General features: G+C 66.3%; 53 protein-coding genes and 1 tRNA gene (1 of these 54 only partly in view). 10 read left to right on the forward strand and 44 right to left on the reverse strand.

The features are described 5' to 3' along the window. Nucleotides 1-90: 90 nt before the first annotated feature. The 5 genes from C7443_RS07445 to C7443_RS07465 form a co-directional block, all read right to left on the reverse strand. Nucleotides 91-294 carry a hypothetical protein gene (locus C7443_RS07445; protein ID WP_110017945.1) on the reverse strand — a complete coding sequence of 68 codons (204 nt, stop codon included), beginning with the start codon at nucleotides 292-294 and terminating at the stop codon, nucleotides 91-93. Between the two features lie 196 nt (nucleotides 295-490). Continuing rightward, nucleotides 491-943: a hypothetical protein gene (locus tag C7443_RS07450; RefSeq protein ID WP_110017946.1), complete on the reverse strand. Its 453-nt coding sequence runs from the start codon at nucleotides 941-943 to the stop codon at nucleotides 491-493. Between the two features lie 55 nt (nucleotides 944-998). Then, nucleotides 999-1,592, reverse strand: a complete 594-nt coding sequence (locus C7443_RS07455) for a hypothetical protein (RefSeq protein WP_110017947.1) — start codon at nucleotides 1,590-1,592, stop codon at nucleotides 999-1,001. Then, nucleotides 1,589-4,669 (reverse strand): efflux RND transporter permease subunit, encoded by a 3,081-nt coding sequence (locus C7443_RS07460; RefSeq protein WP_110017948.1) that lies wholly within the window; start codon nucleotides 4,667-4,669, stop codon nucleotides 1,589-1,591. Before C7443_RS07460 ends, C7443_RS07455 begins: the two co-directional genes overlap by 4 nt. Continuing rightward, nucleotides 4,666-5,799: an efflux RND transporter periplasmic adaptor subunit gene (locus C7443_RS07465; protein ID WP_110017949.1), complete on the reverse strand. Its 1,134-nt coding sequence runs from the start codon at nucleotides 5,797-5,799 to the stop codon at nucleotides 4,666-4,668. Before C7443_RS07465 ends, C7443_RS07460 begins: the two co-directional genes overlap by 4 nt. Nucleotides 5,800-5,938: 139 nt before the next feature. Here C7443_RS07465 and C7443_RS07470 point away from each other — a divergent pair, with 139 nt between their 5' ends. Continuing rightward, nucleotides 5,939-6,562, forward strand: coding sequence for a TetR/AcrR family transcriptional regulator (locus tag C7443_RS07470; protein WP_110017950.1), 624 nt, complete (start codon nucleotides 5,939-5,941; stop codon nucleotides 6,560-6,562). Between the two features lie 448 nt (nucleotides 6,563-7,010). On the opposite strand, the gene C7443_RS07475 is transcribed toward C7443_RS07470, so the two are convergent. Beyond that, nucleotides 7,011-7,086 (reverse strand) — tRNA-Gly (locus tag C7443_RS07475). Between the two features lie 109 nt (nucleotides 7,087-7,195). Here C7443_RS07475 and C7443_RS07480 point away from each other — a divergent pair. After that, nucleotides 7,196-7,675: a CDP-archaeol synthase gene (locus tag C7443_RS07480; protein WP_110017951.1), complete on the forward strand. Its 480-nt coding sequence runs from the start codon at nucleotides 7,196-7,198 to the stop codon at nucleotides 7,673-7,675. Here the strand turns inward: C7443_RS07480 and C7443_RS07485 are convergent. Next, a complete protein-coding gene (locus C7443_RS07485) occupies nucleotides 7,669-8,691 on the reverse strand; it encodes a metallophosphoesterase (RefSeq protein ID WP_110017952.1) in 1,023 nt (340 codons plus the stop codon). The genes C7443_RS07480 and C7443_RS07485 overlap by 7 nt on opposite strands. 237 nt (nucleotides 8,692-8,928) lie before the next feature. Here C7443_RS07485 and C7443_RS07490 point away from each other — a divergent pair, with 237 nt between their 5' ends. Further along, nucleotides 8,929-9,360, forward strand: coding sequence for a hypothetical protein (locus C7443_RS07490; RefSeq protein ID WP_110017953.1), 432 nt, complete (start codon nucleotides 8,929-8,931; stop codon nucleotides 9,358-9,360). 6 nt (nucleotides 9,361-9,366) lie between these two features. Here the strand turns inward: C7443_RS07490 and C7443_RS07495 are convergent, their stop codons facing one another. Next, a complete protein-coding gene (locus C7443_RS07495; protein ID WP_110017954.1) occupies nucleotides 9,367-10,260 on the reverse strand; it encodes an AraC family transcriptional regulator in 894 nt (297 codons plus the stop codon). 172 nt (nucleotides 10,261-10,432) lie between these two features. Here C7443_RS07495 and C7443_RS07500 point away from each other — a divergent pair, with 172 nt between their 5' ends. Beyond that, nucleotides 10,433-11,341, forward strand: coding sequence for a DMT family transporter (locus C7443_RS07500; protein ID WP_110017955.1), 909 nt, complete (start codon nucleotides 10,433-10,435; stop codon nucleotides 11,339-11,341). Here C7443_RS07500 and C7443_RS07505 read toward each other — a convergent pair. From C7443_RS07505 to alaC, 7 genes are all read right to left on the reverse strand, one after another. After that, nucleotides 11,313-12,293, reverse strand: coding sequence for a DUF6635 family protein (locus tag C7443_RS07505; RefSeq protein WP_110017956.1), 981 nt, complete (start codon nucleotides 12,291-12,293; stop codon nucleotides 11,313-11,315). The genes C7443_RS07500 and C7443_RS07505 overlap by 29 nt on opposite strands. 45 nt (nucleotides 12,294-12,338) lie before the next feature. After that, complete coding sequence (locus tag C7443_RS07510) at nucleotides 12,339-14,438, reverse strand: putative bifunctional diguanylate cyclase/phosphodiesterase (RefSeq protein WP_110017957.1); 2,100 nt, start codon at nucleotides 14,436-14,438, stop codon at nucleotides 12,339-12,341. Nucleotides 14,439-14,529: 91 nt separating this feature from the next. Then, nucleotides 14,530-16,260, reverse strand: a complete 1,731-nt coding sequence (gene recJ, locus C7443_RS07515; RefSeq protein ID WP_110017958.1) for a single-stranded-DNA-specific exonuclease RecJ — start codon at nucleotides 16,258-16,260, stop codon at nucleotides 14,530-14,532. A 6-nt stretch (nucleotides 16,261-16,266) separates the two neighbouring features. Then, nucleotides 16,267-17,289, reverse strand: coding sequence for a hypothetical protein (locus C7443_RS07520; RefSeq protein WP_110017959.1), 1,023 nt, complete (start codon nucleotides 17,287-17,289; stop codon nucleotides 16,267-16,269). After that, nucleotides 17,286-17,885, reverse strand: a complete 600-nt coding sequence (locus C7443_RS07525; protein WP_110018046.1) for an IMPACT family protein — start codon at nucleotides 17,883-17,885, stop codon at nucleotides 17,286-17,288. Before C7443_RS07525 ends, C7443_RS07520 begins: the two co-directional genes overlap by 4 nt. 39 nt (nucleotides 17,886-17,924) lie before the next feature. After that, entirely contained in the window at nucleotides 17,925-19,238 is a 1,314-nt protein-coding gene (locus C7443_RS07530) for a homoserine dehydrogenase (RefSeq protein ID WP_110017960.1), read from the reverse strand. A 27-nt stretch (nucleotides 19,239-19,265) separates the two neighbouring features. After that, a complete protein-coding gene (gene alaC / locus C7443_RS07535; protein ID WP_110017961.1) occupies nucleotides 19,266-20,453 on the reverse strand; it encodes an alanine transaminase in 1,188 nt (395 codons plus the stop codon). Nucleotides 20,454-20,655: 202 nt separating this feature from the next. On the opposite strand from alaC, the gene C7443_RS07540 reads away from it, so the two are divergent. After that, on the forward strand, nucleotides 20,656-21,030 hold the full coding sequence (locus C7443_RS07540) for an Mth938-like domain-containing protein (protein WP_110017962.1): 375 nt from the start codon (nucleotides 20,656-20,658) through the stop codon (nucleotides 21,028-21,030). Nucleotides 21,031-21,096: 66 nt separating this feature from the next. On the opposite strand, the gene rpoS is transcribed toward C7443_RS07540, so the two are convergent. The 4 genes from rpoS to surE form a co-directional block, all read right to left on the reverse strand. After that, on the reverse strand, nucleotides 21,097-22,155 hold the full coding sequence (gene rpoS / locus C7443_RS07545) for an RNA polymerase sigma factor RpoS (RefSeq protein WP_110017963.1): 1,059 nt from the start codon (nucleotides 22,153-22,155) through the stop codon (nucleotides 21,097-21,099). A gap of 108 nt (nucleotides 22,156-22,263) precedes the next feature. Continuing rightward, entirely contained in the window at nucleotides 22,264-23,052 is a 789-nt protein-coding gene (locus C7443_RS07550) for a peptidoglycan DD-metalloendopeptidase family protein (protein ID WP_170123537.1), read from the reverse strand. 26 nt (nucleotides 23,053-23,078) lie between these two features. Then, a complete protein-coding gene (locus tag C7443_RS07555) occupies nucleotides 23,079-23,717 on the reverse strand; it encodes a protein-L-isoaspartate(D-aspartate) O-methyltransferase (RefSeq protein WP_110017965.1) in 639 nt (212 codons plus the stop codon). A 29-nt stretch (nucleotides 23,718-23,746) separates the two neighbouring features. Further along, nucleotides 23,747-24,493 (reverse strand): 5'/3'-nucleotidase SurE, encoded by a 747-nt coding sequence (gene surE, locus C7443_RS07560; RefSeq protein ID WP_110017966.1) that lies wholly within the window; start codon nucleotides 24,491-24,493, stop codon nucleotides 23,747-23,749. Nucleotides 24,494-24,593: 100 nt separating this feature from the next. On the opposite strand from surE, the gene C7443_RS07565 reads away from it, so the two are divergent. The 3 genes from C7443_RS07565 to C7443_RS07575 all read left to right on the forward strand — a co-directional run bounded on the left by C7443_RS07565 (nucleotide 24,594) and on the right by C7443_RS07575 (nucleotide 26,124). Next, nucleotides 24,594-25,136 carry a Smr/MutS family protein gene (locus C7443_RS07565; protein WP_110018047.1) on the forward strand — a complete coding sequence of 181 codons (543 nt, stop codon included), beginning with the start codon at nucleotides 24,594-24,596 and terminating at the stop codon, nucleotides 25,134-25,136. A gap of 19 nt (nucleotides 25,137-25,155) precedes the next feature. Then, the gene (locus tag C7443_RS07570; RefSeq protein ID WP_110017967.1) at nucleotides 25,156-25,626 is read left to right on the forward strand and encodes a WbuC family cupin fold metalloprotein; all 471 of its coding nucleotides are present in this window, start codon (nucleotides 25,156-25,158) and stop codon (nucleotides 25,624-25,626) included. A gap of 69 nt (nucleotides 25,627-25,695) precedes the next feature. Continuing rightward, complete coding sequence (locus tag C7443_RS07575; RefSeq protein ID WP_110017968.1) at nucleotides 25,696-26,124, forward strand: hypothetical protein; 429 nt, start codon at nucleotides 25,696-25,698, stop codon at nucleotides 26,122-26,124. Here the strand turns inward: C7443_RS07575 and truD are convergent. From truD to C7443_RS07640, 13 genes are all read right to left on the reverse strand, one after another. Further along, nucleotides 26,121-27,176 carry a tRNA pseudouridine(13) synthase TruD gene (gene truD, locus C7443_RS07580; protein WP_110017969.1) on the reverse strand — a complete coding sequence of 352 codons (1,056 nt, stop codon included), beginning with the start codon at nucleotides 27,174-27,176 and terminating at the stop codon, nucleotides 26,121-26,123. The genes C7443_RS07575 and truD overlap by 4 nt on opposite strands. Next, on the reverse strand, nucleotides 27,173-27,655 hold the full coding sequence (gene ispF / locus C7443_RS07585; protein ID WP_110017970.1) for a 2-C-methyl-D-erythritol 2,4-cyclodiphosphate synthase: 483 nt from the start codon (nucleotides 27,653-27,655) through the stop codon (nucleotides 27,173-27,175). Before ispF ends, truD begins: the two co-directional genes overlap by 4 nt. Nucleotides 27,656-27,736: 81 nt before the next feature. Continuing rightward, on the reverse strand, nucleotides 27,737-28,060 hold the full coding sequence (locus C7443_RS07590) for a YXWGXW repeat-containing protein (RefSeq protein WP_110018048.1): 324 nt from the start codon (nucleotides 28,058-28,060) through the stop codon (nucleotides 27,737-27,739). A gap of 124 nt (nucleotides 28,061-28,184) precedes the next feature. Further along, a complete protein-coding gene (gene ispD, locus C7443_RS07595) occupies nucleotides 28,185-28,874 on the reverse strand; it encodes a 2-C-methyl-D-erythritol 4-phosphate cytidylyltransferase (protein WP_110017971.1) in 690 nt (229 codons plus the stop codon). Beyond that, nucleotides 28,874-29,404, reverse strand: a complete 531-nt coding sequence (locus tag C7443_RS07600; protein ID WP_110017972.1) for an FtsB family cell division protein — start codon at nucleotides 29,402-29,404, stop codon at nucleotides 28,874-28,876. The genes ispD and C7443_RS07600 overlap by 1 nt, the downstream gene beginning before the upstream one ends. Nucleotides 29,405-29,471: 67 nt before the next feature. Beyond that, nucleotides 29,472-30,761, reverse strand: coding sequence for a phosphopyruvate hydratase (eno, locus tag C7443_RS07605; RefSeq protein ID WP_110017973.1), 1,290 nt, complete (start codon nucleotides 30,759-30,761; stop codon nucleotides 29,472-29,474). Between the two features lie 72 nt (nucleotides 30,762-30,833). Continuing rightward, on the reverse strand, nucleotides 30,834-32,468 hold the full coding sequence (locus tag C7443_RS07610) for a CTP synthase (RefSeq protein ID WP_211346169.1): 1,635 nt from the start codon (nucleotides 32,466-32,468) through the stop codon (nucleotides 30,834-30,836). A gap of 42 nt (nucleotides 32,469-32,510) precedes the next feature. After that, nucleotides 32,511-33,854 carry a tRNA lysidine(34) synthetase TilS gene (gene tilS / locus C7443_RS07615; protein WP_170123538.1) on the reverse strand — a complete coding sequence of 448 codons (1,344 nt, stop codon included), beginning with the start codon at nucleotides 33,852-33,854 and terminating at the stop codon, nucleotides 32,511-32,513. A 19-nt stretch (nucleotides 33,855-33,873) separates the two neighbouring features. Beyond that, nucleotides 33,874-34,842, reverse strand: coding sequence for an acetyl-CoA carboxylase carboxyltransferase subunit alpha (locus tag C7443_RS07620; protein ID WP_110017975.1), 969 nt, complete (start codon nucleotides 34,840-34,842; stop codon nucleotides 33,874-33,876). Nucleotides 34,843-34,941: 99 nt separating this feature from the next. Next, nucleotides 34,942-36,162 (reverse strand): ABC transporter permease, encoded by a 1,221-nt coding sequence (locus C7443_RS07625; protein ID WP_211346171.1) that lies wholly within the window; start codon nucleotides 36,160-36,162, stop codon nucleotides 34,942-34,944. Beyond that, a complete protein-coding gene (locus tag C7443_RS07630; protein WP_110017977.1) occupies nucleotides 36,162-36,893 on the reverse strand; it encodes an ABC transporter ATP-binding protein in 732 nt (243 codons plus the stop codon). The genes C7443_RS07625 and C7443_RS07630 overlap by 1 nt, the downstream gene beginning before the upstream one ends. Beyond that, a complete protein-coding gene (locus C7443_RS07635; RefSeq protein ID WP_110017978.1) occupies nucleotides 36,890-38,164 on the reverse strand; it encodes an efflux RND transporter periplasmic adaptor subunit in 1,275 nt (424 codons plus the stop codon). Before C7443_RS07635 ends, C7443_RS07630 begins: the two co-directional genes overlap by 4 nt. Beyond that, complete coding sequence (locus tag C7443_RS07640; protein ID WP_110017979.1) at nucleotides 38,161-39,624, reverse strand: efflux transporter outer membrane subunit; 1,464 nt, start codon at nucleotides 39,622-39,624, stop codon at nucleotides 38,161-38,163. The genes C7443_RS07635 and C7443_RS07640 overlap by 4 nt, the downstream gene beginning before the upstream one ends. 169 nt (nucleotides 39,625-39,793) lie before the next feature. On the opposite strand from C7443_RS07640, the gene C7443_RS07645 reads away from it, so the two are divergent. After that, on the forward strand, nucleotides 39,794-40,492 hold the full coding sequence (locus C7443_RS07645) for a response regulator transcription factor (RefSeq protein WP_110017980.1): 699 nt from the start codon (nucleotides 39,794-39,796) through the stop codon (nucleotides 40,490-40,492). A gap of 6 nt (nucleotides 40,493-40,498) precedes the next feature. Beyond that, nucleotides 40,499-41,860 carry a sensor histidine kinase gene (locus C7443_RS07650; protein ID WP_110017981.1) on the forward strand — a complete coding sequence of 454 codons (1,362 nt, stop codon included), beginning with the start codon at nucleotides 40,499-40,501 and terminating at the stop codon, nucleotides 41,858-41,860. Nucleotides 41,861-41,863: 3 nt separating this feature from the next. Here the strand turns inward: C7443_RS07650 and gpt are convergent, their stop codons facing one another. From gpt to C7443_RS07710, 12 genes are all read right to left on the reverse strand, one after another. Next, nucleotides 41,864-42,352 carry a xanthine phosphoribosyltransferase gene (gene gpt, locus C7443_RS07655; protein ID WP_110017982.1) on the reverse strand — a complete coding sequence of 163 codons (489 nt, stop codon included), beginning with the start codon at nucleotides 42,350-42,352 and terminating at the stop codon, nucleotides 41,864-41,866. Nucleotides 42,353-42,412: 60 nt separating this feature from the next. Beyond that, complete coding sequence (gene dnaE, locus C7443_RS07660; RefSeq protein ID WP_110017983.1) at nucleotides 42,413-45,922, reverse strand: DNA polymerase III subunit alpha; 3,510 nt, start codon at nucleotides 45,920-45,922, stop codon at nucleotides 42,413-42,415. Between the two features lie 145 nt (nucleotides 45,923-46,067). Further along, entirely contained in the window at nucleotides 46,068-46,679 is a 612-nt protein-coding gene (rnhB, locus tag C7443_RS07665; protein ID WP_110017984.1) for a ribonuclease HII, read from the reverse strand. A gap of 24 nt (nucleotides 46,680-46,703) precedes the next feature. Next, nucleotides 46,704-47,837, reverse strand: a complete 1,134-nt coding sequence (gene lpxB, locus C7443_RS07670; RefSeq protein ID WP_110017985.1) for a lipid-A-disaccharide synthase — start codon at nucleotides 47,835-47,837, stop codon at nucleotides 46,704-46,706. Next, the gene (lpxA, locus tag C7443_RS07675; protein WP_110017986.1) at nucleotides 47,837-48,607 is read right to left on the reverse strand and encodes an acyl-ACP--UDP-N-acetylglucosamine O-acyltransferase; all 771 of its coding nucleotides are present in this window, start codon (nucleotides 48,605-48,607) and stop codon (nucleotides 47,837-47,839) included. Before lpxA ends, lpxB begins: the two co-directional genes overlap by 1 nt. Further along, nucleotides 48,604-49,044, reverse strand: coding sequence for a 3-hydroxyacyl-ACP dehydratase FabZ (gene fabZ, locus C7443_RS07680; protein WP_110017987.1), 441 nt, complete (start codon nucleotides 49,042-49,044; stop codon nucleotides 48,604-48,606). The genes lpxA and fabZ overlap by 4 nt, the downstream gene beginning before the upstream one ends. Before the next feature lie 22 nt (nucleotides 49,045-49,066). After that, nucleotides 49,067-50,098 (reverse strand): UDP-3-O-(3-hydroxymyristoyl)glucosamine N-acyltransferase, encoded by a 1,032-nt coding sequence (lpxD, locus tag C7443_RS07685; RefSeq protein ID WP_110017988.1) that lies wholly within the window; start codon nucleotides 50,096-50,098, stop codon nucleotides 49,067-49,069. Nucleotides 50,099-50,113: 15 nt separating this feature from the next. Then, nucleotides 50,114-50,632: an OmpH/Skp family outer membrane protein gene (locus C7443_RS07690; RefSeq protein WP_110017989.1), complete on the reverse strand. Its 519-nt coding sequence runs from the start codon at nucleotides 50,630-50,632 to the stop codon at nucleotides 50,114-50,116. Between the two features lie 33 nt (nucleotides 50,633-50,665). Then, nucleotides 50,666-52,945 carry an outer membrane protein assembly factor BamA gene (bamA, locus tag C7443_RS07695; RefSeq protein WP_110017990.1) on the reverse strand — a complete coding sequence of 760 codons (2,280 nt, stop codon included), beginning with the start codon at nucleotides 52,943-52,945 and terminating at the stop codon, nucleotides 50,666-50,668. Nucleotides 52,946-52,982: 37 nt separating this feature from the next. Next, nucleotides 52,983-54,341 carry an RIP metalloprotease RseP gene (rseP, locus tag C7443_RS07700; RefSeq protein ID WP_110017991.1) on the reverse strand — a complete coding sequence of 453 codons (1,359 nt, stop codon included), beginning with the start codon at nucleotides 54,339-54,341 and terminating at the stop codon, nucleotides 52,983-52,985. A gap of 2 nt (nucleotides 54,342-54,343) precedes the next feature. Beyond that, on the reverse strand, nucleotides 54,344-55,558 hold the full coding sequence (ispC, locus tag C7443_RS07705; RefSeq protein WP_110017992.1) for a 1-deoxy-D-xylulose-5-phosphate reductoisomerase: 1,215 nt from the start codon (nucleotides 55,556-55,558) through the stop codon (nucleotides 54,344-54,346). 3 nt (nucleotides 55,559-55,561) lie between these two features. After that, nucleotides 55,562-56,264, reverse strand: partial view of a phosphatidate cytidylyltransferase gene (locus tag C7443_RS07710; protein ID WP_110017993.1) — the 3' portion only. It continues 110 nt past the right edge of the window; 703 of the gene's 813 nt are visible here — the last part of the coding sequence; its start codon lies beyond the right edge, outside the window — the gene reads right to left on this strand; it ends in the stop codon at nucleotides 55,562-55,564.

A 56,264-nucleotide genomic window follows, 5' to 3' on the forward strand; every position in this document is an offset into this window, starting at 1 on the left:
CCCAACATGGCGCTTGGCGGCATCACCCCGATGCAAAAACTGGCACTCGCCGCTTAGCCCCACTTTTGACGTCCGTTAAAAGCGGGGGGATTACCCCACCGCCAACATCACGCGCCCCAAGTGCGGTTCAATCTCTTCTTCAGAAGCAGAAGTACAGTCCGCTCCAGATGTATCATCCACAAGGCATCGCCGCTGAAAAATTTTGGCAATCACAGCCCTGCCTATCTCTTCAAACTGCCGCTCCGACCTATCAGAACAAAGATAATCCATATCGATTTCTTTTGTAGTGCTCATCGCTTTGTCTCCTCAAGTCACGCACGATAAAGTGCCTTTTTTAATGATTCCATTTAAAATTCACATATAAACGATCAAGTCCAGATCCTGTTGGCGCACAAGAAATGACAAAACCCATTTTTGTTATTGCCAAACGTTTATGTATGTTTGTCTTGATCGCTGCATAGAGACGCATCTAAAAATGTATTCATGTCTCTCAAGTTGGGAGGACACCGTGCTGAGCTGACAGCCATTGCTGCTTAGCCGCAATAACGACAAGTCGACTGGACTGCTGGACCATCCAGACGACGCATACCTCACCCAAAGCGTTCTCTATATCTTCGGTCGCCAGCAGCAACGACTGGTGATATCCAGCCAAGGCTTTCGTGCCTTGCCCGTTGGCCAGCGGGATTTCCGCGTCCACCTTGGCAAGGTCAGTCTGTCGCCAACGCAAGCCGAGCAAACCCGCCACGTTGATCGCGCCGCCGGGCATAAGCACTCTGGTGAATTGCGGATCCCACACGTCCGGGCGCAAATGCAGCAGCGCTCCCTGCTGCTCGAAGCCTACCTTCCACGAAACTTCAGGCAGGCGATTCGGCGAACCTGACTGCTCGAACTCGCTGGGAATTTGGCCCGCCAGCAACGCCAGGCGGTCGCGCTGTGGATTCATCCAGTGCTCCGGAGCCGGCTGTTCTGTTGCCAGTGAAGACCGGGCAAGCAGCAATTCAGCCCCCCACGACTCGGGTGGCATGACGTTGCTGATCCGGTTGATCCGGTTGCACTGCCAAGCGCTGATGGTTGAGCTGACGGCGCAGCAAGGCCTGGTCGCGGCGCGCCGGCACGACCGCCGACGGCCTGCGCGGGCGATCAAACAAATACAGTTTGCAGGAGGCGCCCACGCCAGCCTTGTAATAGTCGCAGTTGCGCCCGAATGTGGAACTGTCCCGGAAGCCCCTGCCCTGCGGGTTTTCCCGGGCGTCATGACGCCTGGCGTCCTGCACTGCCTGATCGACTCCAGTGCGCCGGGACCGGGCCTGTGCCTGCTCTACCCACCCCCGAGTTTGGGCGATGTCCGGTTTGGATGCCTGGGAGGTTTCCAGCGGTTGCGCCAATTGCGTAGCGTTAAAGTGCCGCCACCACACCGCATAGTTGGCCTGCACTGGCGCCGAGGCATACCCGAACCACTCCGGCCGGGGAATGCCCGCGCACAGGTACGCCGATCCGATGGAGCAAACAGACAGCACGCTGGCGAGCGCAGCACCACCCAGCACTTTCAGGATGAGGCGACGAGAAACGCTCACGCCAATTTCGCCTGTCATGCCTGTGCATCCGCTATGGCAGGTGCGGGCTCATCACGCTTGACGCGAAACCAGGCCGCATACAGTGCGGGAACGAAAAACAGGGTCAGCACGGTGGCGACAGTCAGCCCCCCCATGATGGCGATCGCCATTGGCCCCCACAGTGTGGAAAAGGTCAGAGGAATCATCGCCAGGATGGCCGCCAGGGCCGTAAGCACTACCGGGCGGGTACGGCGCACCGTGGCATTGATGATGGCCTGCCAGCGTGGCTCGCCGGCGGCGATGTCACGGTCGATCTGATCAACCAGAATCACCGAATTGCGCATGATCATGCCGGCCAGGGCGATCACGCCCAGAGTGGCCACGAAGCCGAAGGGCGCGCGCGTCAGCAGCAGAGCCAGGCTGACGCCGATCATGCCCAGCGGTGAGGTCAGCACCACCATGAACATGCGGCTGAAGCTCTGAAGCTGGATCATCAGAAACAGCGCCCACAGCAGCAGCATCACCGGCATCACGGCCTGGATCGCGGTATCGGCCTTGATGCTTTCCTCGATGGCTCCTCCCGTCTCGATGCTGTAGCCGACGGGCAGGCTGTCCTTGATTCCCTGCAACATCGGTTCGATCTGCTTGGATACATCCGGCGCCTGGGCTCCTTGCACATCGGCACGCACGCTCAGCGTGGGCAGACGTTTGCGCACCCACAGGCCGCCTTCTTCCAGCACAGGTTCGATACTGGCCACCTGACTCAAGGGCACGCTGCGGCCGCTGGCGGTGCGTATCGTCAGGTCGCCGATCTGACCGGCATCCAGGCGTTCGGCCTCTACGGCACGGGCCACCACGGCGATCAGCTCCGTGCCTTCGCGCACCTGGGTCACGGTAACGCCGCTGAGCAGGGTTTGCAGCGTGCGCGAAATCTCCTGGGTATCCAGGCCGAGCGCCCGGGCACGGTCCTGATCGACCTGCAAGCGCAGCGCCTTGGTGCGCTCGTTCCATTGCAGGTTCACGTCGCGTACATGGGGATGCTCACGCATGCGGTCACGCACCTTTGCGGCAATCTCACGCACCGTGTCGGGCTCTGCGCCGCGTACACGGAACTGCACCGGATAGCCGACGGTCGGTCCCAGCTCCAAGCGATAGACCCGCGTGCGGATGTGTGGAAAGGTGTCCGCCAAGCGGTTGCGCAGATCGGCGGCCAGCATGCCGGCCTGCTTGATCTCGTGCGGATAGACGATCAACTGCGCGTAGTTGAGCTTGGGGGTCTCGGGATCGAGCGCCAGGTAGAAGCGCGGTGATCCACTGCCGACATAAGCGGTGAAGTCACGCACGCGATTGTCCTGGCGCAGCAGATGTTCCACTTTTTCAGTTTCGGCCAGGGTGGCCGCGTAGCTGGCACCTTCCTCCAGATGCACGTCGATCAGAATTTCCTCGCGCGGCGAATCCGGGAAAAACTGTTGGGGCACAAGCTGGAATGCTGCCAGCGACAGCACGAAGGCCGCAGCGGTCGCGGCCAGCACGGTTTTGCGGTGCGCTACACACCAGGAAATTTTTCCGCTGAACCAGCGGTGGAAACGCTGGTGAGCATCACCATGCCCGTCAGTGCCGTGTGGCTTGATGTTTGGCAGCAGTTTGGCTCCCAGGTAGGGAGTGAAAAACACGGCCACCACCCACGACACCAGCAGCGAGATACCCACCACCCAGAAGATCGAGCCGGTGAATTCGCTGGTCGAGGATGCGGCAAAGCCTACCGGCACGAATCCAGCCGCGGTAATCAGCGTACCGGTCAGCATCGGGAAGGCCGTGCTCGTCCAGGCGAAGCTGGCGGCCCTGATGCGATCCCAGCCTTCCTCCATCTTCACCTGCATCATCTCCACGGCGATGATGGCGTCATCGACCAGCAGGCCCAGCGCGATGATGAGCGCTCCCAGCGAGATGCGCTGCAGGTTGATACCCAGGCGCCACATGATGAAAAAGGTGATGCCCAGCACCAGCGGCACCGATAGCGCCACCACGATGCCGGTGCGAAAACCCAGCGCCAGCAGGCTGACACCCAGCACAATGCCCAGGGCCAGCACAAAGTGCCCCAGGAACTCATTGACCGAGTGCTTCACCAGCGTCGGCTGATCGACGATCTTCTCGATGGTGATGCCGGCAGGCAGCACCTGCTGGATCTCCCGCACGACCGCATCCAGCCTCCCGCCCAAGGCCAGGATATCGCCGCCATCAACCATCGATACCGCCAGGCCGGTCACGCGCTCGCCGTTGCGGTGCATCGACAGCTGGGGCGGGTCAACGAAGCCGCGTGTAACCGTCGCCACATCGCCGAGCCGGAAGGTACGGCCATTGGTCTCGATGGCAACGTTCTCGATATCTGCCACCGAACGCACCGCACCATCCACACGGGCATGGATGCGCACCCGCGCACCTTCGACGACGCCAGCCGGTGCGACGATGTTCTGCCGTGTCAGGTTATCCAACAGCTGCTGGGGCGCGATGCCCAGCTGGGCGAGCCGGGAGTGGCTGAATTCGACGTGGATCTGCGGCTCCTGCACGCCCAGCAGCAGCACCTTGGAGACATCCGGCACCTCCAGCATGCGTTCGCGGGCGGCCAGCAGCACCTGCTTCATCCGCACGTCGTCGAAGCCATCGGCATGGAAGGCGTAGATGGAGCCGAAGGTATCGCCGAAGTCGTCGTTGAAGAACGGCCCCTGGACGCCTGCGGGCAGGGTGTCGCGGATGTCTCCCACGCGCTTGCGCGCCTGATACCAGCTCTCGTCGATCTGCGCCTTGCGCGTCCAGTCCTTGAGCACCAGAAAGATGGTGGCCTGCCCAGGTCGGACGTAGCTTTGCACATAGTCGTAGTTCGGCACTTCCTGCAGTGTGCGCTGAATCTTCTCCACTACCTGCTGCTCCAGGTCGCGTGTGGTCGCCCCCGGCCAGGCCACGTCGATGGTCATGACCTTGATGGTCAGACTGGGATCTTCAGCGCGCCCCAGATTGAAGTACGCCAGCGTTCCCAGCAGCAGGGACAGGATCATGGCGAACACCACCAGTGTGCTGTGACGCAGACCCCATGCGGACAGGTTGAATCCCTGTTTCATGGCAGACGCCCATCCCACGGCTGCACAGTCATATTGGTGTCGAGCCGATGCACACCCGCGACCACCACACGCTCACCCGGCGCGACACCGTCGGCGATGGTGATGGTGTCGGTATCCATCGCGGCCAGCGAGACCGGACGCAGCACCAGTTGCTGCGCGCCATCGGGTAAAACCCAGACCCCGGTTTGCCCGCCCTGCTGAATCAGCGCGGTGATGGGCAGCTGCAGATGCAGGCCATATTGCGCAGCATCGAAGCGGACGGAGGCCGTCATGCCCAGCCGGGCAGCGGCAGGCAGCTCCGGCAAGCCGATGCGCACGCGATAGGTCCGCGTTGCCGGGTCAGCGACCGTGGCGACCTCACGCACCGTGCCGGCCAGCTCGACCGCCGGCAGACTGAGCAGACGCACGACGGCCTGCTGTGCCTGGGTGATCTGGCCGATGCGGCTCTCCGGCACATCGACCTGAATTTCGTTTTCGCCGCTGCGCGCCAATCTCAAGATTGGCGTTCCGGCGGCGACCACCTGACCCGCCTCGGCCTGCACCAGCGCCACGGTGCCAGCGGCCGGTGCCGTCAAGGCGGTGTAGGACAAGTCGTTGCGCGACCGATCCAGCCGGCTTTGCGCGGCGCGCACCTGTGCCTGGGCATTGACGTACTGGGTCTCTAAAGCGTCGAAATCAGCACTTGCGATCGCACCGGATTGCGTCAGGCGGCGGTTGCGTTCGACATCCCGACGCACCCGCGCCAGGGTGGCTTGCGTCTGCACCAGATCGGCCGAGGCCTCCTGCACCGCCAGCTTGAACGGCGTGTCATCGATCCGAGCCAGCACCCCACCTTTGGCGACCGTCATGCCCGCATCCACCAGACGTTCGACGATTCGACCCGGCACGCGAAATGCCAGCTGGCTCTCAATCCTGGAGACGATGGTGCCGGACAGCGTTACCGCGAAACGCTCCTGGCTTGGTTGAACCGTGACGACATGAACCGGGACAGCCGCTGACTTTGCCGGCGGGGCGTCGCTACAAGCGGCCAGAACAGCGCTGAGCACCGCAGCCGTAAAAGCGGCAAACGGCTTAATACCTCTGACGTGAGCCCAGCCAGGTGGGGAGAAATATTTAAAAGGCATATCCATGCATTTGCCCGATTGCTTCGTAAAAAAACGCGACGCACAGGGTTGAAATTATTTTGTACCGTTTCGCATAAAAAGCGATTTGCATTCTGTACTGAAGCGCATAAAATAGTCAATGCATTTTTTTCGGATCAGTACAAATATGACCACAGCCCGACCGCGCGGCAGGCCGCGCAACTACGATCCCGAACAGGTTCTGGAGAGCGCTCTGCGCGCGTTCTGGAAGGGGGGCTACTCCGGCACGTCACTGGACACGCTCGCGGCAGCAACCGGGCTCAACCGTCCCAGCCTCTATGCCGGACTGGGAGACAAGCGCACCATCTACATCAAGGCCATGCGGCGATTTCAGGATTACGCACGGGAGCATTTCGGCGCTGCGTTGCAAGCAAGGCCCGAGGACACGTCATTTGTCGATGTGGTCGCCCGCTATCTGCACGCAGCCATCAATGTGGACGGCCCACACGAAAGCATCGGGGTGAGTGGTTGTGCGGTTATTTCCACGGCGACAGCTGAAGCGCTGACCGATCCGGAAATTCGGCAGGTTCTCGACAACGTACTGGAAGAAATGGACCACCAGCTTCTTGCGCGCTTACGGGAAGCCCAAGCCCAAGGCGAGCTCCCCCCCAATACCGACATTGAGGCGATGGGCTTTCTGTTGTCTTCGACCGCTCACAGTATCGGCATCCGTTCGCGTGCCGGGCACACCAAGCGCGATATGGAAAAGATGGTCGATTCTCTGGCGCGGGCGCTATGCCCGGTCAAATGATGAAGGTCGCGGACACGCGGCGCGGCATTGGAGAATGCCTGATCCCTGCAACAGGCAGGCCTCCCCTCTCCCGCAAGGGCCAGCTGCGCTTTGCCCGGCCCTCGGCTGATTCAAACCGTCGCACATAAATAATCAGTGCAAACTCGAATTCAGCGGTTTCTCAGCGACTTCCGGGCTTTCTACATCAAAACCAAAGGAGCGCAGCCTCTTTATCCAGAACGAGAAACCTGCTCTTCTCCCTGCCTGCGCGAAAAAACCGCACGCTGGTACAGCAGCGCAGTGCAAAAAACGACGGCCGCTCCTGTGCAGAGTGAAATTGCTTCACTCACGAAAGAACGAGTCGAGCATACGGGATAAGGGCGAGTTACATCGCTGGAATAAAAAAATGGCCTTTCGGCCATTTTTTTAAAGTCTTGCAGACTCCAGAGGAAGCCTGCAGATCATAAATTGGAGCGGGAAACGAGACTCGAACTCGCGACCCTAACCTTGGCAAGGTTATGCTCTACCAACTGAGCTATTCCCGCAGCGTGCCGTCAACGACGGCAGGGCATGCATATTACGCACCTGTTACGCAGTTCGCAAGCACCTCTCGCGTGGAGTGCTCCCCCCCCTCTACACCACAGCTCTCAAGGTATGGACTTCGTCAGTCTGCTGCTGCTGATCATCATCGCCAACAGCGCTCCGGTGCTGACGACCCGACTGCTCGGCAACCGGGCCACTCGCGCCGTGGACGGCGGATACTGCCTCGCCGATGGCCGCCGCCTGTTCGGCCCCAGTAAAACCTGGCGCGGCATTGCCGCGGCGCTGCTGCTGACGCCGCTGCTCACCATGCTGCTCGGCCACAGTGCTGCCGACGGCCTGTTGATCGCAGCGCTAGCGATGGTTGGCGATCTGGGTTCGAGTTTCTGCAAGCGCCGCCTCGGCCTGCGCGCCAGCGCCCAGGCACTCGGGCTGGACCAGATCCCGGAATCTCTGCTGCCAGCCGCTGTCGTCGGTGCCGACTTCGGACTCGATGCCGGCGACATCGCCGGGCTGGTCGCGGCCTTTGTGCTGCTCGAACTGCTGCTGTCGCGGATCGGCTACCGCCTGCGCTTGCGCAAGGAACCTTACTGAGGACGCCGCAGTTCGTGCACCACCAGCTCCGGCGGACAATTGAAACGCACCGAAACGATCGATGAACCGGTACCGGCCGAGGTGTAGCCCTGCATGTCACAGTAGCGGAAGGGGCCACGGCAGAAGCTGCGCGGGCAATCGGCATTGGTCATCAGCGCAAAGCCGCCCGGCAGACAAAGCTGGCCACCGTGCGTATGCCCGGCGAGCAGCAGATCGAAACCGCTGTGGGCCGCCTGCCAGTAGGCCTCCGGTGAGTGTGCAAGCAGGATCGCGCAGGCATCCAGCGGTACGTTCTCGGCGGCACGCTCGATGTTGTCGGTACAGAAGTAATGCGGATCGTCGATACCGGCCAGATACAGTCTGTCCGCCCCCCGCTCCAGCACGACGTGCTCATTGAGCAACAGGCGGATGCCGAAATCCTCGATCGTCGGCACCATGCGTACGGTGTCATGGTTGCCGAGAATGGCGTAGACCTCGCCCGGCAGCAGGCGGCGCAGGCGCTCCAGCGCGGCCATTGCCGGCCGCCAGTCGCCATGCGTGCGATAGCGGAAATCGCCGGTGATGACGGTCAGATCCGCATCGACCTCCTGCACGCGCTCGCACAGCGTATGCAGGTATTCGGGATCGCCATCGAGATGCAGATCCGACAGATGCAGCAGCCGCAGACCGGAAAACGCCGCCGGCAACGCCGGCAGGGTCACCGGGTTGTGCACCACCTTCAGTGCGCGGGCATTACGCTGTCCGCGACCGTAAATCCCCATCAGGCGCAGTGTGCCGCGGATGACGGCGTGGATCGAATACCAGTTCTCGATGTGGAAAAACGTGCGCCCGTAGCCGAAAACCGCCTTGCCGTGCGCCGATTCCATACTCAGCCGCTGACGCAGGTGGAGCTCACTCAGGCGGGCGCGCAAGCGCTCGTCGTCGCTCGGCGGCAGCGGTGCGGCAACCTGCTGCACCGGCGGGACGCCGCCCGTCAGAACCGGTGACTCAGCGAGCCGCCTGGCTTGTATCGACATGATCGCCTCCCTTCTCACGATCACCCTGCGATCGTCGGCGTGCCACCACCTCTGTGGCCGGCACGCCAGTCTGCACTCCATTTAAGCACTGTTGCCAATGTCGGGCCGATACCAATGCGCAACAAGGAGTGAACTCGTGCAACTTCCGAGTTAACGTTCGGTCATACCGCTCACGTTGCACATACGCAACGGTGCAGTCTTGTTTGATACATGAGTTCAGAGAATTACGGAGTGCCCATGTCCATCCACCGTGCCCTGCCCCTCTGCTTTGCGCTCGCCCTGTCGACGCCGGCGCTGGCGGGTTCCAGTGCCGATGCGCTGCTTGGCGGCGGTGTCGGCGGCGCCGTCGGTGCGCTGGTCGGCAACGAACTCGGCGGACGCGACGGAGCCATCGTCGGCGGTGCCCTCGGTGCAGCCACCGGTGTCGCCATCACGTCCGGCAGTCCGCGCCGCGAGTACTACCGGGAAGCTCCGCGCCCGGTGTATTACGTCGAAGAGCCGCGTCGCGTCTATGTCGCGCCCCCGCCACCGGTTTACGTCTACCGCGAGCGGCCGCGCGTGGTGTACGTAGACCGCTATGTAGAGCGCCGTTATGACGACGGCTACCGTGGCGATCGCTGGCGTCATGACGGTCGTCGTCACGAACACCGCCGCGGCTGGGACGACTAACCCGCCTCAGCCGGCGCCAGCAGCCTGCCGCCACTGCCCCGGGCTGAGGCCATGCGCCCGCCGGAAGACATTGCCGAAGTGTGCCTGGCTGGCGAAGCCGCAGGCCAGCGCCACTTCGGCAAGCGGCAGCTGGCTCGCGCCCAGCAACTGCCGGGCCCGCCGCAGACGGCGGGCAAGCACCCAGGCGTGCGGTGCGAAGCCGGTCGAAACGCGGAACATGCGCGCAAAGTGGAATTCGCTGAGGCAGGCCTGTGCGGCCAGTTCACACAGGCCGAGCGGCGCATCGAGGTGACTGTCGACATAGTCGAGCACCCGCCGCCGCACCGCCGTCGCCAGTCCGCCACGCAGCAGCGGCCATGCTCCGCCGGCGGCATAGCGCTTCAGCAAGGTGGCCAGCATGGCCTGCAGCAACTCATCGGCCGCCACCCGCAGTGCCGGCTCATCCCAGTCCAGCGCCAGCAAGCGGCGACCGAGTGCGGCCAGCACAGCATCTTCGGCATACAGCGCGTCGTGCAGGCTGCAGGCGCGCGGTTCGCGGTCCAGCCATTCGAGAACCGCGGCCGCGAAGCGCGTCGGTGAGATATAGACGTGCAGAAACGCCAGATCGCCATCGACGATCCAGCTCGACGGCGCACCGGCCGGCAGGATGCAGATGCGCTCGGGCGCGCCATGCAGCGTCGGCCGATCGCTGCGGTAAGTGCCAAGCCCGCCGGCCAGATACAGGCTCAGCGTGTGGTGCGCCGGCGCCTCATAGCTGACGCGATCATCGGCATTGCGCCAGACGGCGGCGGAGACGCCATCGCCGAGCTGGCCGGCGCGCAGCTGGCGCGCGTGCGACTGCGTCAGCGCCCGGGCCACCGCCGGTTCATCCGCTTCGTCACGCCGGCCCGTTGCCGCCATCGCTCCGTCCCCTCCTCATCCTGCCGCACGGCGATGATAGCCACGACCGGCGCGCGGCCCGCGGCACGGTGCCGATAAAGCGCAAGATCACGCAAAACAGCGCAGGTTTTCGCAATACTGCACACCCGGTTCAGGCCGATGCTGCGCCTCCCCTGAACGGAGCCCGTGTGCCATGACCGTTTCGCTCTATGCCCTGACCGTGCTGATCTGGGGTACCACCTGGATCGCCATCAAACTGCAGCTCGGCGCGGTGCCGATCGAGGCCTCGATCATCTACCGTTTCACGCTGGCCGCCGCGCTGCTGTTCGCCTGGCTGCTGGCGCGCCGCCGCCTGCAGCGCCTGAGCGCAGCGGATCATCTGTGGACACTGGCGCAGGGCGCCTGCCTGTTCTGCATCAATTTTGTCTGCTTCTACACGGCAACCGGCTACATCAGCAGCGGCACGGTGTCGGTGGTGTTTTCCGCGGCGACGGTCTTCAACGCTGTCAACGGGCGGATTTTCTTCGGCCGGGCGCTGAGCGCCCGCATGCTCGGCGGGGCAGCGTTCGGCGTGCTCGGCCTGACGCTGCTGTTCTGGCGCGAACTCGCCGGCGGCAACAGTGACACCTTGCGCGGCATCGGCTATGCCGCACTCGGCACCTTGTGTTTTTCCTTCGGCAACATGATTTCGGCGCGCCATCAGGCGCATGGCCTGCGCCCGCTCAGCTCCAACGCCTGGGGCATGCTCTACGGCGCGCTGCTGCTCACGCTCTGGGCCTGGCTGCACGGCATCAGCTTTCGCATCGACAGCACGCCCGTCTACCTCGGCGCACTGCTCTACCTCGCCATTCCCGGCTCGGTGATCGGCTTTACCGCCTACCTGACGCTGGTCGGCCGCATCGGTGCCGAGCGCGCGGCCTACGCCACGGTGCTGTTTCCGGTGGTGGCCTTGAGCATCTCCAGCCTGGTCGAGGGCTATCGCTGGACACCGCTCGCCGGCGCCGGCCTGACGCTGGTGATGGCCGGCAACGTGCTGGTGTTCGCCGCGCCGCGTGCGCCGGCGGCGGCCGCGATCAGCGCAAGGCCCGCACTGCCGCGTTGAGTAGATCGAGCAAATCGAAGACGCGGGCGACGTAGGCGTCGTGCAGTGCAAAGCCGCCGCTGCCCTGGCCGTCGAGCTCGCGATTCAGGGCGTCGAGCAGCTTGTGCAGGCGGCGCGCATGCAGACCCAGCGCCTGCTGCAGCGGATCGGTCAGCACGCCGGAGATCGCCGCCAGCACGCCGAGCGCAGCCATCGCGCCACCGGTACTGGCCACCAGCAGCCCGGTCGAGGCGGTGGCCGGAAACGCCGCGTAATACAGCGAGCCGAGCGTCGGCCCGAGCGCGAACTGTGCCACCGCCAGATGCTGGGCGATGCCGCTCGCCGCCGCCGCACCAATCGCCACCGTGCCCGGCGTGAACTGGTTGAGCGCCGCGCCGGCAGCAAGCGTGACCAGCGCATTCGACAGTTCCGCCGCCGCCACCCGCGAGGCGGTGTAATGCGCCAGGAAATCGGTCAGCCGGCCACGCAGGGCAAGGTGCTGGCCGGCGGCGGCGAGTTCGGCGAGCACCGGCGCGAACTGCGCCGCGACGACCGGCTCGGCGAGCACGGTTTCGAACAGCGAATCGTGCTCGCAGCGGCGCCCGCCGCTGGTGAACGGCAGCTCCAGCCAGTCGCTGAAGATCAGCCATTCCAGCTCGCGCTCGACGTCGGTGCGCCAGCCGTGCGGCACGCGCTCCAGCCGCTCGGCCGCGCGGCGCAGACCACCGCGCCGGCTGAGCGCCGCCACGCCGCCGATCGCCAGACGCGGACCGGCCCACAGCACATTGAGCGGCGCGCGCAGCAGATCGCGGCCGAAGGCCACGCGGTTGAGCTGCCAGGCGCCGCGCCAGCCGAAATGCCGGTGCGTGAACGGGACGATCCGCTGCCGGCGCGCATCGATCCAGCGACGGGCGGCGGCACTGACCGCGACATCGAGCGCGGCATGCGTCAGGGAAGGCAGTGCATCAGTCATTGCGGCAGTGACCGGCAAACGGCACAAGCGTTCGGCACACGCGCCTCAAGCCTGCAGCCCGATACGCGCCGCCGCCCGGGCGTGGAGCCAGTCAGCGAGCGCCGCGGCACTCTGCGGCCGCGCAAAGTAATAGCCCTGCGCCCGGCGTGCGCCGAGCCGGCGCACCCGCTCCAGCTGCTCGCTGGTCTCCACCCCTTCGACGACCAGCTCCAGACCGAAGGCCCGCGCCATCGACAGCGCGGCTGCAATGATCGCCTCACCACCCTGATCCAGCGCGCTGATGAAGCTGCGGTCGACCTTGAGCACATCGGCCGGAAAACGGCGCAGATAGGCGAGCGAGGAGTAACCGCTGCCGAAATCGTCGATCGCCACGCGCACGCCGCGAGCGCGCAGCGCCGAGAGCACGGCACCGACGTGCGCACCGTCGAGCGCGAACACCGACTCGGTCAGTTCGAGTTCGAGGCGCTGCGGCGCCAGGCCGCTGGCGGCGAGCACTGCCTCGATGCGATCGACACAGTCGTGCTGCAGCAGCTGCACCATCGACAGATTGACCGCCACCGAGACCGACGACGGCAAACCGCACACGCTGCGGCAGGCCATCTCCAGCAGCCGGTAGCCGAGCGCGATGATGCTGCCGTTCTCCTCGGCGAGCGGGATGAACACGTCCGGCGCTACCGGGCCGAACTCGCTGTGCCGCCAGCGCGCCAGCGCTTCGACGGCACGCACGCGGCCGTCTTCCAGATCGACGATCGGCTGGAACATCAACGTCAGGCCATCGCCGCTGTCGGCGCAGCCGCGTAATGCCTGATGCATCGCCACGCGTCGCTGCGACTCGGCGCCGAGTGCCGACCAGTACACCCGTGCCTGATCGCCGTGCTCGGACTTGGCGGCGTACATCGCCAGGTCGGCGTGACGGATCAGCGTCTGCGCGTCGCGACCGTGCTCCGGCGCCAGCGCGATACCGATGCTGCCGCCGATGCGCACGACGCCGTCGCCGAAGGCGATCGGTGCCCCGAGACTGGCCAGCAGGGTCTCCGCCAGTGCCTGCGCCGCCGCCGTGTCGCCGCTCAGCAGCAGCACGAATTCATCCCCGCCCCAGCGGGCGCAGGCCAGCAGGTTTTCCCCCAGCGCCGAAGTCTCCCCCAGCAGCGACAGGCGCTGCGCCACCGTGCGCAGGACCAGATCACCGGCGGCGTGACCGAGTCCGTCATTGACCTCCTTGAAGCGGTCGAGGTCGACGAACAGCAAGGCCAGCGCACTGCCTTCCACTTCACGCCGCTGCAGGGCGGCGTCGAGCACCAGATTCAAGCCGCTGCGATTGAGCAGGCCGGTCAGGGCATCGCTGCGGGCCATGCGCTCCAGCTCGCGCTGGTAGCGCACCCGCTCAGCGACCTCGCGCTGCAGCTCGGTGGTGCGCTGCTGCACGCGGCCTTCGAGCTCCTGGTTGGCGGTCAGCAGCGCCTGCTCGGCCTGCGCCAGGCGGGCGTTGCTCTGCTCGGTCGCGGCACGCTGGCTGTCGGCGAGCTGGCTGAGGTGCTGGTTGACGCGCGACAGGCGCAGCGCCCGCGTCACGCTGCCACTGAGCGTCATCACCGAGAAGAACATCGCCACCAGATAGACGCAGCCCAGCATGCCCAGCGTGCGCTCACTGGCGCCTTCCCCGAGCAGCAGCAGCCACAGGGTCGGCGGCACCAGCAGCAGGCAGCAGAAACTCGCGGCCAGTGCGCGGCTGGCGGCCAGCACCGCCACGCCGCCGCTGGTCATCGCGCAGATGACGACGGTGGTGAAGGCGCGTGCGCTGACGTCGAGCTTGGCGAAAAACAGCGGCGCCCACAGCCCCCAGAGCACGGCGACCGCGAGCACGCCGCAGACATGCCAGCGCATCCAGCGCGGGGCCGTCGCCAGCGTCGCCTCCCCCCGCCGGCGGTAGACGATAAGCCCCCAGGTGCGCAGCAGCAGCACGATCCACATGCCGCCCAGCCAGAGAAAACCGCCCTCCGGCACCGCTCCGCCGACCCGGCTCAGGTAGACCAGGCCGCTGGCGACAGAACCGTTGACCAGCAGTGCCACCAGACTCTGCGCGTACAGCAAACGCACGTGATCGAGCAGCAGCGTCGGCGCCAGCTCCGCGTGCAAGGCATCCATCGGTTTATCGTCAGCCGTGTCCACGCTCGTCGCCCATCCCAGTGCTGACGGCTCACACGACGCGGCACGCCGTGCCGGTCGTGCCGCTCGCTCACCCGGGCCGTTCCAGGTGCTCGATCCGCAACTGCACGTTGCGGCGTCCTTTCCATTCATTTAGATCAAGACGATAGGCGACTCGCAGGCACTCGCCTACTGCCGGTTCGGCAGACGGCGTTTCCGCCAGACCGAAACCGATGGCATCGATGGCATCGCCGCCCGCCAGCGGACGCAGCAGCAGCTTGAGATGGCGCTCCTTGAGCACGCGCACCGCCAGCACCTCGAACTCGCCATCGAACAGCGGCTCGGGAAAGCCCTGCCCCCACGGCCCGCCGGCGCGCAGCTCGACGGCCAGCTCCGCGCTGAACTCCGCCCCGCGCAGTTCGCCGTCGGACTCGATGACGCCCTGCAGCTGCGCGATGCTCAGCCGCCGCCGCACCTCGGCATCGAAAGCCTGCGTGAAGCGCGGGTAATCCTCGGTGCGCAGCGACAAACCGGCCGCCATCGCGTGGCCGCCGAACTTCGGCAGCAGACCGGGATACGTGGCGGCCACGGCATCGAGCACGTCACGGATGTGCAGCCCCGGCACCGAGCGCGCCGAGCCTTTCAGCCAGCCCGCAGCCTGCTCGGGCGCGAAGGCAATCGTCGGCCGGTGCGTGCGCTCGCGGATGCGTGCAGCGAGGATGCCGATCACCCCCTGATGCCAGTGCGCATCGAACAGACACAGCCCGAACGGCAGCTCACCGTCGAGCGCCAGCCGCCCGAGGTCTTCGAGTGCCGCCGTCTTCATCTCATCTTCGATGTCGCGCCGCTCGCGGTTGAGGCGATCGAGCGTGCGCGCCAGTTCGCCGGCACGCGCCGGCTCATCGCAGAGCAGGCATTCGATGCCGAGGCGCATGTCTTCCAGCCGGCCGGCGGCGTTCAGCCGCGGGCCGATGGCAAAACCGATGTCGGTCGCCTGCACCTGCTCGCGCTGGCGGCCGGCGACTTCGAGCAGCGCGCGGATGCCCGGCAGGCACTGGCCGGCGCGGATACGCCGCAGGCCCTGCGCCACCAGCACACGGTTGACGTGATCGAGCGGCACAACGTCGGCGACGGTGCCGAAGGCGACCAGATCGAGCAGTCGCGCGAGGTTCGGTTCGCTCAAACCGCAGGCCGTATACCAACCGCTCAGGCGCAGCTTCGCGCGCAGGGCCAGCATCACGTAGAAGATCACGCCAACACCGGCCAGCGCCTTCGACGGAAACTCGCAGCCCGGCTGGTTCGGATTGACGATGGCATCGGCCGCCGGCAGCTGGGCCCCCGGCAGATGGTGATCGGTCACCAGCACCTGCCAGCCGCGCGCCTTCGCTGCAGCGACGCCGTCGAGGCTGGAGATGCCGTTGTCGACGGTGATCAGCAGCTCGGGGTGCTGCGCCGCCGCCAGCTCGACGATCTCCGGTGTCAGGCCATACCCGTGCACCTGCCGGTTCGGCACGATGTAGTCGACATGGCGGGCGCCCAGCGCACGCAGCGCGCGCACGCCGAGCGCGCAGGCGGTGGCGCCGTCGGCATCGAAATCAGCGACGAAGAGAATGCGGGCATCGCTGCTGAGCGCGGCGGCGAGCAGTTCGGCGGCGCGATCGATGCCCTTGAGCCGTGCCGGCGGCGGCAGCGCCGTGAACTCCTGATCGAGCTCCTCGGCGCTGCGCACGCCGCGGGCGGCGTAGACGCGGGCGAGCAGTGGCGGCAATTCGGTCGGCAGGGCCGCGGTATCCGCCGGCGGACGGCGACGAATCGTGGTCATGGGGAGTCAGCCGCTGAAACGGCGGCAGGCGGCAGGGCCGCGGCGCCAGAATTTCCACAGGTCGGCGGCAGCTACGCTGTACGTCTCACCGCCGGTATCGAGCGTCAGCCGCGTGAGCTGGCGACGGCCGAGTGCGGCGGCGAGCGGCGCGAACCAGTCACGCTCCAGCGCTTCAACGGCCAGCTGCCAGCCGCCGATATCCTCGCTGCCTTCGCAGTGGCGCAGCCCGTCGAGCACGACGCAGACAGCGGCTTCGTCGCCGGCCGCCTCCTGCAATGCCTGCCAGGTGGCCGGCTGCGGATTGCAAGCGCTGGCGCTGCAGCGTGCCAGCCCGCGCGCCGTGATCTCGTCGGCGTACAGCGCGCACGCCGGCGCCTGCAAGGCATCCGGCTGCGCACCGGCCCCCCAGAACCACAGGCCGCTGACGATCGGCTGGCGCCGTCGTTCGCGCTCGATATTGGCCGGCTGGTCGTAGAACAGCATCTGCACCTCGGTGGCTCGTCCGTTCCAGACGCTGGCATCGTCGCCCACCGGCAGCAGCGTGCGGATGTCACGGCCGAGCGCGGCCGGCAGCGCGGTCGTCTGCATCCGGGGTGGCTGTCCGAGACGCAGATACCAGCGCGCCGGATGCGGCGTCAGCAGCTGCAGCCCTTCCGGGGCGTAGGTTCGGTCGAAGGCTTCGGCGAACTGGCGGGCTTCGATCGACTCGGGCTGCAGCACCGTGGCGTCGAGCAGACGCACCCCGTGCAGATCAGCGATCAGATGCACCGGATCAGCCCGCATCCAGCAGGCAGCGTCGAGCCCATCGGCCCGCGCCGTCACCGCCGCCACTGGCGGCTCACCGTCGCCCTGCCAGCCGAACAGGCGAAACAGCGCCCGTTCGAGCGAACCACTGCCCGCCGTCACCTGGCTGCGGCGCAGCAGCCGACGCAACGCCGGCGCGTGTGGCTGCGGCGGCTTGAGCAGACCGTCGGCCGTTTCCCAGACCGGCAGCAGCCCCGGGATCAGTAGCGTCAGCTGCATGCTCATTGGTGCTCCGTCATTTCTTCCAGCCAGGTGATCCGCCCTTGCGTCAGATCATCGAGCCGTTCACGCAGTGCCGGCAGCGCCGCCTGCGCCAGACTGACGGTGAGCAGCGGGCGTTCGGCGTAGTCAACGGCATCGATGCGGGCGCCCTGCGCTTCGCAGGCACGACGCACACGGCTTTCCTGCGCGTGCTCGCAACTGAAACGCTGCTGCACGCGGACGACGCATTCGACCAGCTCGGCATGCGCCAGCGCCTCCGACACCGCCTGCGAGTAGGCGCGCACCAGACCGCCGGCACCGAGCTTGACGCCGCCGAAATAGCGCACGACGACCGCGAGCACATTGCCGAGCTGCTTGTGCTGCAGCACGTTGAGGATCGGCCGCCCGGCGGTACCGCCGGGCTCGCCGTCGTCGTGAGCGCCGGAATCGGCACCGGCGAGCAGTGCCCAGCAGTAATGCGTCGCCGCCGGCCAGCGTTCACGGATGGCGGCCAGTGCCACCATCGCCGCCCGCCGCGAGTCCACCGGCTCGATGCAGGCGATGAAGCGGCTCTTGCGGATCTCGATTTCGTGCTCGAACGCACGCGTCGGGGTCAGCATGATCAACAGCGGCCGACGCCGGCCGGCCGCTGCGCCGCCTCAGTTCGAGGCGAGGTGTTCGAGGCGGATGCGGGTGACGGCACCGGAGATGGTGTCGAGCGCCTCGATGCGCGCGATCGCCGCGTTCATCTGCCGTTCCCGCACGCGCTGGGTGAGGATGATCACCGTCGCGTCCGGGCTGTCGGCCGGCGGCTCCTTCTGCAGGATCGCCTCGATGCTGATGCCGGCATCGGCGAAGATGCGCGTTACCTCGGCCAGCACGCCAGGCTTGTCGGCGGCCTGCAGGCGCAGGTAATAGGCGGTCTCGATGGCCTCGACCGGCAGCACCGGCTTGTCGGACAGTGCATCCGGCTGGAAGGCCAGATGCGGCACCCGCGTGGCCGGCTCCGAACTCAGCGTGCGCACCACGTCGACGATGTCGGCGATGACCGCCGAGGCGGTCGGCTCGGCGCCGGCGCCGGCGCCGTAATACAGCGTCGGGCCGACGGCATCACCCTTGACCAGCACGGCGTTCATCACACCATCGACGTTGGCGATCAGCCGCCGCTCCGGGATCAGCGTCGGATGCACGCGCAGCTCGATGCCCTCATCCGTCGCGCGCGCAACGCCGAGGTGCTTGATGCGGTAGCCGAGCTCGCCGGCGTAGGCAACGTCCTCGCGCGTGATGCGGGTGATGCCCTCGGTGTAGACCTTGTCGAACTGCAGCGGGATGCCGAAAGCGATCGAGGCGAGGATCGTCAGCTTGTGCGCGGCATCGATGCCCTCAACGTCGAAGGTCGGATCGGCCTCGGCATAACCGAGCGCCTGTGCCTCGGCCAGCACGTCGGCGAAGTCGCGCCCTTTATCACGCATCTCGGTGAGGATGAAGTTGCCGGTGCCGTTGATGATGCCGGCCAGCCACTCGATGCGATTCGCCGCCAGCCCTTCGCGCAGCGCCTTGATGATCGGAATACCGCCGCCGACCGCCGCCTCGAAGGCCACCATCACGCCGTGCTCGCGGGCCGCAGTGAAGATCTCGTTGCCGTGACGGGCGATCAGCGCCTTGTTGGCGGTGACGACGTGCTTGCCGTTGGCGATCGCCTGCAGCACCAGCGTACGCGCCGGCTCGTAGCCGCCGATCAGCTCGATGACGATGGCGACCTCGGGATCGTTGACGACCTCGAAGGCATCCTCGGTGAGCTTCATGCCCGTCATGTCGGCCTTGGTCGAATCGAGGTTGCGGGCAGCCGCATGAGAAATCTCGATGCCGCGACCAGCCCGGCGGCTGATCTCCCCGGCATTGCGCCGCAGCACGTTAGCCGTGCCGCCACCGACCGTACCCAGACCCAACAGACCTACTTTGACGGGATTCACCGTGCGTACCTCAGAAATGGAATCGAATCAGACTTTGCTGTCTTTGCGGAACATGTCACGAATACCGCGAATCGCCTGGCGCGTGCGGTGCTCGTTCTCGATCAGGCCGAAACGGACGTGATCGTCGCCGTACTGGCCGAAGCCAATGCCCGGCGCAACGGCAACGTGGGCATCGTTGATCAGCTTTTTCGAGAATTCGAGCGAGCCCATCGCCTGATACTGCGGCGGAATCTTCGCCCAGACGAACATCGTCGCCCTGGGCTTCTCGACCGCCCAGCCGATCGCGTTGAGGCCGTCGCAGAGGACGTCGCGGCGGACACGATAGGTTTCGCAGATCTCGGCGACGCACTCCTGCGGCCCTTCCAGCGCGGTGATCGCCGCCACCTGGATCGGCGTGAACGTGCCGTAGTCCATGTATGACTTCATGCGCGCCAGCGCACCGACCAGCGTCGGGTTGCCGCACATGAAACCGACGCGCCAGCCGGGCATGTTGTACGACTTCGACAGCGTGAAGAACTCGACGGCAACGTCCTTGGCGCCGGGCACCTGCAGGATCGACGGTGCGACGTAGCCATCGAACGAGATGTCGGCATAGGCCAGGTCGTGCACCACCCAGATGCCGTGCTCGCGGGCAACCGCGACGATGCGCTCGAAGAACTCCAGCTCGACACACTGCGTGGTCGGGTTCGCCGGGAAGTTCAGCACCAGCATCTTCGGCTTCGGCCAGGACTCGCGGATCGCCTTTTCCAGCTCCACGAAGAAATCGACCCCCGGCACCAGTGGCACGTGACGCACGTCGGCACCGGCGATGACGAAGCCGTAGGGATGGATCGGGTAGGCCGGATTCGGCACCAGCACCGTATCGCCCGGCCCCATCGTCGCCAGCGCCAGATGCGCCAGTCCTTCTTTCGAGCCGATGGTGACGATGGCTTCGCTTTCCCAGTCGAGCTCGACTTCGAAGCGGCGTTTGTACCAGCCACAGATGGCCTTGCGCAGGCGGGGAATGCCCTTCGACACCGAATAGCGGTGTGTGTCGCCACGCTGAGCCGCCTCAAGCAGCTTGTCGACGATATGCTGCGGCGTCGGCCGGTCCGGATTGCCCATGCCGAAATCGATGATGTCCTCGCCCCGCGCTCGTGCCTTGGCTTTCAACTCGTTGACGATGTTGAAAACGTATGGCGGTAAACGGCTGATGCGCTGGAATTCGACGTTCACGGCGGCTGACTTCGCTCTCGGTTGGATCGTCGGCAAAAACGACAAGGGCGGAAACACTAAAGGCGTGGCTGAGGGCTGTCAAATAAGCGCTTCCCGGCACTGCACGTGCCTGCATGCGCCGCCGGGGAACCCTGCCGTCGTGCCGTCATCGCATGGTCATGCACCGGTATAATCACCGCCATACCGCTCCGAGGAATCCGCCATGCGTCTCGCACTCGACTTCGATGATCAGGTCAACTTGATCCGCGCCTATGGCGACGGGCACGTGATCATCAACGCGGATACGCGGCTGGAGCGCAGCTTCATCCTGGCGCCGACCCGGCTGCAGGAGCACTGGCAGCCGCAGAGCTTCGACGAGCTGGCGGCCGAGCATTTTGCCGGGCTGCTGGATTTCAAACCGGAAATGGTTCTGCTCGGCACCGGTGCCCGCCAGCGCTTTCCGCACCCGAGCCTGATCCGGCCACTGCTCGAAGCCGGTATCGCCGTCGAGTCCATGGACACCGCCGCCGCCTGCCGCACCTACAACATCGTCGTCGCGGAAGGCCGCACCGTGATCGCGGCGCTGCTGATGATCTGAGCGCGCCACACAAAAAACGCGGCGGAAATCCGCCGCGTCGTTCAGCGCGCTCCCTCAAAGGCGACCTCAGTTGTTCAGCACGTCCTCGGAAAAGCCTTCGGATTCGAGCACCTTGCGCAGGCGGCGCAGGGCATCGATCTGGATCTGGCGCACACGCTCACGCGTCACGCCGATCTCATTGCCGACTTCTTCAAGTGTTGCCCGCTCCTTGCCGCCGAGGCCGAAGCGACGTTCAACGACGATGCGCTGCTTGTCGCTCAGCTGGCAGAGCCAGTTTTCGAGCTTCTCGTTGAGGTCGCTGTCCTGCAGTACCTGGAACGGATCGGGGTTGTTTTCGTCCGGGATCGCGTCGAGCAGAAAGCGATCCTCGTCCTTGCCGATCGGCGTGTCGACCGACGCAACCCGCTCATTGAGGCCGAGCATGCGCTTGACCTCGCTGACCGGCTTGTCCATCGCCTGGGCGATTTCCTCGGCCGTCGGTTCATGGTCGAGGGTCTGCGCCAGACGCCTCGCGGTACGCAGGTAAACGTTGATTTCCTTGATGATGTGGATCGGCAGCCGAATCGTGCGCGTTTGATTCATGATCGCGCGCTCGATCGTCTGGCGAATCCACCAGGTGGCATAGGTCGAGAAGCGGAATCCGCGCTCTGGATCAAATTTCTCGACCGCATGGATCAGACCGAGATTGCCCTCCTCGATCAGATCGAGCAGTGACAAGCCGCGATTCATGTAACGGCGCGAGATTTTGACCACCAGACGCAGATTGCTTTCGATCATGCGCTTGCGCGAGGCTTCACAGCCACGTAGCGCTTTGCGCGAGAAATAAACTTCCTCCTCGGCGCTCAGCAGTGGCGAGAAGCCGATCTCGCCCAGATACATCCGTGTTGCATCAAGCTCCTCCTGGCTGAAGTCCTTGCCATAGAGGGGCGTCTTGCCCCGGGTACGTGCCCCCTCGACGATTTCGGCATCGTCTTCGGAGGACGCATCGCCCAGCACGCTAACGACTTCCTCGTCGACCGCGGCGTCTTCCTCGTCCAGCAGTTCTTCCTCTTCCTCCTCCAGAGCCGAGACGAGTTCCGCTTCATCCGGTAACTCGACGACCTGGGTGCTGCTTCGGCGCGACATGGCGACCTCCTCAGCGTCTTCGGTGGTAGATCAGCGGGTTAGGGAAATCTCTTCCCTGGGCCGGCTGCGCGCGCGGGGGCTTCTATGTGGCCCCTCGTCGCATGTCGATCAGCCCTGCAGGAAACGCAGGGGATCGACAGGTTTTCCATTCTGGCGGATCTCGAAGTGCAGTGCCGGACGATTCTCCGGGCTGTTGCCAACTTCTCCTATCGGTTGTCCGGCGCTCACCCTATCGCCTTCATTCGAAAGGATTTTACCGAGAAAACCGTAGGCACTGAGTAGAGATTCAGAATGTTTGACGATGATAAGGCGGCCATATCCGGGAAGTCCACTGCCGCTGTAGACGATCTCGCCGCCACGGCTCGCCGTGACCGTCGTGCCGAGTGTCGCCGCAATCTGAATCCCCTTGCGTCCGGGCTGGTCCGGCTGGAAACCCCGGATCACCCGGCCACGCACCGGCCAGACCCAGCCCCGCCCCGACAGCGTCGGCGCGGTATCGCGACTGGGGGCCGTGGAAGTGCCATCGGCAGTCGCCACGCGCTCGGCGGCGGGTGGTTCCACCCGCCGCGGGCGCGAACGTGGTGTGTCATTGTGAGGCGTCGTGCTGGCAACCGCGTTGCGCGGCGGGCTGCCCGTATCCGTGGCAGGCGCGACGTCGTTGGTATCGACGGCATCGTCACCCAGCAACAAGCGCTGACCGACAAGAATACGGTTGGGATCGGCAAGATTGTTGATACGGACCAGTTCGCGCATGTCGACACCGTAACGCCATGCGATCGAATAGAGTGTGTCACCACGCACAACCACGTACTCATGCGGCCGCAGGCCATAACCGGTCGTGCACCCCGCCAACACGGCGCCGCACAGCGCCAGCCAATGCAGATAACGACGTGACATCGTCTTTCCAGAAGTTGCTTCGCGTCTCATTGCACCCCCGCGAGCAGGGGCACGAACGTCACCGCACCAAGATTGCGGGTCTCGAAACCGATCGCCTTGCGCTCGATGCACACCAGCTGCTGGATGCCCGGCGGACCGATCGGTGCGATCAGGCGGCCGCCGATCGTCAGCTGCGTCAGCAGGGCCTGCGGCACCTCGCCGCCGGCGGCAGTCACCAGTATCGCATCGAAAGGACCGTACTCCGGCCAGCCGAGCATACCGTCATCATGTTTCAGGCGGACGTTGCGCAGACCCAGCGACGCCAGCAGGCTGCGCGCGCGCTCGGCAAGCCGCTCCAGACGCTCCACGCTCCAGACACGCTGTACTAGCGATGCCAGTACGGCAGCCTGATAACCGGAGCCGGTACCGACCTCCAGCACCCGCTCCAGGGGCAGCGAGCGCCCCTCGATCGCGGCCTGCGTCATCAGCGCGACGATATAAGGCTGCGAAATCGTCTGCCCGAAACCGATCGGTAACGGCATGTTCTCATAGGCACGGCTGGCCAGGGCCTCTTCGACGAACAAGTGCCGGGGCATGCTGCCGATCACCGCCAGCACCGACTCGTGCGTGATGCCCATCTCGCGCAGTCGCGCCAGCAGGCGCGTGCGCGTGCGCGCCGAGGTCATCCCGATACCATGAATAGCCTGCGAGTCACTCACGGCGTATCGAGCCAGCGTGCCACCGTATCCAGTGCGGTGTAGCGAGTCAGATCGACGTGGATCGGTGTCACCGACACGCAGCCTTCACGCACGGCGTGAAAATCGGTGCCGGGCCCGGCGTCAGCTTCGGCGCCAGCGCCGCCGATCCACCAGATCGGCCGTCCGCGCGGGTCGGTCTGCCGCACCACCGGCTCGGCTTTGTGGCGATGGCCGAGGCGCGTCACCTGAAAGCCGCGGATGGCCTCCCACGGCAGATCCGGCACGTTGACGTTGAGAATGGTATCGGCCGGCAGCGGATTGAGCCGCAGTCGACGCACCAGCTCCACGGCCACCCGGGCCGCGGTGTCCAGATGCTGCGGATCGTAGGAACACAGCGACATGGCCAGCGCCGGCAGACCGAGAAAACGCCCCTCCATCGCCGCCGCGACGGTACCGGAATAAATGACGTCATCGCCCATATTGGCGCCGGCATTGATACCGGAAACGACCATGTCCGGTTCTTGATCGAGCAGACCGGTCAGCGCGATGTGCACGCAGTCGGTCGGTGTACCGTCGACACTGGTGAAACCGTCGGCATGCTGCATCAGGCTTAGCGGCAGGCGCAGCGTCAGCGAGTTGCTGGCACCGGAGCGATCGCGATCGGGAGCCACCACGGTCACTTCGGCAAATTCCTTCAGGGCTGCAGCCAGCGTGCGTATTCCCGGGGCCAGGTACCCATCATCATTACTGACCAGTATCCTCATCATGTCCGCCGGCGCCGCTGTGCTGAAACGCGGTATCAAAACCACATCGAACCTGCAAAGTCAAAACAGGCACCTCTTTCAAATCCGCGACACCGCTGCCATGAGTGCATCCGACGAACACACTGACGGAGCGAGCCGGGAATTCCGCCAGGCCATCGGCGAGATCGAACCGATCCGCTCCGACACGGTGGAACCGTGGCGGCCGCCACGACCGCCGATCCCGCTGCAGAGTCTCGCCGACGACAAGCAGGTGCTGCGCGATATGGTGTCGGACTACTTCGAACCGGCCGACATCGAAACCGGCGAGCACCTGAGTTACTGCCGCGATGGCGTGCAGACCGGCGTGCTGCGCAAGCTGCGCCGCGGTCAGTACCCGCCCGGCGCCCAGCTCGATCTGCACGGCCTGTACTGGGCCGAAGCGCGGGAAAGCGTGCACCTGTTCCTGCAGATGGTACGCCGTGAGCGCGTGCACTGCGTGCGCATCGTCCACGGCAAGGGCAACCGCTCCCATCACCGCGGCCCGGTGCTGAAGCAGAAACTCAACCGTTACCTGCGCCTGCGCGACGACGTACTCGCCTTCTGCTCGGCCCGCGCGCACGACGGCGGTACCGGCGCGCTGTACGTGCTGCTGCGCAGCCTTTGAACCCCGAGGTCAAATCCCGATGCCGCAGGCCTTCGATACCACGCTGATCGCCACCCTGATCGGCGCTGCCCGCCACAGTGCCCGCCGGCGCATGAACCACAACTTTCACACCGCGCTCGACGCGCCCTGCCAGCGCCTGCTGATCGCCATCGAGCCGGACTCCTACGTCGCCCCTCACCGCCATCTCGATCCGCAGAAAGCCGAAAGCCTGCTGCTGGTGCGCGGCACGCTCGGCGCCGTGTTCTTCAGCGATGACGGCCAGATCAGCACGACGCTGAAACTGTCCGCCGCGGGTGAATGCTGCGGCGTCGACATCCCGGCCGGCGAGTATCACAGCGTCATCGCCCTCGAACCCGGGACGGTGTTCTTCGAAAGCAAGGCCGGCCCTTATCGTCCGGTCGATCCTGCCGAATTCGCCGCGTGGGCCCCGCGCGAAGGCGACGCCGGAGCCTCCGCCTTCCGCGAGCAGCTGCGCGCCCTGTTCCGCTGAGGCTCACGCATCCGCTGCGGCCCCCCCTGCGTATCGCTACACAGACCACCGCCGACAGGGGGAGCCGGCATGCAACCGAGTGATTTCATCCAGCCGCTGCGCCAGCACCTGATCGCGCTGATCAGCCTCACCGTCGCGCTGTCGAGCCTGAGCTACAACACTTGGCGCAACGAGCGCACCGAAGCCAACCGCAACGTCCGCGTCGCCGCCTTCGAGGAACTGAAGACGCTCGGCGAGCTGCAGGCGCTGGTCAATCACGCCTATTTCGGCCAGGACGCCAGTGCGGCCGTGGTGATGACGGGCTGGTCGAAAGTCGCGCTGATCGCCGACCTGGCCGAGCTGCTGCCCGGCGCACCGGCAACCGCCGGGCAGGAACTGACGCGAGTCTGGGCGCAGCACGCCGACGCGCTGCTCGACGAAGCCGCGACGGATGCCATCACCCGCGCACTCGATGCCAGCCGCAGCAGCGTACTCACCCGCTTGCGGGCGCTGAATTAATCCGCCGCGGACTCGCGCAGTTCGTAGGCCTGCACCAGTTCGCGCAGCACCGTCGTCGCATACGCGCCCGCCGGCAGGGCGAATTCGAGCGTCAGGGAGCCATCCGCGTGGCTTTCGGCGCTCAGCCCCTGCGGCCGCAGACGCAGCGCCCGGCGCTCGGCCTTCAGCCCCTCGGCCTCCAGCCCGGCACACAGTTCAGGCTGTGCGGCGCACAGGGCCTGTTCACCGGCCAGGGCCTGCAGACTGGCAAGCCTCTCCCCCGTCCCCCACAGCGGGCCGGTCGGATGCACGTCGCCCCGTTCGAGCCGATCGCGGATCGCCGCATCCGCCTCGGTGCAGGCGAACACTGAGTGCGTCCCGTCGAGCATCAGCACCTCGCCCGGCAGGGCCTGCGTCCAGCTGCCGTCGACGACCCGTGCGGCCAGGTATTCGTTGAACAGGAACGAGCGCGCGGCCGACAGATACAAGCCGCGCTTGTGGCGGTCGCGCTCACGCAGTTCGCCCCGGAACAGCCGCAGGGCACGGCCGACGTTGCCACCTTCACGGCCGAAGCGCTGCTCGCCAAAGTAGTTGGGCACGCCGTGAGCGGCGATGCACGGCAGGCGCTCGGTGATGAGATCCAGCGGCGCGTCGAGCTCGCGCAGCGTGATGCGGAAGCGGTTGCCGGCCAGTGCTCCGCGCCGCAGTTTGCGGCTGTTGCGCGCCACCTGCAGCAGCTCGACACCTTCGATCGCAATATCCGCAGCTGCCGGCGCCTCACGCCCGGGCATCTGCACCGAAAACCACTGCTCGGTGACGGCGTGGCGGTCTTTCAGTCCGGCATAGCTGACGGCATCGGCGCGCACGCCGCAGGCCGCTGCGAGTTGACGGGCCACCCAGTCGGTGTTGGCACCGGTCTTACGCACATAGAGAAAAACATGCTCGCCCTCGCCGTCCGGCGCCCAGCCGAGCTGCTCGATGACAACGAAATCCGCCGCCGTGCTGCGCAAGCGGGCGCGGATCGCCGGCTCACCATAGGCGTAGGGATACTCAGTGTTCGATGACTCGTTCACAGGATGGTGGCCTCGACCAGCAGGGCGACGACTTCAACGGCGATTCCCTCGCCACGCCCGGTGAAACCCAGCCGCTCGGTGGTCGTCGCCTTGACGTTGACGCAATCGTGACGCACGCCGAGGTCGGCGGCGAGATGGGCACGCATCGCCTCGATATGCGGCGCCATCTTCGGCGCCTGGGCGATGATCGTCGCATCGACGTTACCGACGGCATAGCCCTCGGCGCGGATCAGTTCGACGACGTGATGCAGCAGGCGGCGGCTGTCGATGCCGCGATAGGCCGGATCGCTGTCCGGGAAATGCCGGCCGATGTCACCGAGCGCCGCAGCACCCAGCAGCGCATCGCACAGCGCATGCAGCAGCACGTCACCATCGGAATGGGCGAGCAGGCCGCGTTCATAGGGAATGCGCACGCCGCCGAGCATCACATGGTCGCCGGGACCGAAGGCATGAACGTCGAAACCATGACCGATGCGCATCGCAGACCTCTCGCACGCTGGACGCGGCCTCCGCCGCGAGGGCGCGCAGCGTAGCGCGCCCGCCCCGGCCACGCCACCGCATCAGCGCCAGCGGCCGTCGACCCACACCCAGCCGTGCGGCGAGTGCCGCCAGTACCCATCGACCCAGACGCGCCCCTGATGTGGCGGCCGCGTCCAGTAACCGCTGCGCCAGACCCAGGCATCACCGCGCCGCACCCAGTGGCCGGCGCGCCACGCTGCATGCGGATAAGGGCGATGCGGCCGGACTTCATGCCGCGGCGGCGGCGGTGCGTCGTGGATCACCACCGTGCGGGTCGCCACCCAGCCAGCCTGCGCCGGCGCAATCGCCAGCGTCGCACCAGCCGCCAGCAGCAGCACACCTGTCATCTTGACGAAACGATTCATTGCCAACCCTCCCTGCTAAGGACGGCGCCAGAGTGCCACGGCCTCTGTACGGGACGTTCACCGTCGGGTAACGCCGTGTAACGCCTGCCGCCAGGGAAACGGCTGCCATGCGTGAGCGCGCGTCTTACGGGAGGGTGAGGAAAAATTCCGCCAGACGCAGATCCTCCGGCCGGGTGATCTTCAGGTTGGCGGCCGACCCTTCGACCAGGCGCGGCTGCAAGCCGAACCATTCGATGGCCGAAGCCTCGTCGGTGATGGCGACCCTGGCCGCAAGCGCCGCGGCCAAGGCCTCGCGCAGCAGGGCGAACCGAAACATCTGCGGCGTCAGCGCATGCCACAGGCCGCTGCGGTCGACCGTTGCCGCGACGCGTGGCCCGTCGCCGGCGCGCTTCATCGTGTCGCGCACCGGTGCGGCCAGCAATCCGCCGACGGGATCATCGGCCAGTTCGCAAAACAGCCGTTCAAGATCGGCGCGCGGCAGGCAGGGACGCGCGGCGTCGTGGACCAGCACCCAGTCCTCGGCGTCGGCGACGCCGTCGAGCGCGCGCAGTGCATTCATCACCGAATCGGCCCGTTCGGCACCGCCTTCGACACGGGTGATACGACGACGGTCACCCAGCTGCAGCGTCGGCCACCATGCATCCTCGGCACCGAGGGCGACGACGATGCCGGCGATGCGCGGCTCGGCCAGCAGGCACGCAAGCGTGTGTTCGAGCACCGGCCGGCCGGCCAGCGGCAGGTATTGCTTGGGAATCGCTGCGCCCATGCGCTTGCCGACACCGGCGGCGGGGACGATGGCGTGACAGCGACGCATCAGTCCGGCCCTACCGCGGGTCCGCCGTCGCCATCGCCTTCGATGGCGTCATCGGGGACGCTGTCCGGTTCGGCCCGGGCGGCCGGCTTCTTCGAATTATGGGGATTACGCGGCGCCGGTTTGGTCGCGTCCGGCAGCGGGATCGCGCCGCGCGGCAGACCGGGCTTTAGCGCCGGCGCTCCCGGTGCACCCGGCCTGGCGCTGACCGCCTTGCCCGGTTTGGTGTACTCCTGCCCGGGCGGCGGTGCGGTCGGCGGTTCATCGAGGATGCGATAGAAGGTCTCGTCGCGGCCGACCATGCCAAGCTCGGCGCGCGCGCGCTCCTCGATCGCCGACAGACCCTCGCGCAGGTCTTTGACTTCGGCTTCGAGTGCCTTGTTGCGATCCGCCATCGAGGCATTCTCGGTGCGCTGCGCATCGATCATCGCCTGCAGGGAACGCACTTGCCGGATGCCGCGGTCATCGCTCATCCACAACAGGAAATTCAGGCCCAGCAGCAAAGCGATGAGGGCGGCTAGAAAGATCCGCATGCTGAAACGGCGACCGGCAGGGGGAATTCAGGCGGGGGCGAATGCATCGCCCCCGAAACGGGGCAAATCAGCTCTTCAGCTTGCGCGGGAAGGCATCGCGGCCAGCATAAACCGCCGCGTCGCCGAGCTGCGACTCGATCACCAGCAGACGGTTGTACTTGGCGATGCGATCGGAACGGCTGAGCGAGCCGGTCTTGATCTGCCGCGCGGTGGTGGCCACGGCCAGATCAGCGATCGTCGTGTCTTCAGTCTCGCCGGAGCGGTGCGAGCTGATCGAGCTGTAGCCGGCCTCGTCGGCCATGCGGATGGCGTTGAGCGTCTCGGTCAGCGTGCCGATCTGGTTGACCTTGATCAGGATCGAGTTGGCGATGCCTTCGCGGATGCCGCGCTCAAGGATCGCGGTGTTGGTGACGAACAGATCATCGCCGACCAGCTGGATCTTGTCGCCGAGCAGGCGGGTCAACTCGGCCCAGCCGGCCCAGTCGGACTCGTCCATGCCGTCTTCGATCGAGATGATCGGGTAGCGCGCGACCAGATCGGCGAGCACGGCGGCCCACTCGGCCGAGGAGTAGGCCTTGCCTTCGCTCTCCAGCACGTACTTGCCGTCCTTGTAGAACTCGGAGCTGGCGCAGTCGAGTGCGAGCATGACGTCTTCGCCGGCCTTGTAGCCGGCCTTGGCGATCGCTTCCATGACGACTTCGAGCGCGGCTTCGTTCGACGGCAGGTTCGGCGCGAAACCGCCCTCGTCACCGACGCTGGTCGCCAGACCGCGGCCGTGCAGCACCTTCTTCAGCGCATGGAAGATTTCCGCGCCACAGCGCAGCGCTTCGGAGAAAGTCGGCGCACCGACCGGCATCACCATGAATTCCTGGATGTCGACCGAATTGTCGGCATGCGCACCGCCGTTAAGGATGTTCATCATCGGCGTCGGCAGCACGTACGGGCCTTCGGGATTGATGTGCCGGTACAGCGGCACACCCTTCTCGTTGGCGGCTGCGTGGGCGACGGCGAGCGAGACGCCGAGCAGCGCATTGGCGCCGAGGCGGCCCTTGTTCGGCGTGCCGTCGAGCTCGATCAGACGCGCATCGAGCGCGGCCTGGTCAGACGCCTCCATGCCCTTGACCGCAGCGAGGATCTCGCCGTTGACGTGGGAGACGGCCTTGAGCACCCCCTTGCCGAGATAACGCTTCGCATCGCCGTCGCGCAGCTCGATGGCCTCGCGGGTACCGGTCGAGGCGCCTGACGGCACAGCGGCGACGCCGCGGGCCCCAGATTCGAGCTCGACTTCGACCTGCACGGTCGGGTTGCCGCGCGAGTCGAGAATCTCGCGGCCGATGAGGGTCTTGATCGCAGACATCGAGTTACGCTCCTCTTGCAAGGTCAGGGACGGGACTCCGCCCGTCGGTCATCCAAGTGGCTTACCGGCCCGTCAGCGCTCGTTACGATCGCGCTGCACACCGGCCGCCGTGACGAAGGCACGGAACAGCGGGTGACCATAACGCGGCGTCGACGTGAACTCCGGATGGAACTGACAGGCCAGGAACCAGGGGTGGTCGGGCAGCTCGATCATCTCGACGAGATTGCCATCCTGTGAGAATCCGGAAAACACCATGCCGGCCTTCTCTAGGATCGGCTGATAGCCTTCGTTGAACTCATAACGGTGACGATGGCGCTCGCTGATGGTGTCACGACCGTAGACGCGGTGCGCCAGCGTGCCCGGCACCAGCCGCGCCGGCTGTGCGCCAAGGCGCATCGTGCCACCGAGATCGGACTCCTCGGTGCGGTGCTCGACGTTGCCTTCGCGATTGGTCCATTCGGTGATCAGCGCGATCACCGGGTGCGGCGTGTTCTTGCGGAATTCCGTCGAGTGCGCACCTTCGAGCCCGGCGACGTTACGCGAGTACTCGATGACTGCGACCTGCATGCCCAGACAGATGCCCAGATAGGGAATGCGCTGCTCGCGGGCGTATTTCACCGCGGCGATCTTACCCTCGATGCCGCGCTCGCCGAAGCCGCCCGGCACCAGGATCGCGTGCATGCCCTTCAGGCAGCCGGTGCCCTCGCGCTCCACCGACTCGGAATCGACGTAGTGGATATGGACCTTCTGCCCGGTCTGGAAGCCGGCGTGGAACAGCGCCTCGTTCAGCGACTTGTAGGCATCGGCGAGATCGACGTACTTGCCGACCATGGCGATGTCGACGGCGGTCGTTGCCGCTTCGATCTGGCCGACGACGCGCTCCCACTCATTCAGATCGGCCGGATCGGCGCGCAGGCCGAGCTTCTGGCAGACGACGTCGTCGAGCCCCTGCTGATGCAGCATCAGCGGGATACGATAAATGGTGTCGGCGTCGACGGCGCTGAACACCGCCTTGGCCTCGACGTTGGTGAACAACGCGATCTTGCGCCGCTCCTCGGCCGGAATCTCGTGCTCGGAACGGCACAGCAGGATGTCCGGCTGGATACCGATCGAGCGCAGCTCCTTGACCGAATGCTGCGTCGGCTTGGTCTTGAGCTCACCGGCGGTGGCGATATACGGCAGCAGCGTCAGGTGCATGAACAGCGCACGCTCACGGCCGAGCTCGACGCCGAGCTGGCGGATCGCCTCCAGGAACGGCAGCGACTCGATATCACCGACCGTGCCGCCGATCTCCACCATGACGACATCGGCATCGCCGGCGCCGAGGCGCACGCAGCGCTTGATCTCGTCGGTGATATGCGGAATCACCTGCACGGTGCCGCCGAGGTAGTCGCCGCGACGTTCCTTGCGGATGACGTTCTCGTAGATGCGCCCGGTGGTGAAATTGTTGCGCCGGCCGGCGGTCATGCGCACGAAGCGCTCGTAGTGACCGAGGTCGAGGTCGGTCTCGGCCCCATCCTCGGTGACGTACACCTCGCCGTGCTGGAAGGGGCTCATCGTGCCCGGATCGACGTTGATGTACGGGTCGAGCTTGATCATCGTGACCTTCAGGCCACGCGCTTCGAGAATGGCAGCGAGCGATGCCGCCGTGATGCCCTTGCCGAGCGAGGAAACGACACCACCGGTGACAAAGATGAATCGGGTCATGGAGAACTGTTCCAGGCCCGCGGCGCGGGCTCCGAAGGGGAACTACACAAAGCGCGGCATGGTAGCCGAAGCCGCCTGGCTTTGCCACGCGAGCGCGTAGCCGGCGGCATCCGCCGCTGCCGTCCAGTCACAGGCGATACCGAGACCGGCGACGGCCACCAGCTGCTCTCCGGCCATTAGCAGCGGCAGCCGCGAACGCAGCCAGGGTGCGATGCCGGCCTCCTGCAGCAGCTTCTTCAAGGTTTGCGCATGGCGGCGCCCGGCCGGATGAAAACGCTCGCCGTCACGGCGGTAACGCACCGTCAGCGGTTGTCCGTGCAGGCGTGCCGCGGCGATGCCCGCGCCGTGCACCGGCCGCAATTCGAGCCGGCTGCCGTCCGGCAGGCACAGCGGCTGCGCCGGCTCGGGCCAGACGATCACGCTGCCGGCCGCCAGCGCTGGCAACGGCGCAAACGCATGCAGCCGCCCGCGATAGCGCTGCAGCTGCGCACCGGGCCAGCGCAGGCAGGGCGCGCGGTCGTCGCCCGCCGTGAGCAGCTCGGGCAGTGCGCCGAGCTGCGCCGCGCTCGGCAGCGGCAGTGAACGTTCGAGCAGCCAGCCGCGCACGGCGGCGTCACGGCGCGCTGCGGGCAGGGCCAGCAGGCCGTCGACCCGCAGCGTGTCGCCCTCGCGCAGCGGCGCCAGATCCGCGGCGGCGAGCGCTTCCTCGGCGGCGGCGGCCTGCGCGCACAACCGCGCCGAGCGGCCGAGCGTGCGCGTCAGCGCCGGATAACGGACAGCGAGCCGCGGCATGATCTCCTGGCGCAGCCAGCTGCGCTCATAGGCCGGATCGGCGTTGGCCGGGTCTTCGAGCCAGAGCAGCCCCTGCTGCTCGGCATACGCGCGCAGCCGCGCCCGCGGCGTTTCCAGCAGCGGCCGCCACAGCCGGCCGGCACCGAGTGCTGCATCCGCCGCCATGCCCGCCAGGCCTTTCGGTCCGGCGCCACGCAGCAGCTGCAGCAGCAGGGTTTCGGCCTGATCGTCGGCGTGCTGGGCACAGAGCAGTGCACTACCGGCATCGAGTGTGGCGGCCAGCGCCGCATAGCGCGCCGAGCGCGCCGCCGCCTCGGGGGATTCACCGGGTGCCGGGCGACCGTTGACGGCGATCACCTGGCAGTCGACGCCGAGCGCCGCCGCCGCGCGCACGCAGTGCCGGGCCCAGTCGGCCGACTCCGCGCGCCAGCCGTGATCGACGTGCACGGCATCGAGCATATAGCCCGACAGCGCCAAACCCTGCAGCCAGTGCAGCAGCACGCTCGAATCCAGCCCGCCGCTGAAGGCAACGCGCAGGCGGCGTACCTGCGGATGGGCGGCCAGCAGCCGTTCGAGGCCGCCGCGCTCGATCATCGGTGCAAGGCCCGTCGGCTCAGGCCGGCGCCTTGGTGGTATAGACGCCGTAGCCAAGCAGGCGCTGGTGACGCCGATCGAGCAGCGCATCGGTATCGAGCCCGCACAGCTCGTCGAGCCCGCGCTGCAACGCCTCGCCGATGCGGCTGGCGGTCAGCGGAATATCGCGGTGCGCGCCGCCGAGCGGCTCGGGGATGACCTCGTCGACCAGGCCGAGCTTGAGCAGCTCGGGGGCGGTGATGCCCATCGCCTGCGCCGCCTCGGGCGCCTTTTCGGCGCTCTTCCACAGGATCGAGGCGCAGCCCTCCGGCGAGATCACCGAGTAGGTGCCGTACTGCAGCATGTTGACCTTGTCGCCGACACCGATCGCCAGCGCGCCGCCGGAGCCGCCCTCGCCGACCACGGTGCAGATCACCGGCACGCGCAGGCCGGCCATGACGAACAGGTTGCGGGCGATCGCCTCGCTCTGGCCGCGCTCCTCGGCACCGACGCCCGGATAGGCGCCCGGCGTGTCGATGAAGGTGACGATCGGCAGGCCGAAGCGCTCGGCGAGCTGCATCAGCCGCAAGGCCTTGCGATAGCCCTCGGGGCGCGGCATGCCGAAATTGCGACGGAGCTTTTCCTTGGTGTCGCGGCCCTTCTGGTGGCCGATGACCATCAGCGCACGGCCATTGAGGCGGGCGATGCCACCGACGATGGCCTGATCATCGGCATAGGCGCGATCGCCGTGCAGCTCCTCGAACTCGGTGAACAGCTCGGCGATCAGGTCCAGCGTGTACGGCCGCTGCGGATGGCGGGCGATCTGCGACACCTGCCACGGCGTCAGGGTCTTGAAGATCGACTCGGTCAGCTCCCGGCTCTTCGTCTCCAGCCGCTGCATCTCGTCGGAGATGTTGATTTCCTTGTCGTCGCAGAGCTTGCGCAGCTCGGCGAGCTTGGCTTCGAGCTCGGCGATCGGCTGTTCGAAATCGAGAAAATTCATATTCATGGCAGGATCGGCGCTCCGCTCTGCGCAGGGAAGCCGGCTAGTTTACCGGGCTTTGGCAGTGCAGCAAGCGGCGGCGAGCGCCGCGGGCGGGAGCTCTGCTCACTCATGACGCAGGGCCTCGATCGGATCGAGGCGCGCGGCGCGGCGCGCCGGCACGTAGCCGAACAGCACGCCGACGGCAGCCGAGAACAGAAACGCCGTCAGGTTGATGCCGACATCGAAGGCGAACGGCAGGCCCATCAGGCTGGCCAGACCGAAGCTCGCCAGCGCCGCCAGCGTAATGCCGAGCAGCCCGCCGAAGGCCGACAGCGCCACCGCCTCGACGAGGAACTGCAGCAGCACCTCGCGCTCCAGCGCCCCGATCGCCAGGCGGATACCGATCTCGCGGGTGCGCTCGGTCACCGACACCAGCATGATGTTCATGATGCCGATGCCGCCGACCAGCAGGCTGACCGCCGCCACCGCGCCGAGCAGCGCCGTCAGCACCTTGGTGGTGCCGGTCAGCGTGTCGGCGATCTGGCGGGTGTCGAGCACGCTGAAGTTGTCATCCTCGCTGGTGGCGAGATGGCGCCGCTCGCGCAGCAGGCGGCGGATCTCGGCCTGCAGCTTGCTGGCATCGGCACCGTCACGGAACGACACGCGCATCGAACCGACGTCCTGATTGCCCTGGCGCCCGGAAATGCGGCGCTGGAAGGTGGCGAACGGCATGACGATGAGATCGTCCTGATCGCTGCCCATCATCGACTGGCCCTTGCTCGCCAGCAGGCCGATCACCATGCAGCTCAGTGACTTCAGCCGCACACTGGCACCGAGCGGATCGGCGGCGGCACCGAACAGCTCGCGGCGCACCGTCTCACCGATCACGCACACCGGCCGGCCGCCGCGCAGCTCGGCTTCGTTGAATTCGCGCCCCGAAGCCATCACCCAGTTGCCGGTGGTGAACCACGCATTGTCGGTACCGGTCACCATCGACGACCAGTTCTTGTTGCCGACCACCGCGGTGATGCTGGTCGAGCTCTGCGCCGAGACCGCGACGACATCGGCGACCTGCTCGCGCACCGCCGCCACGTCGCTCAGGCGAAACCGCGGTGCGCCGCTCGAATCACGGCCCGGACCGAGACGCTGACCGGGCAGCACGATCAGCAGATTGCTGCCGAGGCTGGCGATCTGCTGCGAGATCTGCGCGGTCGCGCCGTTGCCGAGCGTGACCATGGTGATCACCGCCGCAACGCCGATGACGATGCCGAGAATGGTGAGGAAGGAGCGCAGCAGATTGCGGCGGATCTCGCGCACCGACAGCAGCAGGGCATTCCACAACATCAGTGCATTCCTCCCCCGCCCGGCTGGCGCTGGTCGGATTCGATGTGGCCGTCGACGAAATGCACGACGCGTCCGGCCCAGGCAGCCATGTCCGGCTCGTGCGTGACCATCAGCACGGTGATGCCCTGCTCACGGTTGAGCCGCGTCAGCAGCTCCATGATCTCGCGGCTGCGCGCGGTATCGAGGTTGCCGGTCGGCTCGTCGGCGAGCAGCAGCAGCGGCTCGGTGACGACGGCACGGGCGATGGCCACACGCTGCTGCTGTCCGCCGGACAGTTCCGCCGGCGTGTGGTGTTCCCAGCCGGCCAGACCGACCGCGGCCAGCGCGGCGCTGGCGCGGGCGTGGCGCTCGACCGTCGGCAGGCCGCGGTAGAGCAACGGCAGCTCGACGTTCTCGCGTGCCGAGGTGCGCGCCAGCAGGTTGAAGCCCTGAAACACGAAACCGAGGAAGTGCCGGCGCAGCTGCGCACGCTGGTCGCGGTTGAGGCGCTCGACCGGCACGCCGCGAAAGCGGTACGAACCGCCGCTCGGCACGTCGAGGCAGCCGAGGATGTTCATGATCGTCGACTTGCCGGAGCCGCTCGGCCCCATCACCGCCACGAACTCGCCGGCGTCGATGCTCAGATTGACGCCGTGCAGCGCCTCGAACGCGGTGGCACCGCTGCCGTAGACCTTGCGCAGCGCCTGACATTCGATCAGCGGAGGTACGACGCTGGCCTGCCGGGTGCTCATTGACTGACGCTCACGCTGTCGACGATGACCGCCGCGCCCTCGGCGAGGCCGTCACCGCTGACCTCGGTGTAGCGGCCGTCACTGGCGCCGACACTGACCGCGACCGCGACCGGCTGACCGTCGCGCAGCAGCCAGATGTGCTTGTCGCCGCTCTGCGCCTTCGGCCGCGCCGGCGGTGCCGGCGGATGCGGCAGCAGGCTGGCGACCAGGCTGCGCTTGGGCGCCGCGTTCTGCAGCGGTGGCGAGAAGCGCAGCGCGGCATTGGACACGCGCAGCACGCTCTTGCGCTCGGCGACGGTGATCTCGGCGGTGGCGGTCATGCCCGGGCGCAGGCGCAGATCGTCGTTGGCGACGCTGAGCACCGTCTCGTAGCTGACGACGTTGTCGACGGTCTTCGAGCCGTAGCGCACCTGGGTAATCTGCGCCGGGAAGTTCATCTCCGGCCAGGCGTCGACGGTGAACGTCGCCTGCTGGCCGGCGGTGACCTGGCCGACATCGGCCTCGGCGACGTCGACGTGCAGCTCCATGCGTCGCAGGTCCTCGGCCAGCGTGAACAGGGTCGGCGCCTGCAGTGAGGCGGCCACGGTCTGTCCGGGATCGACGTCACGTTCGAGCACCACACCGTTGATCGGCGAGCGGATCACCGCCTTGTTCAGATTGGTGTCGTCGACTTCGAGCTGCGCCGCCGCCTGCTTGACGGCCGCCTCGGCGCTGGACTGATCGGCACGCGCACGCGCCAGCGTCGCCTCGGCGCTGTCGAGCTCAGTCCGCGACGGCACCTTGCCGCCGCTGAGCCTGGCCACCTCGCGCAGCCGCGCCAGCTCGGCCGTGGCTTCCTTCACCGTGGCCTGCGTCTGCAGCACCTTGGCCTTGTTGGCTTCCAGCGTCGCCCGCGAGCTCAGCATCTGCGCCTTGAGCTTGGTGGTGTCGAGCTGAGCGAGGATCTGTCCTTCCTTGACCGGATCGTTGTAGTCGACGAGCACCGTCGCCATCGTGCCCGACAGCTCGACACCGATGGTCACTTCGTTGGTCGGCTGCAGCGTGCCGGTGGCGGTCACCGCCACCCGCAGATCGCCGCGGCCGAGCGCCTCGGTGCGGTACTGCACGGCGTGTGCCGGCCCGCCGCCGCCAAGCCACAGAAACAGCAGCGCGGCCAGCGCCAGCAACAGCAGCCACCACCACCAGCGGCGCCAGATCGACGTGTGCACCGCCGCCTCGCTGCCCAGCAGTGCCGCGAGGTCCGCAGCGGCCTCTTCAGGACGGGATGTCATCGGGAATCACCTTCCGCACTCGCCCGGGCGCCACCGCCGCAGGCCTTGTAAAGCTGAATCACGGCCGTCGCCCGGTCGGCGGCGGCACCGGCCAGGCTCTCCTCCAGCACCAGCTGACTGCGCTGCGTATCGAGCACGGTCTGGAAGTCGATGAGGCCGGCCCGGTAGCGCTGGCGCGCCAGCTGCGCGGCGCGGCGGGCCGCGTCGGTGGCATCGGTCAGCGCCCGGTAGCGGCGTTCGGCATTGCCGAAGTTGACCAGCGCGTTCTCGACGTCCTCCAGCGCGCCGAGCACCGTGGTCTCGTAATTGACCAGCGCTTGTTCCTGCAAGGCGTCCTGCACCACCACCTGCTGACGCAGCCGGCCACCGTCGAACACCGTCACCACCAGCGCCTGCGACAGCGAGCGCGTTAGCGCCTGGCCACCGCTCAGCGCACTGAACTCCGTCGCCCCCCAGCCGAGCGTCGCCCCCAGACTGAAGCCCGGGTAACGCGCCGCTTCGGCGACGCCGACGCGAGCGGTCTGCGCCGCGAGCTGGCGTTCGGCGACGCGGATGTCGGGGCGCGCCGCCAGCAGCGTGGCGGGAATGCCGATCGCCACCCGCGCCGGCGGCAGCGGAATCGACCCCGGCTGGCCGAGGCTCGCCTGGCGGCTGCCCGGCGCCTCGCCGAGCAGAACTTCGATGCGGTGCTCGGCGGCCAGCGCCGAGGTCTGCAGCGGCGGCATCGCCGCCCGCGTCTGCTCGGCGCTCGAACGCGCCTGCTCGACGTCGACCTCGGTCGCCAGCCCCGCCTGCTGGCGCCAGCGCGTCAGCGCCAGGGTTTCTTCCTGCGCCGCCAGGTTGTCGGCGGCGATGCGCCACTGCTGCTGCGCCGAGCGCAGCTCGACGTAATTGCGCGCCACCTCGGCGAGCAGCGTCACCCGCACGTCTTCGAGATTCGCCGCGCTCGCCTGCTCGTCGGCGCTGGCCGCCTCGACGCTGCGCCGCGTGCCGCCGAACAGATCGAGCTCCCAGCTGGCATCGAAGCCGGTCGAGTAGTAACTGCTGCTGCGGCCGCCGGCGAGACTGCTCTGCGCACTGCTGCGGCTGCGATCGTGGGCGGCGGAAGCACTCAGCGTCGGTGCAAAGCCGGCCTCGGCGATGCCGCGCTGGGCGCGCACCTCGCGCAGCTTGGCCTGCGCCGTGCGCAGATCGGGCGCAGCGACCAGCGCCTGCTGCTGCAGCGCATCGAGCTGCGGGTCGCCGAACTGCCGCCACCAGGCACGCAGACTCTGCGGATCGTGATCGACACCGACGCCGGCGGCCGCGGCCTGATGCCAGTCGGCGGGCAGCGACGTCGGCGGCGTCTGGTAGTCGGGTCCGACCGCGGCGCAGGCGGCGAGCGCCAGCGCCAGCGCGACCGTCAGTGCACGCGGTGCAAGGCGGCCCGCGGGGCGGGATCTGCTAGATGAAACGGACATGGACACTCCGGAAGATTCCGGCACCCCGTGGAGCGGATGCCGCGCATTGTCCTGCGCCGACCGCGGCGACGCGGTCACGGTTCGGTAAAGCTCGGTAAATCGGCCGCCGCAGGCGGTCGCGACACTTATCATGAGACACGTCCCACCCGCAGCTGCCTTGCCCGAGACCATGCCAGCCACCACCCGCGTCCTGCTGATCGATGACGATACCGAGCTTTGCGAGCTGCTCGCCGCCTACCTGACCGGCGAAGGTTTTGCCGTGCATACCGTCCACGACGGCGCCAGCGGGCTCGCCGCGCTGCGGGAACAGTCGCCGGACATCGTCGTGCTCGACGTGATGATGCCGCGCCTCAACGGCCTCGACGTGCTGCGCGAGCTGCGCCGCGACAGCCAGGTGCCGGTGATCATGCTGACCGCGCGTGGTGACGATATCGACCGCATCGTCGGTCTTGAGCTCGGCGCTGACGACTACGTGCCCAAGCCCTGCACGCCGCGCGAGCTGGTGGCCCGGCTGCGCGCGATCCTGCGCCGCGTCGCCCCCGACAACGCCCGCAGCCAGAGCGAGCCGCTGCGCAGCGGCGCCGTCGAGCTGCAGGCGGAAAAACGCATCGCCACCTGGAACGGCACACCGCTGACGCTGACCAGCACCGAGTTCAATCTGCTCGAAGTGCTGCTGCGCCAGTGCGGCCGCGTCGTCGACAAGCACGAGCTGTGCGAGCGCGCGCTCGGCCGCTCGCTCGAACGCTACGACCGCAGCATCGACGTGCACATCAGCAATCTGCGTCAGAAGCTCGGCGCACTCGCCGACGGCCGCTCGCCGATCCAGACCGTGCGCGGCGTCGGCTACCTCTACGTCGTCGACAACTGATACGCGATGGGCCGCCTGTTCTGGAAGGTGCTCGCCGGCTTCTGGCTGTCGCTGCTGCTGGTCGCGCTCGCTGTCGGCTCGCTGGTGTCGCTGTACACGCGGGCCACGCTCGGCAGTAACGGCGACCTGGCCTTCGGGCCGCGCGTGGAGTTCATGCTCGCCGCCGCCGCCGCCGCTCTCAGCCACGGCGGCACCGAGGCGGTGCGAAAGCAGATCGCCGACTGGCCGCCGCGCGAGCGCGAAGACCTGCGCGTGACCGACCGCAGCGGCCGCGACCTGTTCGCGCGGCCGGTGCCGGCGACGGCGCTCGCCGAGGCACGCGAACTGAGCCAGCGCCCCAACCGCCCGCGCGACGCGCCGCGGCTGGTGCAGACCGCGGACGGCAGCGAATACCTGCTGTTCGTGCCGGACGAGGGCGGCGGGCTGACGAACCCCGAGCATCGCTCGATTCCGCCGCTGCTGCGCCGCCTGCCACCGCCGACACTGGCAATCATCATCGGCTCGCTCGCCGGCCTAGCCTTCAGCGCCCTGCTGGTCTGGTACCTGATGCGCCGCGTGCGCGTGCTGCGGCGGGCGTTTTCGCGGCTCGCCAGCGGCGACATGGATGTGCGCATCGGCACCAGCCTGGGCCGCGGGCGTGACGAGCTGCACGAGCTCGGCCGCGACTTCGACCGCATGGCCACCCGTCTGCAGGCGCTGCTCGGCGCGCAGCGCCGGCTGCTGCACGATGTCTCCCACGAGCTGCGCTCGCCGCTGGCGCGCCTGCAGGCCGCGGTCGGCCTCGCCCGCCAGCAGCCCGAGCGCAACCGCGACAGCCTCGAACGCATCGAGCGCGAGGGCGAACGCCTCAACACGCTGGTCGGCGAGCTGCTGACGCTGTCGCGCCTGGAAGCCGGCGTCGAGGAAGGTCAGCGCGAGCCGCTGGATTTCGCCGCGCTGCTCGATGAGATCGCCAGCGACGCCCGCTTCGAGGCCACGGCGCTCGGCCGCGAGGTGCACTGCCGGGCGCCGGCGACGCTGATGCTCGCCGGCCACGCCGAGCAGCTGCACCGCGCCGTCGACAACGTCATCCGCAACGCCCTGAAGTACGCCCGGCACACCGTCGACATCGAGCTGAGCACGGCGCCCGGCGCAGCGCACTGTCAGCTGCGCGTCTGCGATGACGGCCCCGGCGTCGAGGCTGCCGATCTGCCGCAGCTGTTCGAGCCGTTCTTCCGCGTCACCGGCGGCGGCTACAGCGGTTACGGGCTGGGCCTGACCATCGCCCGCTGCGCCGTCGGCAGCCACGGCGGCCGCATCAGCGCCAGCAACCGCCCCGGCGGCGGTCTGTGCGTGTGCATCGAGCTGCCGCTCGCGGCAGCCGACTGAGACTCAGCCGCGCTCGACCAGCGGCTTGGCGTACTGCGCCTCGGTGTCCCACGGGAACTGAATCCAGGTGTCCTGCGTGACTTCGGTGATAAAGGTGTCGACCACCCGCTTGCCCAGCGGCTTGGCGTAGACGGTGGCGAAGTAAGCCTCGGGGGCACGCTGACGCAGCAGTGCCATCGTGCGGCCCGAATCGACCAGCTCATCGATGACCAGCCAGCCGCGGCCGTTGTCGGTGCTGAAGTCCTTGAGTACCTGCAGCGCCCCCTGCGTGGCGTCGGCCTGGGCGTGGCTGTAGCTCGACACGCAGAAGGTTTCGATCAGGCGGATGTCGAGCTCGCGGGCGATGATGCCGGCCGGGATCAGGCCGCCGCGGGTGATGGCGACGATGCCGGCAAACGGCCGCTTGTCCAGCAGGCGCCAGGCCAGCTGCTTGGCATTGCGGTGCAGCTCTTCCCAGGACACGGGGAAAATCATCTTGCGCGGTTCGGCCATCGGGGGAACTCCTGCTGAAAAAGCGACGGCCGCAAGCAGTGGCCGCCGCGAAAAGCGAACTCAACGGTATTCGAGCACCGCGGCACCCTCGCCGGCGAGCTGCTCCAGGCGACGGATCAGCTCGCCGGCCGGGCGCAGCTTCCAGGCGTCGCCGCAGACCAGTTCACCGTGCGCCTGCGCCAGATCGAGCTCCATCACCAGCCGGCAGCTGCCGTCGCGGAAATCGCCGAGCACCTGCGCCAGCCGCGCGGCAAAGGCGGCATCGGCGCGCTGGCCGTCGAGGCGCAGGCGCACGCGGCGCGCGTATTTGTCGCGGGCGGCATCGATGTCGTAGATCTCGCGCGCGGTCGCGCGCACGCCGTCGGAGTAATCGTCCCAGGCCAGCGCCGCCTCGATCACCAGCACGCGATCGACCGCGAGCAGATGGCGATAGCTCTCGTAGGTGTCGCCGAACACCCGCAGCTCCAGCCGCCCGCCGCGATCGTCGAGGGTGACGAAGGCCATGCGCCCGCGCGCGCCCTGCTTGACGCGGATGTCGACGACCAGGCCGGCGACGGTCACCGGGCGTTCGGCCTCGCGGCCGTAGCGGCGGGCGCCGGGGGCACAGAAGGCGCTGGCGGCGTCCTCCATGACGTCGTGCAGGCGGCCGCTGGTGAACTGGCGCAGCTCGTCGAGGTAGCGGTCGATCGGATGGCCGGTCAGGTACAGGCCGAGGGTTTCCTTCTCGCCGGCGAGCTTTTCATCGGCGTCCCATTCGGCCAGCCGGGTGATCTCGATCGCCGCGGCGCTCGGCGCGCTGGCGTCTTCCATCAGGCCGAACAGATCGGACTGGCCGACGGCGTCATTGTGCGCATGCTGCTCGGCCAGGCGCAGCGCCTCCGGCAGGCAGGCCATCAGCGTCGCCCGCGTCTCGCCGAAGCAGTCGAAGGCGCCGGCGCGGATCAGCGCTTCGAGCACGCGGCGATTGAGCTTGTGCAGATCGACCCGGCGGCAGAAGTCGAACAGGTCCTTGAAATCGCCGCCGGCCGTGCGCTCGGAGATGATCGCCTCGATGGCGTTCTCGCCGACGCCTTTGACCGCGCCGAGGCCGTAGACCACCGCCCCCTGCGCATCAACGGTGAACTTGAACGCCGAAGTGTTGACCGACGGCGGCACCACCGCCAGACGCATGCGCCGGCATTCCTCGATGAAGACGACGACCTTGTCGGTCTTGTCCATGTCCGAGGACAGCACCGCGGCCATGAACGCCGCCGGGTAATGCGCCTTGAGATAGGCGGTGTGGTAGCTGACCAGCGCGTAGGCGGCCGAGTGCGACTTGTTGAAGCCGTAGCCGGCGAACTTCTCCATCAGGTCGAACAGCGCGCCGGCGCGGTCGCGATCGTGGCCGTTGGCCACCGCGCCGCTGACGAAGATGTCGCGCTGCTTGGCCATCTCCTCGGGCTTTTTCTTGCCCATCGCCCGGCGCAGCAGATCAGCGCCGCCGAGCGTATAGCCGGCCAGCACCTGCGGGATCTGCATCACCTGTTCCTGGTAGACGATGACGCCGTAGGTGGGCTTGAGGACTGATTCGAGTTGCGGGAACGGGTACTCGACCTTGGCGCGGCCGTGCTTGCGGTTGATGAAGTCATCGACCATGCCCGATTCCAGCGGCCCCGGCCGGAACAGCGCCACCAGCGCGACGATGTCTTCGAAGCAGTCCGGCTGCAGGCGGCGGATCAGATCCTTCATGCCGCGCGATTCGAGCTGGAACACCGCGGTAGTTTCGCAGGCCTTGAGCAGCGTGTAGCTGGCGTGATCGTCGAGCGGCAGCGCCATGACATCGAGCGGCGGCTCGCCGCGGGCGCCACGCTGGCGGTTGATGGTCTCCAGCGCCCAGTCGATGATCGTCAGCGTGCGCAGGCCGAGGAAGTCGAACTTGACCAGGCCGGCAGCCTCGACGTCGTCCTTGTCGAACTGCGTGACCAGCTGCTGGCTGCCTTCTTCACAGTACAGCGCCGAGAAGTCGGTCAGCACCGTCGGCGAGATCACCACGCCGCCGGCGTGCTTGCCGACCGAGCGCGACAGTCCTTCGAGCTGGCGGCCGAGGTCGACCAGCGCGCGGATTTCCTCGTCACCGTCGTAGGCCTTGCGGAAATCCTCGTCTTTCTCCAGCGCGTCATCGAGGGTGATGCCGAGCTCCAGCGGCACCAGCTTGGCGACCTTGTCGACGAAGCCGTACGGATGGCCGAGCACGCGGCCGACGTCGCGGATCACCGCCTTGGCCGCCATCGTGCCGTGGGTGGCGATCTGCGAGACGCTCTTGCGGCCGTACTTGCGGGCGACGTAGTCGATGACGCGGTCGCGCCCTTCCATGCAGAAGTCGACGTCGAAGTCCGGCATCGACACGCGCTCGGGATTAAGGAAGCGCTCGAACAGCAGGTCGTAAGGCAGCGGGTCGAGGTCGGTGATCTTCAGCGCGTAGGCGACCAGCGAACCGGCACCCGAGCCGCGGCCCGGACCAACCGGGATGTGCTGATTCTTCGCCCACTGGATGAAGTCGGCGACGATCAGGAAGTACCCCGGGAAGCCCATCTGCACGATGACGCCGATCTCGGTTTCCAGGCGCGCCCAGTAGACCTTGGCGCGTTCTTCGTAATCCGCAGCGCTGGTATCGAGCAGCTTCGGCAGGCGCTCGCGCAGGCCGGTACGCGAGGCCTCGGCGAAGTAGTCGTCGACGCTCATGCCCTCCGGCACCGGGAAGTTCGGCAGCCGCGGCTTGCCCAGATCGAGCATCACCGAGCAGCGCTTGGCGATCTCCACCGAGTTGATCAGCGCCTCGGGCAGATCGGCGAACAGCTGCGCCATCTGCTGCGGCGTCTTCAGGTACTGCTCGGCGCTGTAGTCACGCGGGCGCTTCGGGTCGCCGAGCGTCCAGCCCTGGGCGATGCACACCCGCGCCTCGTGGGCCTCGAAATCATCGCGATCGAGGAAACGCACGTCGTTGGTCGCCACCACCGGCGTGCCGGTTGCCTGCGCCAGCTCAACGGCCTGGCGCACGTATTCGGTCTCGCCGGGGCGCTGCGTGCGCTGCAGTTCCAGGTAGAAACGCTGCGGATACAGGGCCTGGTAGTCGGCCAGCAGGCTGCGCGCGGCGGCCTGATTGCCGTTCGCGAGGGCGCGGCCGATCTCGCCGTCACGCGCCGCCGACAACGCAATCAGGCCCTCGTGGCACTCGCGCAGCCACTCCCACTGCACGATCGGCACGCCCTTGTGCTGGCCTTCGACGTAGCCGCGGCTGAGCAGCAGCTTGATGTTGCGGTAGCCGGCCTGGTCCATGCACAGCAGCACCAGCCGCGCCGGCGCCTCCTGCGCCCGCTGCACGCGGATCTCGGCGCCGAGCAGCGGCTTGATGCCAGCCGCGACGGCCGCCTTGTAGAACTTGATCAGACCGAACTGATTGCTGAGATCGGTGATCGCCAGCGCCACCTGCTCGCTCGCCGCGGCGCGCTTGATCAGCTCTTTGATGCGAATCAGCGAGTCCTGCAGCGAGAACTCCGTGTGCAGGTGCAGATGGACGAAACTCGGATTCATGCGGGGATCACGACAATGATGCGGGGGAGCAGGTTAGCGCAATCGGCCGAGGCCACGATAGAACGCCCCCGCCCCCGCCACACGCCTGTCCTCGGGCGCTGCCAGCCGCCGACGGCCCGTGCAGCGGACAGGACGGCCACCGCGATCAGCTGCGTTCGAGGATTTTCTTCACCGGGCCGAAGGAACGCCGGTGCTGCGGACAGGGACCGTGCTCGGCCAGTGCCGCCAGATGCTCGGCGGTCGGATAGCCCTTGTGCCGAGCAAAACCGTACTGCGGATACGCACGATCGAGTGCTTCGAGTTCGGCATCGCGCACGGTCTTGGCCAGGATCGAGGCGGCGCTGATCGCCGCGACCGTGGCGTCCCCTTTGACGATCGCCTCGCAGGGCTGCGTCAGGCCCGGCGGGCAGCGGTTGCCGTCGACCTGCACCCGCGTCGGCTGCACGCCGAGCGCGGCGACCGCGCGCTCCATCGCCCGCATCGAAGCCCAGAGAATGTTGATGCGGTCGATCTCCTCGGCCTCGGCACGGCCGAGCGCCCAGGCCAGCGCCTTGTCGCGGATTTCCTCGGCCAGTGCCGCCCGGCGCTTGGCGCTCAGTGCCTTGGAGTCGGCGAGCCCGACGATCGGCCGGGCCGGGTCGAGGATCACCGCCGCGGCGACGACGGCGCCGGCGAGCGGTCCACGGCCGACTTCATCACAGCCGGCGATCAGTTCCAGCGTCGGTTCGGCGGTGTCGAACAAATCCGGGGTGAACATCGGCAGACTCCGTTGCGGGTGAGCTCAGTCCGCCAGCAGGGTGCCGAGCGCCTGCGCCGCTGCTTCACTGGCGTTGCGGCGCAGCTCGGCATGCAGGCGCGCGAACTCGCTGCAGACTTCGGTCATGCGCTGCGGCTGCGCCAGCCAGTCTTCAAGCGCAGTGGCCAGCGCGGCGGGGGTCGCTGCCTGCTGGATGAATTCCGGGATCAAATCGCGGCCGGCGAGCAGATTCGGCAGCGAGAAGCGATCGATGCGCATCAGCCGCTTGGCGATGCGATACGTCAGCGGCGCCACGATGTAGGCCATCACCAGCGGCCGCCCAACCAGCATCGCCTCCAGCGTCGCCGTGCCCGACGCCACCAGCGCCAGCTCGCTGGCCGCCAGCGCATCGCGGGCGCGGCCGTCGAGCAGCAGGACGTAATCGCACAGGCCGGCCGCGGCGACGCGGGACTCGATCTGCTCGTGCAGCTTCGGTGTCGCACAGGGAATCACGGCACAGAAATCAGGCTGCTGCGCGTGGAACAGGCGGAAGGCTTCGAGGAAGACGTCGACGTGACGCGCCACCTCGCCGGCCCGGCTGCCGGGCAGCAGCGCCAGCCAGCGGATGTCGTCGGCCAGGCCGATGGCCTCACGCGCCGCCAGCATATCGATGCCCGCGGGAATCTCATCGGCCAGCGGATGACCGACGCAGGCCACCGGCACCCGATGCTGCTGGTAGAACGCCGCCTCGAAGGGAAACAGCGTCAGCATCAGGTCGATGCTCTTGCTGATGCCTTTCACCCGACCCTGACGCCAGGCCCAGACCGAGGGGCTGACGTAATGGGCCGTGCGGATGCCGGCCGCGCGCAGGCGCCGCGCCAGTGGCAAATTGAAGTCTGGAGCATCGATGCCGACGAACAGATCCGGTGGCTTCGCCCGCCAGCGCCGCAGCAAATCACCGCGAATGCCGAGCAAGCGCGGCAGATGGCGCAGCACTTCGACCAGCCCCATCACCGACAGGGCGTCGAGCGGATACAGGCTCTTGAGGCCGGCGCCGATCATGCGTGGCCCGCCGATGCCCTCGAAGGTGGCCTGCGGATAACGTCGGCGCAGCGCCTCGATCAGGCCACCGCCGAGCACATCGCCGGACAGCTCGCCGGCGACGATGGCGATACGCATCAGCGCACGACGCCGCGATCCGACGCTGCGAGGAAGTCCGCCAGCAAGGCGAGCCTCGGCCAGTCGCGCTCCATCTCGCGGATGCTCTCGATGGCCTCCGCCAGTTTCAGCTCGGACATGTACACCAGCTTGTAGGCCCGCTTGATCGCAGCGATCTCCTCCGCCGGATAACCGCGGCGCTTGAGGCCTTCACTGTTGATGCCGTGCGGCTCGGCACGGTAGCCGGCAACGGTGAAATACGGCGGCACGTCGCGCTGCACGCCGGTGGCGAAGCCGCAGAAACTGTGCGCGCCGATACGGCAGAACTGATGCACCAGCGTGTAGCCACCGAGGATCGCCCAGTCACCGACATGGACGTGACCGGCGAGCGAGGCATTATTGGCGAAGATGGTATTGTCACCGACCTGGCAGTCATGGGCGATGTGCACGTAGGCCATGATCCAGTTGTCGCTGCCGAGCCGGGTCACGCCAACGTCCTGCACAGTGCCGCGGTTGATCGTCACGTATTCACGGATGGTGTTGCGATCACCGATCTCCAGCCGCGTCGGTTCGCCGGCGTACTTCTTATCCTGCGGCTCGTCACCGATCGAAGCGAACTGGAAAATACGGTTGTCGCGGCCGATCGTGGTCGGCCCCTTGATGACCACATGCGGTCCGATCTCGGTGCCCGCACCGATCTCGACATCCGGCCCGATGATGCTGAACGGCCCGACGCTGACATCCGCCGCCAGTCGGGCTGAAGGATCGATGACAGCGCGGGCGTCGATCACTGGCCGTGCTCCCGTTTCGTCGACATCAGTTCAGCCGAGCAGACAACTTTGCCATCGACCGTGGCTTCACCGCTGAACACCCAGATGCCGCGCTTGGTCTTCAGCAGACGCACATCGAGAATCAGCTGATCGCCCGGCACCACCGGCTGCTTGAAGCGCGCGTTGTCGATGCCGACGAAGTAATAAGTCGAGCTGTCCTCAGGCATTTCCCCGGAGGTCTTGAAGGCGAGGATGCCGGTCGCCTGCGCCAGCGCCTCAAGGATCAACACACCCGGCATCACCGGCTGCTGCGGAAAATGGCCGAGGAAAAAGGGTTCGTTGAAGGAGACGTTCTTCAAGCCGCGCAGGGATACGCCGGGTTCGAGCTCAAGCACGCGGTCGACGAGCAGGAACGGATAGCGGTGCGGCAGGTAGCGCAACACCTGCATGATTCCCATGGATTCCAAGATGCGAGGTCCTCTAGGTCTTGTCCGGGGCCGCGCCGAGGCGCTTTTCGAGGGCCGAAAGCCGACGGAACAGTTCGTCGAGCCGACGCAGGCGTGCCGAGATGCGGTTCCAGATGCGGCTCGGCTCGACGGCAAGGCCGGACGAATAAACGCCCGGTTCAGGTAAGGACTTGGTCACCAGCGACATGCCGGTCACGTGAACGTTGTCACCCAGGCTGAGATGGCCGGCCAAGCCGACGCCGCCCCCTAGCGTGCAATAGCGTCCGACTGTCGAGCTGCCGGCAATGCCGACGCAGCCCGCCATCGCCGAATGCGCCCCGATATGTACGTTGTGGGCGATCTGGATCAGGTTGTCGAGCTTGACGCCATCCTCGATCACCGTGTCCTCAAGAGCGCCGCGATCGACCGCGGTATTCGCGCCGATCTCGACATCATCGCCGATCACGACACGACCGAGCTGGGCGATCTTCACCCAGGCCCCGGCATCGTTGGCGAAACCGAAGCCATCGGCACCGATCACGGCCCCTGGCTGTACCAGCACCCGTCGACCGATCACGCAGTCGTGCATCACCGTCACATTGGCGACCAGCCGCGTATCTTCGCCGATGCTGCTGCGCTCGCCAACGACACAGCCGGGACCGATATCGGCACCGGCGCCGATCTGCGCACCGGCCTCGATCACCGCCAGCGGCCCGATCCAGGCCGAGGCATGCACCTCGGCCGCCGGATCGACGCAGGCCCGCGGATGCACGCCCTGCCGCCGTGCCGGACGCGGCTCGTACAGCGCTGCGACCTTGGCATAGGCCAGATGCGGATTGCGCGCGATCAGGCAGGCTACCGGACAGGCGGCAACGTCATCCGCACTCAGGATCACGGCGCCGGCCCGGGTTTCACCAAGCTGATGCCGATAGTGCGAATTGCTCAGAAAGCTGATCTGCTGCGGGCCGGCACCGCTCAACGTGCCAACGCCGTCGAGCACCAGCCCGGGATCACCATGCAGCTGTGCGCCGGTCGCCTGCGCCAGTTCCGCGAGCGTGAAACTCATGATCGCCGCCTCCGCTCAGTTCTGCGCGGCGGACAGGCGCTTGAGCACCTTGTCGGTGATGTCGACGGCCGGACTCGCATAGATCACCGCCCCGTCGTTGATGACGAGGTCGTAGTTCTCCTCCTGCGAGAGCACCGTGATTGCATCCTGAATCAGGCGCTGCAGCTTCGACATTTCTTCGTTGCGGCGGATGTTGAAGTCTTCGCGGAACTCGTCCTGCGCCCGCTTGAGCTCGCGACGCTGAGCAACGATGTCGCGCTCAAGATCGCGACGATCGTTCTCACCCATCGTCGCGCCATCACGCGACATGCGATCTTCAAGCTTGCGCAGGGCTTTCTGCGACTCGACCAGTTCCTTGTCGCGTGGCGAGAATTCCTTCTCCAGGCGGTTGAGTGCAGCCGCTGCCTGCGGTGCATTCTTCAACACTTTGGCCGCATTGACGAAGCCGATCTTCAGTTCGGCGGCATCCACCGCTCCGGCCAAGACGGTCCCCAGCCCCAGCAGGCTAATGAGCAGGACACGCAAGCACTTCAAGGAAGCTCTCCTGAATCAAAGCGACGTCCGCGATCAGAACGGTACGCCAAAAGTGAACTGGAACGGCTCGGACTTGTCGCCCGATTTCTTGTTGATCGGCTGTGCAACCGAGAGCACCAGCGGTCCCAGCGGCGTCAGCCACTGCATCGACAAACCCGCCGAGTAGCGCAGTTCGCTGGCATCGAAGTCATTGACATCAGAGTAGACCTGACCGATGTCGAAGAATGTCGACAAACGCACACTCTTGGCGTCCTTGACGAACGGCGCCGGGAACAGGATCTCGACGCCGCCAGCCGTCTTCAACGCACCACCCTTCGGATCGCCGTTCGACCACTCCGGACCCAGCGTATTGGTCTTGTAGCCACGCACGGTGCGCAGACCGCCGGCATAGAAATTCTCGTAGAACGGCAAGGTGTCGGTATTACCGAAGCCATCACCGTAGCCGAATTCGAAATGCTCCAGCAGCGTCAGCGACTTGGTCAGTGGCAGGTAGGTGCTGTGGCGGTAACCAAGCTTGTACCAGCTGTCGTCACTGCCGGCCATCAGATCGAACGAGACGCGGTTGTAGGAACCGGAGTCGGCAAAAATCGCACGATTGCGCGTATCACGCGCCCAGCTCAGCTCCAGCTTCGGTCCGACATGCTTGTCGCCGTACTGATCGATGTAGTCGTAGATCTCCTGCGGCGTCTCCGAACCGTTGGTCTTGATCTTGACGCCGGAGACACCGGCGCCGACGTTGATCGTATCGGTCTCGTTGAGCGGGAAGCCAAAGGTCGCCATCAACGAGAACTCGTTGGTCAGGTAGTTGGCGAGGTTGGCCTCGGTTGCATCGGTTTCGGTGTAGTTGCCGCGGAAGCCGGCGCTGACGCCATCCGGCGTGAAATAGGGATTGGTGAACGACAGGCTGTAGATCGTGTTGACTTGGCTGTTATTGAACTGGAACGCCAGCTGGTTGCCGGTACCCATGAAGTTCTGCTGCGACACGCTGGCATTCAGCAGTACGCCGGCGTCCTGACCGTAACCGACACCGAGCGAGAGGCTGCCCGCCGGCCGTTCGGTAATCGAATAATTGATGTCCACCTGGTCGGTGGTACCCGCTACGGCAGGCGTTTCAATGGTTGCATCCTGAACAAAGGTCAGGCGCTCCAGGCGCTCCTTGGAACGGTTGACATCACGCGTCGAGAACCAGCTGCCTTCGGCCTGGCGCATCTCACGGCGCAGGACGTCATCCTGCGTCTTGACGTTGCCCTTGAAGTTGATGCGCCGCACGTAGACACGGCGTCCCGGGTCGACCACCAGATTGATCGCTACCGTGTGTTTGACATCGTCGATTTCCGGCACCGCATTGACGTTGGCAAACGCGAAGCCATCGTCACCCAAACGGTCGGTAATCGCCTTGGTGCTCTCATTGAGGGCGCTGCGCGAGAAGGTATCCCCGGCCTTGAGCTTGAGCAGTGCCTTGAGCTGATCCATCGGCACGAGGGTCTGCCCGGACAGCTGCACGTCACGCACCGTATAGCGCTCGCCCTCGTTGATATTGATCGTGATGTAAATGTCTTTTTTGTCCGGCGTGATGCTGACCTGCGTCGAATCGACATTGAAGCGCAGGTAGCCGGCATCCATGTAGAACGAGCGCAGCGCCTCCAGGTCACCGGCAAGCTTCTGCTTCGAATACTGATCGTCCTTGGTCAGCAGCGAGAACCAGCCTCCGGTCGAGCTCTGCATCAGATCGAGCAGCTCGCCTTCTTTGAAGGACTTGGCACCGACGATGTTGATCTGCTTGATACGTGCAGCGATACCCTCGGAAATATCGATGTTGATCGCCACACGATTGCGCTCGAGATTGCGCACCTGCGTATCGATCCTCACCGCGTACTTGCCGCGGGCGTAGTACTGCCGGTTGAGCTCCTGTTCGACCTTGTCGAGCAGAGCGCGGTCAAACACACGTCCCTCGGCGAGCCCGACCGTCTTCAGCGACTTCTGCAGATCTTCGGTGCCGATGTCCTTGTTGCCGCTTATCTTCACTTCGGCGATCGACGGACGCTCGACAACATTGACGACCAGCACGTCGCCATCCCGCTCCAGCGACACATCCGTGAAAAAGCCGGTACGGAACAGCGCTCTGATCAACTCCGGAAAATCTTCCTGACGAACCTTCTGCCCGGCATGAACCGGCAGATAGTTGAACACCGTGCCCGCAGAAATACGCTGCAATCCGTCGACGCGAATGTCCTTGACAACAAATTCAGCAGCATGCGCCAGCGGGGCAACGAGGCATGCGGTCAGCAGAAGGCTACTTTGGAGTCGGTTCATGGTTTACGCGAACAGGGGCTCGCCGTGCGGGCCCGGTTCAGGGACCAAGCAGACGGGCCAGATCGTTGTAGAAAGCCAGTCCCATCAGCGCGAGCAGCAGTGCGAGGCCGATGCGCTGCCCCACACCCTGCACCGCCTCGGACACCGGACTGCCCTTGACCATCTCGACGCAGTACCACGCGAGATGGCCGCCATCCAGAACGGGCACGGGTAGCAGATTCAGCACGCCGAGACTGATGCTGACCAGCGCCAGGAACGAGAGAAACGCCGACCAGCCCACTGCCGCCGACTGCCCTGCCATCTGCGCAATCGTCAAAGGCCCGCTGAGGTTATCCAGCGAGGCCTCGCCGACGAGCATTCTCCCCAGCATGCGCAGCGTGAATGCGGACATTTCCCACGTCTTGGTCACTGCAGCCGCAGCAGCCTCGAACGGCCCATAACGTACCACGACGCGTAATGAATCGGCGAGATCTTGCGGCACTGCAGCATGAACACCTGCCAAGCCTTCCTTACCACGCGGCGTATCGCGCACCGCGGGTATCAGCGTCAGCGTTCTCGCGACATCATCATGCTCGACCGTCACCTGCATCGCCTGACCGGGATGCGCGCGCACCCGCGCCGCCCACTGCTCCCAGTCACCGATGCGCTCACCGTCAACCGAGACGACGCGGTCACCGACCTGCAGCCCCGCAGCGGCTCCGGCACCCTCGGCTATCAAACCACCGATGACGGCCGGCAGACGCGGACGGTAGGGCAACAAGCCGAGCGTGCTCAACATGTCGCCGTTGGCAGCGAAATCCTCCGGCAACGCCAGCGAGCGATTCGCCGGCTGGCCATACTGATCGCGCACACGGATTTCAAGTGTGCCGCCGGGCTTGGCCAACTCGGCAAGGCGCATCAGCACCAGATCAAGACTGCCTGCTCCCTCACCGTCGATGGAGACAACTTCATCGCCTTCCTGAAAGCCCGCAACGGCAGCAGCCGTGCCCGCTGGTGGTGCCGACAGCACCGGACGTACCTGCGGCACCCCCGAGCTGAACAAAACACAGTAAGCAAGAATTGCAAATATGAAGTTGAACAGCGGCCCCGCAGCGACAATGGCGAAACGGCGCGCAACCGGCTGACGATCGAAAGCCTGCGCCTCACTGCCCGCCGGCACCTCACCTTCGCGCCCATCGAGCATGCGCACATAGCCACCGAGCGGAATGGCACCGATGACGTACTCGACACCGTCACGCCCCAGCCTCCGCCACAGCGGGCGCCCGAAACCGACGGAAAAGCGCAGTACCCGCACGCCGCACCGGCGCGCTACCCAGAAATGGCCGAACTCATGAACGGTGATCAGGACCCCGAGGGTAACGATCAGCGCCAGAAACGACAGCAGCGGTTGGCCCATCTTTATCTCTCCAGCGTGTGCAAACGGGCTTTCGCCTCGTCCCTGGCCCGCACATCGGCAGCCAGCACGATTTCGAGATCGCTTGCCGCCTGCGAGTTCACATGCGTGAGCACGTACTCGTTGAGACTGGCAATGTCAGTAAAACGGATACGCCCCTGCAGGAAGGCTTCCACGGCGACTTCATTGGCCGCGTTGAGCACAGCCGGGGCCGTACCGCCCGCTTCGAGCGCGGCATAGGCAAGCCGCAGACATGGAAAACGCGTGAAGTCCGGCGCGCTGAAATCCAGCCGGCCGATCTTGCACAGCTCCAGTGGACTAACGCCCGAAACGATACGCTGCGGCCAGCCCAGAGCATGGGCGATCGGCGTACGCATGTCAGGGTTGCCGAGCTGTGCCAGCACCGAGCCATCGACGTACTCGACCATCGAGTGAATCACGCTCTGCGGATGAATCACCACATCGATATGAGCCGGCGCCAGACCGAACAGCCAGTGCGCTTCGATCAGCTCAAGACCTTTATTCATCATCGTCGCCGAATCGACGGAGATCTTGCGCCCCATCGACCAGTTCGGATGCGCGCAGGCCTGATCCGGGGTGACATTGGCCAGAGTGTCGAGCGGCGCATCCCGAAATGGTCCGCCGGATGCGGTCAGCAGAATACGTGTGATGCCGCGATCCACACCGCTGCCAGCCTGCATCGCCGGCGGCAGGCACTGAAAGATGGCGTTATGTTCGCTGTCGATCGGCAGCAGGGTCGCGCCATGACTGCGCACCGCATCCATGAACAGACGCCCGGACATCACCAGCGCTTCTTTGTTGGCGAGCAGAACGCGCTTGCCGGCCCGCACCGCTGCCAGCGCAGGCAACAGCCCCGCCGCGCCGACCACCGCCGCCATGACCACGGGAGCCTCGGCAGCGGCGGCAACATCGATCATGGCCTGCGCGCCACCCAGCACCTGGGTCGAGCAGCCCAGCGCCGCCAGGCGGGTACGCAGCTCACCGACACCCTGCACATCAGCCAGCACGGCATAACGCGGGCTATGCCGCTGGCACAGCTCGGCCAGGAGCTCGATGCTGCGGTGAGCCGTCAGGGCAAAAACCCGATAGCGATCCGGATGACGAGCCAGCACATCAAGTGTGCTGAGCCCGATCGAACCGGTCGCGCCGAGCACGGTGACACCCTGAGGATACAGCCCTGCGTTCGACTCACTGTGCATGCTTCAGCATCCCGTCAGCCACAGCCCCATGACGAAGACCGGCGCCGCAGCAGCCAGGCTGTCCAGACGATCGAGAATGCCACCATGACCAGGCAGCAACTGACCACTGTCCTTGGCTCCGTGCTGGCGCTTGAGCATCGACTCAAACAAATCACCGGCGATGGATACCACCACGGTGACCAGGCAGACGATCAGAAAGAGTGGCCAACGCACCAGCGGCAAGCCGATCCACAGGGCACCGACGACCGCTGTCAGCACAGCTGCAGCCAGTGCGCCCCAGGCTCCTTCGCGGGTTTTGCCGGGACTGAGCGTCGGTGCCAGCTTGACCCGACCGAAACGCCGGCCGACAAAAAAAGCGCCGATGTCGGCGGCCGCTACCAGTGCGATCAGCAGCAGCACATAAGCTGGCCCCCAGCCATCAGCCCGGTGCAGCTGCGTCACTGCAGCCAGCGGCCCCACCAGAACCAGCAGTCCTATCCATGCCCAGCAGTGCTGGCTGTCACGACGCTGCGGCTGAGCAGCAAAGCGCACCAACCAGACCGGCGCGCAGAGCAGCCAGAAAACAGCTGCCCCAGCTACAAGCAAAGCGATAAACCGCCCAGAACCGAACACAGCGGAGCAAAGCAGCACCGCGAAAGTCGTGCACCAGAGCATGCGGTCTGCGGCATCAAGCCGCAGCAGACGCGTCCACTCCATGCCTCCGATG

Source organism: Plasticicumulans acidivorans (assembly GCF_003182095.1).
GTDB classification, from domain to species: domain Bacteria; phylum Pseudomonadota; class Gammaproteobacteria; order Competibacterales; family Competibacteraceae; genus Plasticicumulans; species Plasticicumulans acidivorans.

Excerpts from the sequence above, each read along its gene's own strand:
- C7443_RS07450 (WP_110017946.1), bottom strand. The coding sequence starts at position 943 with ATGAATCCACAGCGCGACCGCCTGGCGTTGCTGGCGGGCCAAATTCCC.
- surE (WP_110017966.1), bottom strand. The coding sequence starts at position 24,493 with ATGAGGATACTGGTCAGTAATGATGATGGGTACCTGGCCCCGGGAATA.
- C7443_RS07485 (WP_110017952.1), bottom strand. The coding sequence starts at position 8,691 with ATGTCGATACAAGCCAGGCGGCTCGCTGAGTCACCGGTTCTGACGGGC.
- C7443_RS07600 (WP_110017972.1), bottom strand. The coding sequence starts at position 29,404 with ATGCGGATCTTTCTAGCCGCCCTCATCGCTTTGCTGCTGGGCCTGAAT.
- C7443_RS07500 (WP_110017955.1), top strand. The coding sequence starts at position 10,433 with ATGACCGTTTCGCTCTATGCCCTGACCGTGCTGATCTGGGGTACCACC.
- C7443_RS07575 (WP_110017968.1), top strand. The coding sequence starts at position 25,696 with ATGCAACCGAGTGATTTCATCCAGCCGCTGCGCCAGCACCTGATCGCG.
- C7443_RS07525 (WP_110018046.1), bottom strand. The coding sequence starts at position 17,885 with ATGCTGACCCCGACGCGTGCGTTCGAGCACGAAATCGAGATCCGCAAG.
- dnaE (WP_110017983.1), bottom strand. The coding sequence starts at position 45,922 with ATGAATCCGAGTTTCGTCCATCTGCACCTGCACACGGAGTTCTCGCTG.
- eno (WP_110017973.1), bottom strand. The coding sequence starts at position 30,761 with ATGTCTGCGATCAAGACCCTCATCGGCCGCGAGATTCTCGACTCGCGC.
- lpxB (WP_110017985.1), bottom strand. The coding sequence starts at position 47,837 with ATGCGTATCGCCATCGTCGCCGGCGAGCTGTCCGGCGATGTGCTCGGC.
- C7443_RS07555 (WP_110017965.1), bottom strand. The coding sequence starts at position 23,717 with ATGACCTCGGCGCGCACGCGCACGCGCCTGCTGGCGCGACTGCGCGAG.
- C7443_RS07540 (WP_110017962.1), top strand. The coding sequence starts at position 20,656 with ATGCGTCTCGCACTCGACTTCGATGATCAGGTCAACTTGATCCGCGCC.
- C7443_RS07650 (WP_110017981.1), top strand. The coding sequence starts at position 40,499 with ATGGGCCGCCTGTTCTGGAAGGTGCTCGCCGGCTTCTGGCTGTCGCTG.
- bamA (WP_110017990.1), bottom strand. The coding sequence starts at position 52,945 with ATGAACCGACTCCAAAGTAGCCTTCTGCTGACCGCATGCCTCGTTGCC.
- C7443_RS07460 (WP_110017948.1), bottom strand. The coding sequence starts at position 4,669 with ATGAAACAGGGATTCAACCTGTCCGCATGGGGTCTGCGTCACAGCACA.
- C7443_RS07645 (WP_110017980.1), top strand. The coding sequence starts at position 39,794 with ATGCCAGCCACCACCCGCGTCCTGCTGATCGATGACGATACCGAGCTT.
- C7443_RS07565 (WP_110018047.1), top strand. The coding sequence starts at position 24,594 with ATGAGTGCATCCGACGAACACACTGACGGAGCGAGCCGGGAATTCCGC.
- C7443_RS07520 (WP_110017959.1), bottom strand. The coding sequence starts at position 17,289 with ATGAGCATGCAGCTGACGCTACTGATCCCGGGGCTGCTGCCGGTCTGG.
- rnhB (WP_110017984.1), bottom strand. The coding sequence starts at position 46,679 with ATGTTCACCCCGGATTTGTTCGACACCGCCGAACCGACGCTGGAACTG.
- tilS (WP_170123538.1), bottom strand. The coding sequence starts at position 33,854 with ATGATCGAGCGCGGCGGCCTCGAACGGCTGCTGGCCGCCCATCCGCAG.
- C7443_RS07465 (WP_110017949.1), bottom strand. The coding sequence starts at position 5,799 with ATGGATATGCCTTTTAAATATTTCTCCCCACCTGGCTGGGCTCACGTC.
- C7443_RS07590 (WP_110018048.1), bottom strand. The coding sequence starts at position 28,060 with ATGAATCGTTTCGTCAAGATGACAGGTGTGCTGCTGCTGGCGGCTGGT.
- fabZ (WP_110017987.1), bottom strand. The coding sequence starts at position 49,044 with ATGGGAATCATGCAGGTGTTGCGCTACCTGCCGCACCGCTATCCGTTC.
- lpxD (WP_110017988.1), bottom strand. The coding sequence starts at position 50,098 with ATGAGTTTCACGCTCGCGGAACTGGCGCAGGCGACCGGCGCACAGCTG.
- C7443_RS07445 (WP_110017945.1), bottom strand. The coding sequence starts at position 294 with ATGAGCACTACAAAAGAAATCGATATGGATTATCTTTGTTCTGATAGG.
- ispF (WP_110017970.1), bottom strand. The coding sequence starts at position 27,655 with ATGCGCATCGGTCATGGTTTCGACGTTCATGCCTTCGGTCCCGGCGAC.
- C7443_RS07505 (WP_110017956.1), bottom strand. The coding sequence starts at position 12,293 with ATGACTGATGCACTGCCTTCCCTGACGCATGCCGCGCTCGATGTCGCG.
- gpt (WP_110017982.1), bottom strand. The coding sequence starts at position 42,352 with ATGGCCGAACCGCGCAAGATGATTTTCCCCGTGTCCTGGGAAGAGCTG.
- C7443_RS07610 (WP_211346169.1), bottom strand. The coding sequence starts at position 32,468 with ATGACCCGATTCATCTTTGTCACCGGTGGTGTCGTTTCCTCGCTCGGC.
- rseP (WP_110017991.1), bottom strand. The coding sequence starts at position 54,341 with ATGGGCCAACCGCTGCTGTCGTTTCTGGCGCTGATCGTTACCCTCGGG.
- C7443_RS07570 (WP_110017967.1), top strand. The coding sequence starts at position 25,156 with ATGCCGCAGGCCTTCGATACCACGCTGATCGCCACCCTGATCGGCGCT.
- rpoS (WP_110017963.1), bottom strand. The coding sequence starts at position 22,155 with ATGTCGCGCCGAAGCAGCACCCAGGTCGTCGAGTTACCGGATGAAGCG.
- C7443_RS07495 (WP_110017954.1), bottom strand. The coding sequence starts at position 10,260 with ATGGCGGCAACGGGCCGGCGTGACGAAGCGGATGAACCGGCGGTGGCC.
- C7443_RS07625 (WP_211346171.1), bottom strand. The coding sequence starts at position 36,162 with ATGTTGTGGAATGCCCTGCTGCTGTCGGTGCGCGAGATCCGCCGCAAT.
- C7443_RS07480 (WP_110017951.1), top strand. The coding sequence starts at position 7,196 with ATGGACTTCGTCAGTCTGCTGCTGCTGATCATCATCGCCAACAGCGCT.
- ispC (WP_110017992.1), bottom strand. The coding sequence starts at position 55,558 with ATGCACAGTGAGTCGAACGCAGGGCTGTATCCTCAGGGTGTCACCGTG.
- C7443_RS07640 (WP_110017979.1), bottom strand. The coding sequence starts at position 39,624 with ATGTCCGTTTCATCTAGCAGATCCCGCCCCGCGGGCCGCCTTGCACCG.
- C7443_RS07550 (WP_170123537.1), bottom strand. The coding sequence starts at position 23,052 with ATGTCACGTCGTTATCTGCATTGGCTGGCGCTGTGCGGCGCCGTGTTG.
- C7443_RS07510 (WP_110017957.1), bottom strand. The coding sequence starts at position 14,438 with ATGGATGCCTTGCACGCGGAGCTGGCGCCGACGCTGCTGCTCGATCAC.
- C7443_RS07630 (WP_110017977.1), bottom strand. The coding sequence starts at position 36,893 with ATGAGCACCCGGCAGGCCAGCGTCGTACCTCCGCTGATCGAATGTCAG.
- C7443_RS07620 (WP_110017975.1), bottom strand. The coding sequence starts at position 34,842 with ATGAATATGAATTTTCTCGATTTCGAACAGCCGATCGCCGAGCTCGAA.
- recJ (WP_110017958.1), bottom strand. The coding sequence starts at position 16,260 with ATGACCACGATTCGTCGCCGTCCGCCGGCGGATACCGCGGCCCTGCCG.
- C7443_RS07490 (WP_110017953.1), top strand. The coding sequence starts at position 8,929 with ATGTCCATCCACCGTGCCCTGCCCCTCTGCTTTGCGCTCGCCCTGTCG.
- C7443_RS07635 (WP_110017978.1), bottom strand. The coding sequence starts at position 38,164 with ATGACATCCCGTCCTGAAGAGGCCGCTGCGGACCTCGCGGCACTGCTG.
- ispD (WP_110017971.1), bottom strand. The coding sequence starts at position 28,874 with ATGCGTCGCTGTCACGCCATCGTCCCCGCCGCCGGTGTCGGCAAGCGC.
- C7443_RS07470 (WP_110017950.1), top strand. The coding sequence starts at position 5,939 with ATGACCACAGCCCGACCGCGCGGCAGGCCGCGCAACTACGATCCCGAA.
- C7443_RS07455 (WP_110017947.1), bottom strand. The coding sequence starts at position 1,592 with ATGACAGGCGAAATTGGCGTGAGCGTTTCTCGTCGCCTCATCCTGAAA.